Annotated in this window: 49 protein-coding genes (1 of these 49 running past the window's edge); 10 read left to right on the top strand and 39 right to left on the bottom strand. The window is 44.2% G+C overall.

Translation table 11 applies throughout. From position 1 onward, the window contains the following. The 3 genes in view from AC1DOV_RS26225 to lpdA are tightly spaced (at most 30 nt apart) and all read right to left on the bottom strand, a layout consistent with a single transcriptional unit that may run on beyond the window. Positions 1-899, bottom strand: partial view of an ABC transporter permease gene (locus AC1DOV_RS26225; protein ID WP_477551404.1) — the 5' portion only. Its footprint begins 286 nt before the window's first position; 899 of the gene's 1185 nt are visible here — the first part of the coding sequence; the start codon lies at positions 897-899; its stop codon lies beyond the left edge, outside the window. After that, positions 883-1515, bottom strand: a complete 633-nt coding sequence (locus AC1DOV_RS26220; RefSeq protein ID WP_477551403.1) for a biotin/lipoyl-containing protein — start codon at positions 1513-1515, stop codon at positions 883-885. The genes AC1DOV_RS26225 and AC1DOV_RS26220 overlap by 17 nt, the downstream gene beginning before the upstream one ends. Before the next feature lie 30 nt (positions 1516-1545). Continuing rightward, entirely contained in the window at positions 1546-2946 is a 1401-nt protein-coding gene (gene lpdA, locus AC1DOV_RS26215; protein WP_477551402.1) for a dihydrolipoyl dehydrogenase, read from the bottom strand. Between the two features lie 196 nt (positions 2947-3142). Here lpdA and AC1DOV_RS26210 point away from each other — a divergent pair, with 196 nt between their 5' ends. Further along, positions 3143-3709, top strand: a complete 567-nt coding sequence (locus AC1DOV_RS26210; RefSeq protein ID WP_441880816.1) for a TetR/AcrR family transcriptional regulator — start codon at positions 3143-3145, stop codon at positions 3707-3709. A gap of 142 nt (positions 3710-3851) precedes the next feature. On the opposite strand, the gene AC1DOV_RS26205 is transcribed toward AC1DOV_RS26210, so the two are convergent. The 3 genes from AC1DOV_RS26205 to AC1DOV_RS26195 form a co-directional block, all read right to left on the bottom strand. Continuing rightward, entirely contained in the window at positions 3852-4193 is a 342-nt protein-coding gene (locus tag AC1DOV_RS26205) for a hypothetical protein (protein WP_477551401.1), read from the bottom strand. Positions 4194-4214: 21 nt separating this feature from the next. Beyond that, positions 4215-8600 (bottom strand): helix-turn-helix transcriptional regulator, encoded by a 4386-nt coding sequence (locus AC1DOV_RS26200; RefSeq protein ID WP_477551400.1) that lies wholly within the window; start codon positions 8598-8600, stop codon positions 4215-4217. Positions 8601-8777: 177 nt separating this feature from the next. Next, entirely contained in the window at positions 8778-12527 is a 3750-nt protein-coding gene (locus AC1DOV_RS26195; RefSeq protein ID WP_477551399.1) for an alpha-L-arabinofuranosidase C-terminal domain-containing protein, read from the bottom strand. A 363-nt stretch (positions 12528-12890) separates the two neighbouring features. Here AC1DOV_RS26195 and AC1DOV_RS26190 point away from each other — a divergent pair, with 363 nt between their 5' ends. Beyond that, positions 12891-14075: an acyltransferase gene (locus tag AC1DOV_RS26190; protein WP_477551398.1), complete on the top strand. Its 1185-nt coding sequence runs from the start codon at positions 12891-12893 to the stop codon at positions 14073-14075. Positions 14076-14128: 53 nt separating this feature from the next. Here AC1DOV_RS26190 and AC1DOV_RS26185 read toward each other — a convergent pair whose 3' ends face one another. Then, positions 14129-14764, bottom strand: coding sequence for a hypothetical protein (locus AC1DOV_RS26185; protein ID WP_477551397.1), 636 nt, complete (start codon positions 14762-14764; stop codon positions 14129-14131). Next, positions 14764-15231, bottom strand: coding sequence for a hypothetical protein (locus tag AC1DOV_RS26180; RefSeq protein ID WP_477551396.1), 468 nt, complete (start codon positions 15229-15231; stop codon positions 14764-14766). Before AC1DOV_RS26180 ends, AC1DOV_RS26185 begins: the two co-directional genes overlap by 1 nt. 242 nt (positions 15232-15473) lie before the next feature. Here AC1DOV_RS26180 and AC1DOV_RS26175 point away from each other — a divergent pair, with 242 nt between their 5' ends. Next, positions 15474-16346: a VOC family protein gene (locus AC1DOV_RS26175; protein ID WP_477551395.1), complete on the top strand. Its 873-nt coding sequence runs from the start codon at positions 15474-15476 to the stop codon at positions 16344-16346. 96 nt (positions 16347-16442) lie between these two features. On the opposite strand, the gene AC1DOV_RS26170 is transcribed toward AC1DOV_RS26175, so the two are convergent. The 5 genes from AC1DOV_RS26170 to AC1DOV_RS26150 all read right to left on the bottom strand — a co-directional run bounded on the left by AC1DOV_RS26170 (position 16443) and on the right by AC1DOV_RS26150 (position 19625). Beyond that, entirely contained in the window at positions 16443-16850 is a 408-nt protein-coding gene (locus AC1DOV_RS26170) for a GNAT family N-acetyltransferase (RefSeq protein ID WP_477551394.1), read from the bottom strand. 184 nt (positions 16851-17034) lie between these two features. Next, the gene (locus AC1DOV_RS26165) at positions 17035-18081 is read right to left on the bottom strand and encodes a hypothetical protein (protein ID WP_477551393.1); all 1047 of its coding nucleotides are present in this window, start codon (positions 18079-18081) and stop codon (positions 17035-17037) included. Further along, complete coding sequence (locus AC1DOV_RS26160) at positions 18047-18574, bottom strand: RNA polymerase sigma factor (protein ID WP_441880666.1); 528 nt, start codon at positions 18572-18574, stop codon at positions 18047-18049. The genes AC1DOV_RS26165 and AC1DOV_RS26160 overlap by 35 nt, the downstream gene beginning before the upstream one ends. A gap of 126 nt (positions 18575-18700) precedes the next feature. Next, positions 18701-19033, bottom strand: coding sequence for a hypothetical protein (locus tag AC1DOV_RS26155; RefSeq protein ID WP_477510351.1), 333 nt, complete (start codon positions 19031-19033; stop codon positions 18701-18703). A 97-nt stretch (positions 19034-19130) separates the two neighbouring features. After that, entirely contained in the window at positions 19131-19625 is a 495-nt protein-coding gene (locus AC1DOV_RS26150) for an N-acetyltransferase family protein (protein WP_477551450.1), read from the bottom strand. 129 nt (positions 19626-19754) lie between these two features. Between AC1DOV_RS26150 and AC1DOV_RS26145 the strand changes: the two genes are divergently transcribed. From AC1DOV_RS26145 to AC1DOV_RS26135, 3 genes are all read left to right on the top strand, one after another. After that, the gene (locus AC1DOV_RS26145; RefSeq protein ID WP_477551392.1) at positions 19755-20636 is read left to right on the top strand and encodes a LysR family transcriptional regulator; all 882 of its coding nucleotides are present in this window, start codon (positions 19755-19757) and stop codon (positions 20634-20636) included. Between the two features lie 240 nt (positions 20637-20876). After that, on the top strand, positions 20877-21806 hold the full coding sequence (locus AC1DOV_RS26140; RefSeq protein ID WP_477551391.1) for an ABC transporter ATP-binding protein: 930 nt from the start codon (positions 20877-20879) through the stop codon (positions 21804-21806). A gap of 5 nt (positions 21807-21811) precedes the next feature. Further along, on the top strand, positions 21812-22933 hold the full coding sequence (locus tag AC1DOV_RS26135) for an ABC transporter permease (RefSeq protein ID WP_441880674.1): 1122 nt from the start codon (positions 21812-21814) through the stop codon (positions 22931-22933). Positions 22934-23017: 84 nt separating this feature from the next. On the opposite strand, the gene AC1DOV_RS26130 is transcribed toward AC1DOV_RS26135, so the two are convergent. The 7 genes from AC1DOV_RS26130 to AC1DOV_RS26100 form a co-directional block, all read right to left on the bottom strand. Further along, positions 23018-24088, bottom strand: coding sequence for a cation diffusion facilitator family transporter (locus AC1DOV_RS26130; protein ID WP_477551390.1), 1071 nt, complete (start codon positions 24086-24088; stop codon positions 23018-23020). A 232-nt stretch (positions 24089-24320) separates the two neighbouring features. Next, positions 24321-26003, bottom strand: coding sequence for a glycerol-3-phosphate dehydrogenase/oxidase (locus tag AC1DOV_RS26125; RefSeq protein WP_477551449.1), 1683 nt, complete (start codon positions 26001-26003; stop codon positions 24321-24323). 186 nt (positions 26004-26189) lie between these two features. Beyond that, the gene (glpK, locus tag AC1DOV_RS26120; RefSeq protein ID WP_477551389.1) at positions 26190-27680 is read right to left on the bottom strand and encodes a glycerol kinase GlpK; all 1491 of its coding nucleotides are present in this window, start codon (positions 27678-27680) and stop codon (positions 26190-26192) included. A 31-nt stretch (positions 27681-27711) separates the two neighbouring features. Continuing rightward, positions 27712-28266 carry a glycerol-3-phosphate responsive antiterminator gene (locus tag AC1DOV_RS26115; protein ID WP_430063306.1) on the bottom strand — a complete coding sequence of 185 codons (555 nt, stop codon included), beginning with the start codon at positions 28264-28266 and terminating at the stop codon, positions 27712-27714. Between the two features lie 60 nt (positions 28267-28326). Beyond that, positions 28327-29346 carry a LacI family DNA-binding transcriptional regulator gene (locus AC1DOV_RS26110; RefSeq protein ID WP_477551388.1) on the bottom strand — a complete coding sequence of 340 codons (1020 nt, stop codon included), beginning with the start codon at positions 29344-29346 and terminating at the stop codon, positions 28327-28329. Between the two features lie 141 nt (positions 29347-29487). Beyond that, positions 29488-29856, bottom strand: a complete 369-nt coding sequence (locus AC1DOV_RS26105) for an ArsR/SmtB family transcription factor (protein WP_372238973.1) — start codon at positions 29854-29856, stop codon at positions 29488-29490. Positions 29857-29948: 92 nt separating this feature from the next. Continuing rightward, a complete protein-coding gene (locus AC1DOV_RS26100; protein WP_477551387.1) occupies positions 29949-32615 on the bottom strand; it encodes a family 78 glycoside hydrolase catalytic domain in 2667 nt (888 codons plus the stop codon). A 220-nt stretch (positions 32616-32835) separates the two neighbouring features. Between AC1DOV_RS26100 and AC1DOV_RS26095 the strand changes: the two genes are divergently transcribed. From AC1DOV_RS26095 to AC1DOV_RS26085, 3 genes are read left to right on the top strand one after another with little or no spacing between them, the layout of a single operon-like run. Continuing rightward, positions 32836-33702 (top strand): helix-turn-helix domain-containing protein, encoded by an 867-nt coding sequence (locus AC1DOV_RS26095; protein WP_477510343.1) that lies wholly within the window; start codon positions 32836-32838, stop codon positions 33700-33702. Positions 33703-33751: 49 nt separating this feature from the next. Then, positions 33752-33913: a hypothetical protein gene (locus tag AC1DOV_RS26090; RefSeq protein ID WP_339204950.1), complete on the top strand. Its 162-nt coding sequence runs from the start codon at positions 33752-33754 to the stop codon at positions 33911-33913. A gap of 47 nt (positions 33914-33960) precedes the next feature. Beyond that, a complete protein-coding gene (locus AC1DOV_RS26085; RefSeq protein WP_076267236.1) occupies positions 33961-34605 on the top strand; it encodes a metal-dependent hydrolase in 645 nt (214 codons plus the stop codon). A 104-nt stretch (positions 34606-34709) separates the two neighbouring features. Here the strand turns inward: AC1DOV_RS26085 and AC1DOV_RS26080 are convergent, their stop codons facing one another. The 12 genes from AC1DOV_RS26080 to AC1DOV_RS26025 form a co-directional block, all read right to left on the bottom strand. After that, entirely contained in the window at positions 34710-35693 is a 984-nt protein-coding gene (locus AC1DOV_RS26080; RefSeq protein WP_477551386.1) for an alpha/beta hydrolase, read from the bottom strand. A gap of 234 nt (positions 35694-35927) precedes the next feature. Next, positions 35928-37295 (bottom strand): sensor histidine kinase, encoded by a 1368-nt coding sequence (locus AC1DOV_RS26075; RefSeq protein ID WP_477551385.1) that lies wholly within the window; start codon positions 37293-37295, stop codon positions 35928-35930. After that, positions 37292-37966 carry a response regulator transcription factor gene (locus AC1DOV_RS26070; RefSeq protein WP_339204952.1) on the bottom strand — a complete coding sequence of 225 codons (675 nt, stop codon included), beginning with the start codon at positions 37964-37966 and terminating at the stop codon, positions 37292-37294. Before AC1DOV_RS26070 ends, AC1DOV_RS26075 begins: the two co-directional genes overlap by 4 nt. Before the next feature lie 132 nt (positions 37967-38098). Then, positions 38099-39574, bottom strand: a complete 1476-nt coding sequence (locus AC1DOV_RS26065) for a protein adenylyltransferase SelO (RefSeq protein ID WP_477551384.1) — start codon at positions 39572-39574, stop codon at positions 38099-38101. Positions 39575-39846: 272 nt separating this feature from the next. After that, positions 39847-42054 (bottom strand): S-layer homology domain-containing protein, encoded by a 2208-nt coding sequence (locus AC1DOV_RS26060; RefSeq protein ID WP_477551383.1) that lies wholly within the window; start codon positions 42052-42054, stop codon positions 39847-39849. A 184-nt stretch (positions 42055-42238) separates the two neighbouring features. Further along, complete coding sequence (locus AC1DOV_RS26055) at positions 42239-42721, bottom strand: tetratricopeptide repeat protein (RefSeq protein WP_441911413.1); 483 nt, start codon at positions 42719-42721, stop codon at positions 42239-42241. Between the two features lie 163 nt (positions 42722-42884). Continuing rightward, positions 42885-45173 carry a 5-methyltetrahydropteroyltriglutamate--homocysteine S-methyltransferase gene (metE, locus tag AC1DOV_RS26050; protein WP_477551382.1) on the bottom strand — a complete coding sequence of 763 codons (2289 nt, stop codon included), beginning with the start codon at positions 45171-45173 and terminating at the stop codon, positions 42885-42887. A gap of 110 nt (positions 45174-45283) precedes the next feature. Further along, the gene (locus AC1DOV_RS26045; protein ID WP_076267414.1) at positions 45284-46186 is read right to left on the bottom strand and encodes a LysR family transcriptional regulator; all 903 of its coding nucleotides are present in this window, start codon (positions 46184-46186) and stop codon (positions 45284-45286) included. Between the two features lie 170 nt (positions 46187-46356). Next, complete coding sequence (locus AC1DOV_RS26040) at positions 46357-47217, bottom strand: helix-turn-helix domain-containing protein (protein ID WP_477551448.1); 861 nt, start codon at positions 47215-47217, stop codon at positions 46357-46359. Positions 47218-47312: 95 nt separating this feature from the next. Then, positions 47313-48314, bottom strand: coding sequence for a phosphotransferase (locus AC1DOV_RS26035; RefSeq protein ID WP_477551381.1), 1002 nt, complete (start codon positions 48312-48314; stop codon positions 47313-47315). 33 nt (positions 48315-48347) lie between these two features. Beyond that, positions 48348-49073 carry a class I SAM-dependent methyltransferase gene (locus AC1DOV_RS26030; protein WP_477551380.1) on the bottom strand — a complete coding sequence of 242 codons (726 nt, stop codon included), beginning with the start codon at positions 49071-49073 and terminating at the stop codon, positions 48348-48350. Positions 49074-49568: 495 nt separating this feature from the next. Beyond that, entirely contained in the window at positions 49569-50039 is a 471-nt protein-coding gene (locus AC1DOV_RS26025) for an SRPBCC family protein (protein ID WP_477510335.1), read from the bottom strand. Positions 50040-50332: 293 nt separating this feature from the next. On the opposite strand from AC1DOV_RS26025, the gene AC1DOV_RS26020 reads away from it, so the two are divergent. Then, a complete protein-coding gene (locus AC1DOV_RS26020) occupies positions 50333-50737 on the top strand; it encodes a VOC family protein (protein ID WP_477510334.1) in 405 nt (134 codons plus the stop codon). Between the two features lie 94 nt (positions 50738-50831). On the opposite strand, the gene AC1DOV_RS26015 is transcribed toward AC1DOV_RS26020, so the two are convergent. The 7 genes from AC1DOV_RS26015 to AC1DOV_RS25985 all read right to left on the bottom strand — a co-directional run bounded on the left by AC1DOV_RS26015 (position 50832) and on the right by AC1DOV_RS25985 (position 57082). Continuing rightward, the gene (locus AC1DOV_RS26015) at positions 50832-51155 is read right to left on the bottom strand and encodes a hypothetical protein (protein WP_477510333.1); all 324 of its coding nucleotides are present in this window, start codon (positions 51153-51155) and stop codon (positions 50832-50834) included. Positions 51156-51269: 114 nt separating this feature from the next. Then, entirely contained in the window at positions 51270-52148 is an 879-nt protein-coding gene (locus tag AC1DOV_RS26010) for a cation diffusion facilitator family transporter (RefSeq protein ID WP_477510332.1), read from the bottom strand. 236 nt (positions 52149-52384) lie between these two features. Continuing rightward, entirely contained in the window at positions 52385-53878 is a 1494-nt protein-coding gene (gene abc-f / locus AC1DOV_RS26005; protein ID WP_477551379.1) for a ribosomal protection-like ABC-F family protein, read from the bottom strand. Between the two features lie 322 nt (positions 53879-54200). Beyond that, positions 54201-54560, bottom strand: coding sequence for an MmcQ/YjbR family DNA-binding protein (locus tag AC1DOV_RS26000; RefSeq protein WP_477551378.1), 360 nt, complete (start codon positions 54558-54560; stop codon positions 54201-54203). A gap of 57 nt (positions 54561-54617) precedes the next feature. Further along, entirely contained in the window at positions 54618-55742 is a 1125-nt protein-coding gene (locus AC1DOV_RS25995; RefSeq protein ID WP_477551447.1) for an NAD(P)/FAD-dependent oxidoreductase, read from the bottom strand. Positions 55743-55863: 121 nt separating this feature from the next. Continuing rightward, complete coding sequence (locus AC1DOV_RS25990) at positions 55864-56490, bottom strand: hypothetical protein (protein ID WP_477551377.1); 627 nt, start codon at positions 56488-56490, stop codon at positions 55864-55866. A 220-nt stretch (positions 56491-56710) separates the two neighbouring features. After that, entirely contained in the window at positions 56711-57082 is a 372-nt protein-coding gene (locus AC1DOV_RS25985; protein ID WP_477551376.1) for a hypothetical protein, read from the bottom strand. Positions 57083-57671: the final 589 nt, after the last annotated feature.

Below are 57671 nucleotides of genomic sequence, written 5' to 3'. Positions count from 1 at the left end.
AGAAATGACGGATACAATACGAAGCTGGTTCGCAAATTGACTTTAGACAAATCTTTGGCAGAATAGCCGATCAACAGCCCCATAAGTGACAATGCAAAGGCATAAACAAGCAATGGGATAATAAAAAGATAAGGCTCCGCTTCAAACCGCATTCCCCCCACCTGCTTCAGTAATCCATAACATAAGAGCAGCGAAAGGGCGGTCATGACCGCATAAGGTACACTGCGAATCCAAAGCTGCAAGGGCGACTTTCCGTTTGCAAAGAGCTTCCCTTCCTGACGCAAACGAGGCGCAATAGAGCCTGCTGCGCTTGTTGTAATCATGAGAACCACAATGTTTACAAAACCAAGCACCATAAAGCCGACATAACTTGTAGTTGGATTAAATAGCATCCGCTGCTGAAGAGACAACGGAGAAACAACGCCTCTAGCGGTTTCGGCGTCCATCCCTTTTTGAACCAGATGGGACATAGAAAGGGTCATATTTTCCGTTACGATGACTTCCTGAATCGCTGTCCGAATGCCGGTTAACCCTGAGGGCATCGTGTTATCCATTAAAATGCCGATATTCGTTGATATGCCCTGCTGCTGAAGCTGCTGAAGCTGCTTAGGTAGCATGATGACCGCTACAGCCTGCTCATTTGCAAGCAATATTTCCGGGCTCAGGCGGCTCGCGTACACATTTGTAACTTTCATGTAAGGGGAAGCATTTATTTTTGAGATCAGCTGCCGCGAATACGAGCTGTGGTCTTCATCAATGACTACAACGGGCGATTCGCTAATTTGGTTATGCGAGAACATTAAACCAAAAAATAGGGCCGCAACTAGCGGGCCAATAAAGATTAAACGCAAATACTTACTGCCCGATACGTACCTCCACTCGTCAATCAGCGATTTCATCAAGTCTCACCTCCGCTGTCATCCCCGGAAGCAAATCAACATTTGAATCCACAGCTATTCGGACAAGAAACATACTTAAATCTGCTTGCCCCTTCTCACGTGACATGCGCAAGTTCGCAAATTGAGGGGCCGCTGAAATCGAAGTCACAACACCAGTCACCTGTGCGGGATCATCCAAGTATGGAAAATGAATACCAATGTTTTGATCAACCTGAAGCTTTTGGATTTCACTTTCCTGTATATAGAGATCTGTATAATAGCTATTTTTCTGCAAAACCGCCATCGGCGCGCCTTGCTTTACTTGATCCCCCGGCTTAACCGCAATTCTGCTGATCAACCCGTCATCTAGCGCAAACACATCTTCTTCTCCTTCTTCAGCTGATTTAACCTTAAATAACACATCACCGCGTTTTACCCAGTCACCCGCAGCCACACCTACCTCTACAATCGAACCTGGACTCTTCTGATAAAATAGGGTCGTTTGCTCCGCCTCAAGCACACCTTGTTTCCTCATCTCAGCCTGACTGACTGCATCCTTTCCTTTAACAACAAGAAGTGAACCTCCAACGATCAGCGCAACCGCAATCCCAATATAAAAACCTGCTTTTATTTTCATTCCTCAATCTCTCCCATTCTCTATTTGCAGTTAAATCTGCTGCTCTTTTTTTATCTTCATCATTTTTAAGACCGTGTTTTCGGCAGCTTCCATAATTACTTCTCCCAGTGTCGGATGGGGGTGAATGGTCAAAGCCAAATCCTCCACGGTTGCTCCCATCTCGATAGCAAGGCCAAGCTCTGATACGAGTGTTGAAGCCTCCACGCCAACGATTTGTGCACCGATCACGATTCCTGAGGATGGGTCCGCCAAAATTTTCACAAACCCTTCAGTCTCCCTCAATGCCAAAGCTCTTCCGTTGATTGCAAAAGAAGCTTTGCCAATTACAATCGGGATGGATTTAGCTTTTGCTTCCGTTTCATTTAAACCAACGCTGGCCAGCTCTGGATGAGAAAAAACGACGAGCGGAATGGCTTTATAATTAACCTCAGAGGCATGACCAGCAATGGCTTCTGCCGCAATTTTCGCTTCGTAAGAAGCCTTGTGGGCGAGTGCCGGACCAGCCGTAATATCTCCAATGGCAAAAATATTTGGAATAACCGTTCTGCACTGTTCGTTTGTCTCAATCAGTCCCCTGCCCGTCACGGGCAAGCCTATGTTCGCAAGCCCTAAATGACCATCTGTATTTGGTTTTCTGCCGATAGTGACTAACACATACTCTGCTGTAATTTCATGTTGCTCCTTATTTTTTAAATACTGCAGTGTAATTGAATCAGCATGCTGAACCACTTTCTGTGCTGTCGCCCCAGTAATCATTTGAATACCATCGGCTTTCAACTGCCGAACCACAGGGATCGCGAGGTCTGCCTCGAAACCCGGCAGTACTTGTTCTCCTCCTTCTAGAATCGATACCTTTGTTCCAAATTTGGCATACATTTGGCCTAGTTCGATTCCGATATAACCGCCGCCAATAACGATCAAACTGGTCGGAACTTCAGGGAGCGATAGCGCTTCTGTGGAAGATAAAATACGTCCTCCAACCGGAAATGCTTGCAGCTCAATTGGACGAGATCCCGTTGCCAATATGGCGTTTCTAAAAGAAATGGTTTGCTCCCGGCCGCTTTGCTGAATAATAGCTGTATGTTCATCAACCAAACTGGCCTCTCCCTCCAAAATGCTCACACCTGCAGTCTTTAATAAATAGCTAACTCCTCCTGCCTGCTTTTTCACAATTCCCTGCTTGAAATGCTGCGCAATTTCAAATGCTGCTGCCGCATCCCCATGATTGAACTGCCTAAGCAAATCATAGCGATGCGATTCTGCAATTAATGCTTTGGATGGAATACAGCCAACATGCGTGCAGACCCCGCCGAGCTGACTGCGTTCCACAATCGCCGTCTTCATTCCAAGCTGTGAAGAACGAAGCGCCGCCACATAACCTCCCGGACCTGATCCAATGACCAACGTTTCTACGGATTCAAGCTTACTCATTTTCTGATCCCTCCTGATGAAACCATTTAAAATATGATGACCGTAATATATTATAACCATCATATTTTAAAATCGTCAACAACCGTATTAAGCCCTTCCGCTAGCTAACCGTTGCTGTATTCACTCAATTGACACCCTATATTATGACGACTATAATATTTTGAAGATAGAATTATGAAGCTGTGGAGTGATTACAATACCGTATCCCAAAGGTCATAAGATGAAAGTGCGGAATAAGATCGTTGAAAGTGCGGCCCAAGCTTTTCGCACGAAGGGTATACTCGATGTAAGTGTTCCGTTCATTATGAAGGGGGCAGGACTTACGCATGGAGGGTTTTATTCACACTTTGACAACAAAGAACAGCTGGTCGCCGAAGCCTGCCGGTATGCTATCAGCGATACCATAGCCATTTTGCAGAATGCTGCTGATCAGGAGAAGCAGAATCCCAAAATCAATAGTGTCATCGATTATTATTTAAGTCCGTATCACCGCGACAAAACAGAGATGGGCTGCATTCTTCCTGCTCTTTCTGGCGAAATTTCCCGTTCTTCCGAAGAGGTCCGGCAGGTATTTACCCACGAACTGGAGCGGATGATTACTTTCATCTCGAATCTAGCGGGAATTGACACAACCAAGGGCAGCGCACTGATCAGTACAATGGTCGGCACTCTTGTTCTTGCACGGTCTGTTCACGATCCAGAACTGAGCGGCACTCTTCTTTCGGCAGGCAAGCAGTATGCCAAAGAGCTGGTTAGGGCCTAATATTGTCCGTGGTATGTCTAATAAATAAAAAAAAGGCGTCACAGAAATAAATCTCTGTAACGCCATTTTTTCAATATTCACATGATTTCTTAAGCAAATCATGTTATCTTTGGGACATTCTCTTCTGTGTGATTGGTGGAGCCTAGTAATTAGAATAATGTTCTTTCTCTGATCTAACCCATTCAATCAAACCATTCCTTGCGGGATAGGTTTCTTCATAATCAGATTTATCCTTCAGAAGCTGGAGTCCCTTTAACGTTAATTTTGCTGGTTTTAGCGAATAGGCGTCGCCCACTCTCAATACTCTTTCTAGGTACCCTTGTTTCTCAAGAAAACGGATCATATTATCGAATTCATAGTTTAATAGGCCATAGTCCTTCCCATTAGGCATAAAATCTTTTCTATGAATTTCCCTAAGGATACTGTATCCGCCTCTCATTCTCACCTCTCCAATCTTATGAGTAATTATTGTATTCTCCCACATATAAATGCCTATCCCATACAACTAAGTAACCAGCTCTAATTCTTTTGCACGCGCAATGGCCTGACTGCGCCGTTTCACGCCTAGTTTTCCGTATAGATGGAATACATAACTTTTCACGGTGCTTTCCTTTAATCCAAAACGATAGGCGATTTCCTTATTCGACAATCCATCGGTTAAAGCATACAAAATCTCTGCTTCACGGTTTGTCAGCAGTTCAACTAACGGCTGCGGCTGTGCAGCATTGGCAGCGATATCTAGAGGACTGTACTCCGAATCGCTACTAGACGCAGACGCACTGCTTTGAATTAGGAATTCCTCTGACGATTTCAAATAAACCATCCGTGCAATCATAAGATCCAGCACTTCCAGCCTCTCCTTCGTAAATACATCGGAGATCAGATTATTCTCAAAATAAAGGACAGATTGCGATGATGTTCCTGGAAAGGAAACCGGCATACAAAGAACAGACTGAGACTTACTGCGAGTGATATAGGGATCAGCTGCGTATGAACTGCGTGAAGCATTTGCAAGCACAACAGAATCACCTGTCTTAACCACATAACGGACAATAGCCTCCGCGTACGAAACCTCTCCATCACTCTCATTCCTAGTGCCAGCCTGATCTGCAATGGTGAAAACCTCTTCATGGCTCTCCAGCACATATCCCTTTTCCGCACCGGAATACCGAAGTGCCGACTCCAGGAATTGGCTCATTACATTAGAGTCATCTGCCTTTCTTGACCAATCTGTAATTTGCCGTATAAACGCCTTTTCATCAACGAACATTGGTGTGGTTTCACGGATAGTGCTTACTTGTCCAATTTCCTCAGTGGCAGCCACGCTTTCTGTTTGTAGTTCCGCCATAGCTAATTTCAGCTTGGAATTTGACTCCATCAGTCTTTTTGCTTTAGCAGTTGCCCCCCATCTTGAATAAGCAGCGCAGGCATCTGCAATCAGAACATCCGCTCCGGTAATACTCCCAGCTTCCCTATAGAAGATTGAAGCACGCTCACAAGAAATAGCCTCCATTAGCCCATTTCCTTCTCTTCGAGCTTCTCGGGTCGCTCCCTCAAATCCTTTGGCTGCATTCACTCGGTCACCATCAATACGGTGGAGCTCAGCTGTTATGAGCAAATATGCTGAAGATTCATTCCCGTAATATCCCGTCCATTGTCTCATGCTGCGCAATTGCTTGTTAAGCTTTGCGCGAATGCCCTTTTGCTCATCCACCGCTGCCTCCGCATACATGGCAGCAAGCGTCAGGGAATGGTAAATATGCTGTTTGCGCACTTGCATCCGGGTTTGACGATATGTGTTGAATTTGCCCTTCTCTACCCATTCCAAGGCATCTTGATAGCGTCCGAACAAATAAGCAATTTCTATCTGACTGGTACAAGTATAATAAACCTCATTATTCAGCTTCTCCTCGAATCGATCCTTCAGCACCGGCACTACGACTTCATCGTATCCACCCGCTCCATCCTGCATTTGTGCCACATACCACCTCGCAATGCGAAAGATATTAACTGTGACTTCATCCAAGAGCTGCTGTGAAATTTCTTCATAATTCGAAATCCGTGCAGTAAGTGTATGCAAATCACCCGTATGAGTGGTCGTAGAGGTTAGCATAGCGATACTTACATAGGACAGATTAATCGATTCCATCCCATAGTAAATCGATTGCTCAAAATGCTTGACGCTTGCTTCAGGATTCTGCTGCAGCCCAACAAGCCCCTTAATATAGTGCAGTCTGCTTCGCAAATCCGAGCTTTCAAAGGAGGCTGATAGCTTAAATGCCAAATCTATATATTGAGGTCCCGTATGATAGAAAGAAATTTTAAAAATAATCATGCCATAGCCAGCAAGCATAAAAGCGAACGCTTCGTTGCTTCCATGCTTTAGAGCATAGCGAATGAACCTCGAGAAAAGTACAGCAGACAGTTCAAGGCTTAATGTAAATACAGAAGAAGATATCGCCATGACCAAGTCCGACAAGGCTTTATACTCAGGATTACGATTAATCGGTAAATTCATAATCTCATGCCGCATACTAAATAATGCACCTTGCGTCATGATCAATTCCTTTACGATGACAGCTTTAGAGGGCTCACTAGAAAAAATCCAGCCAAATTCCGCCAGCGCCTGCTTTCCAATATGGACAGCAAGCTCGTCATTCTTCAAGTACGAATACATGGCTATGCGTTTCAGGTAAATCTGAGAGCGCTCCACCAAGTCCGTAGTACAGGACATCAATTGTTCGAGCAGAGCTTCTGCCTTGTCTATGCGACGGCACATAAATTCACATTCAGGCAGCTCCAGCATCAGACGATAGGCTAGTGAGCTCGTACTCCTCCAATCATCCCCCGCAAGCTGCAAGCCTTTTTCAAAAAAGTTCAGAGCAGCCGCAAATGCTGTTGCTGCCTTCGATTTCAAACCTGCCTGATAGTTATATTCAGCTAGCTCCATCTTTTCTGCTTCATTTACCAGCTTATCGCTGCCCATATTCAAGTGATACACCATATCATAAATGGAGTGTTCACGCTCTTCTAATGAATGGTCGCGTAACACACGGCCGATGGTCAGATGCAAGCTCGATTTTTCCGCTTCGGTAATAGTCATATAAGCTGCCTGCTGCACACGGTCATGCATAAATGTATAATAACCTTCATCCGCTGCTGCATCATCCATTTCAATTTCTCTACTTAATAAACCCTCTTCCTCTACTAAACGTAAAAGCTGAAGTGTATGAAGCGGAGAGCGACCGCTTACTAAAGCGATCGTAGAGGAATGAAAACGATGACCAATCGCTGCACCTATGGCAAGCAGCTCAATCATATCCGGTGAAAGCATACGAATACGGGTCCCGATTAAATGAAGAATGTCAGGATGTTCCGGTATCTGTGTAACTGCCGCAGCATCCCAATTCCAAATCGCAGCTTCCTCATCATAATAAAGCTTATTCTCACGATACAGGCTGTCTAGAAGACGATGTACGAATAGTGGATTACCGCCTGTTCGATGATATAGCACCTCTGCAAGTGTTCGTACACGAGCCGAATTTTCGTTAAGAACATGCGAAAGGACCTGCCTTACATCCAAATAGGTCAGCGCTTCGAGGGCGATATGCTGTACAGGTATGGATGAGCTTGCATGCTGCAAGTTCAGTGTGTTCTCCATCCATAAGGCTGCTTCACCTTGATTTGCTCCGTTGTCCGAGCAGCCAGAAGCCGTTTCTACTCTTAACGTTCCTATTACTAGTAAGTTTAATCGATTGGGAGCATGGGCAAGCGAACGAAGGACATCCAACGTAGCTGGGTCTGCCCATTGTAGATCGTCTAGAAAAATAAGGAGAGGATGTTCCTTTTCAGCAAATATATTCATAAAAAGAGGAATCAAGCGATGAAACCGAATAGCCGCTTCAGCAGGAGGCAGCGGCTCCACAGACGGAAGTTCGCCAAAAAGCTTAGCTGCTTCTGGCAGCAGCTGTACGATAACAGCTGCTCCTTGACCTAATGCCTCTTCCAACTGTAACTTCAGCTTTGCCATTCGTTCAGGGGACTGGCTGTATATTTGCCGAATCAAGCTCCGCAGAGCCTGCAAGAGCGGCGAGAGAGGAACGTCACGATTCATCAGATCACATTTTCCTCCAATGAACAGACTGCCTTCTTTTCTAGCCAGCACCTGAAACTCTCGAATAAGCGCGGTTTTTCCACTGCCTGCACTTCCGCTAACGAATACGAACGAAGACACGCCGGCTTGCGCCTGTTGCAAAGCCTCGCGGAGCGCCCTTCCTTCCATTTCACGGCCAAAAAGAGTTTTTGGCAGCTGAAACCGGCTAGCCTCATCGACACGAGCGATTTCAAAAGGGATGATTTCTCCTTTTTTCTCCATAGAAGAAGCACAGCTTTTCAAATCAAACAGCAATCCAAAAGCACTCTGATAGCGGTCTTCTGGCCTCTTCGACAATAGCTTCATAATTATATTTTCGAGAGAACCCTCCAGCTCCAAACGCACCTCACGCAAAGGCATTGGCACAATCGCAAGATGGGCATGCAGCCATTCTTCCCTATTCTGTGCTTGAAAGGGCAGATGACCTGCGAGCATGTGATAAAATATCATGCCGATTGCATACAAATCGCTTCGTTCGTCAGCTTTACGATTGATTCTGCCTGTTTGTTCAGGAGATAGGTAGGCGTAATCTGTTATTCTTTCGTCTGTGAGCACAACAGTATTTATTTCCAATTGAATGTGTATCCCTGTTGGATTCAAATGACCGATCAGTAGGTTTTGCTTATGAGCCATATGTACGGATTCAGTCAGCGCGATCGCTATATGTAAAAAGGAAGGTGTATCCATTTTTTTTCCGTTCAGCAAATCCTTTAACTTAACATTATTTGCAAGCAACATGTTATCCAGTCCTCCATCTAATCCGTGCAATGCTACTTTTCCAAAACGTTAAAGGCTATTCCACAGTTTATCACTGTTCAGTCAAGTAATGTATAAGAATTACAAATAGGTATGGTTGCCAATAAAAGAGCCTCAGAGACTAGTCTCTGAGGCTCAATGATAAAGTGTTTTTCTCGATTATATTAGGCTCACTATAATAACATTCACGGAATGGGCGGCCAAATTTATTATGGCAGCGTTATTCTCGATATGTATTTCTGCTTCCATTGGGGTTATTTTCTCATCGTTCTTTTTGTTCACATTCGGAACATGCACAAGTGAAGCATCACCTGTTAATATGACCCATTTGCCCGTAGTAGCTGCATTTATCCCTTTAAAATCAAGCTTCATTGCTTTCTCCACACCGTCTGCATTAACCAGCTTCACATACATATGCTTGTCATCTTTGGTTACGGAATGATAGATTTCCCTGTTATAGGCTTCCAGTTTATAATCCAGAACCTTGCTTGCTGCTACGCCATCCGTATAGGAACAGATCAAATGCTGGCCATTGGCTCCTCCATAATTCACTGTAATCGTGTATTCGGTATGGTCGGCGAGCTCTTCATAGCAGCTAGCTCTCAAGTTACCTGCGGCTGTGCTCGAGGAGTAATCCCCTAACGTATAGCCCTCAATTCCTTGCTTATACACCTTTGCGCCAGTGGCGCTGCCATTATAGCCGATCGCATATTCTATGACATCCTTATTGTCGGGTGAAATATCGGTCAAGCCTGCGCCCACATAAAAACCGTCTGTACCGGATATTCGTTCTGCTGCAACCTCAACTTTGTAATTGGTCCATGCTTCATTAAGGATATACAATCCATTCAAGCCGCTGCTCTGCGCTTTTAATACCAAGCCTTTGGCCGAATCAAGCGTATAACCTGCCGAGCCCGGAATGACTTGCCAAGCCGCATTTAAATCCTTAGTAAAATCCTGTTCAAAAAGTACGCTGCCATCCACATTGGACGTTATTTTCACACGCTTCACAACAATATCAGCATTTCCAGCAGCCACTTCAATGCCACCGCGAGGGATGAGCGCAGACCGCTCACCGTTCCGATAAGTCGTAAACGACGTATCTGCTACTTTAGTACCGATGTATTTTCCGAATAGCTGCTGCACGTAATAGTTCGGTGTATACCATACCGTTTCATCATCAAACCAAATACAATCCGGGGTCCATCGATATGTACCATCTGTCAGAACCTTATTAAACAACGGTGCAGTTGCTGCTAATCGAACGACATCCGAGTTATTCTCAAAGCTGGTCATAATCGCTGCTTCTGCAATTGCCCCAGCCAATGTGTTTTTATCCGTTGAAGCATATTCGCCGACAAATACTTTGGAGGTCTCGGCTTCATTCAGGCTGCCATCATCATTGTAAGCTCTGTAATAGTAATTATATCGGTCCGCATTAGCTAACAAATACTCATTCGAACGATAGTAGTGCTCATCCGCAATCGTATCCATATAATTCTTTTGCTTCTCATACCACGTAACGGTTTCTTCAATGCGCGACAGCCCGTCCGTAAAGCTTATCGTCTCCGAGCCTGCCAAGCTGCCGCTTAAAAACTTCCAGCCCTGCTGATAAGCATCATCATCCGCTTGCGCGCCCACGGTTGAAATAATATGCAGCTCATATCCAGTGTAATGCCGCTCCATATATTCATCAATAGCTGCTTTAAAATATTCAAAGTTCGCAAAAAATTCTGTGCCCCAGTTTTCATTGCCCACGCCTAAGTAATGCAAATCAAACGCCGCTTCGTGGCCCATTTTTTTACGCAAAGCAGCCCATTCGTTATTCTCAAAATCTGTACTAATCGCAAAATCGATTAAGTCTGTAAAGTTTTTGACGTAATAGTCCCTAAGCTTGCCGCCAGCGGGATTCGCGTAATCCGAACGAGCCTGGCAAAGCACGCCGCAGGCCATAACTGGGAGCGGAGTGGCGTTCAGATCTTCAGCCAACTGGAAATATTCCATATAGCCAAGGCCCATCGTCATCATGTAGCCCCATACGTTAAAGTTTTCTTTGCGCAGCTCCACATCCCCTACAGATTCCTTCCAATCGTATACGTTTTCCCAAATGTGAGAGCCTTCTGAGATACAGCCGCCTGGAAACCGAAGAAAAGTAGGATGCAAATCAACTAGTGCGTTTACTAAGTCTTTTCGCAGTCTATAGTTAGGATTTCCTTTAAAGTTTGCATGAGCCGTCGAGGATCGCTGTTCCTCGCCCGCGCCCCAAACATCCTCCGGCATCAGTGAGACCATATCGATCGAGATTTCGCCGTTAAAGGTTAAAGCCAATTGACCAAGCACCGTTGTTAAGCCCGTCAATACAAGGGGACTGTCCACACCGTACTTTTTCCATATGCCTCCGCCTTCTATCTGAACAACCACTGTGTCGCTGATGGAGACACCCTCTTTATCCAGCAGCTGCAAGGTGATCGTGCCTGCCGCTTCTGCTTTTGCCCAAATCGTAAAATTGTATTTGGCAGCTTGTCTAATCGCCATTGCACAGTTTTTATTGGAATCCGCAAAACCTCGATTGGTTATCGTCGCTCCGCTCGCTACCGTTACATAATGACCATTCACATCTTTGTCTGTTATTCCGAAAAACTCATTTAAACCGCCCGTATTTTTCACCGTCATTTGCTGCATATCGCCCGACCATGCATGCAGAGACGTGTAGTTTCTTCCTGTTGAAGCACCATGCTCGCCGCACACATGAGAGTAGCTGTCGAACGCAAATGACTCGAAGGAGCGGTTCTGCACGAGCTCTGCGTATATACCGCCATCAGCTGCATTGTTAATATCCTCATAAAATAAGCCGTATAAAACAGGACTGACATCCAATATCTCTTTGCTTCCATCAATAGTCAACGTATACGGTGGTACACCTTGAGGAAGTACAGTTACGGTGAAGCTTTTTACAGCAGAGCTTGCTCCTTTACTTACGATGGCTGTCATCGTTACGCCCTTTGCCGACTGCATTTTCTTGTTGACGATTCCCTCGTTAGAAATCGTGCCGATATCACTTGATGCCCATGATACGCTCACTTTCCCGCCCATTAGAGAAGAAGGCAGCGCAATATCTTTTGTAATAATGAAGGTTGGGAACGTTAAGTACTTGTCTTTGGCAAGTTCAACAATCTCTTCATCCGTCAACGATTCGCACATCACTTCAATTACTTCATCTTGTGTTAGTCCCGCTTTGTATACACGGAAATCCGAAAGCGAACCGCAAAAATCCACATCTGCATCGTACTGGGACATTCCAATATAGTTGTTGCAGTAATTCTCTTGGTCAGCGAAAGAAGTAAACCATGCACGCAATTTAGCATAGGTACCGCTTGATGTCTGACTGATCGTTCCATCTGCAGCCACCTCGCCATTCACATATACAATCGGTCCTGCACTGCTGGATGTACCGGACTTCGTGCCTGCTACAGACATAGAAATATGCATCCATTCTCCCGCCACAAAAGTCTTTCCAGGATCTGCGATCAAGTCTTCCCCTGCAAAACAAGCTGCACGCAAATTGCGTGTTAAGAACATATAAGGACCTGTCTGCCCCTTGCCAAAATCAAAAATTCTTTCCCATACGCTTGATCCTTTTCCCGCATATACCCAAGTCGAAATGGTAATACCGGTCAAATCACTAACATCCTTCAGGAGATCCACAGGCAGCTTCACATAGGATGTGCCGTTGCGTCCCCCTGAAAGCATGACTGCAGTCTTGCCTCCTACGGTTTGAATGGAAGCACCTGATGCCGACCCGTCATTTCTATTCCCTGAGCTGTCCTTGCCGATATGTTCAGCAAGATCAAACTTATATTGCGCGATTAAATTATCGTTAATAAATCCATTACCGTCATTACGTTTCATGTAAGATCACCCGTCATCTTTATTTTAGAATCATAAATAACCTAACTATCATATGGATTTATACGAGAAAAGACAGTAAATACATAAATCATTTTCATTTCACATGAGTATAATAACATAAACATTATCTAATTAATATAATCACTAATTACTATTTTTGATGATTATTTCTGTTCAACATGATGGCTGTAAACGAAAGCACAAAAAGCCTTTTTCAGCGTTAGGAAGAGGCTCTTTCTTCTGTAATCCAATGCAAAAATAAAAGTATTGGCTGAAACTGGGACTAACCTTATAATAACGAATAGAGGTTTCCTCATAGCCTCTTAACACAAGCTAGTATCTTATAAAAATAAGGGGATTTTAATGGCACAATTAGCAAAAAGACCATATTTACCTGCGCTAGACATTTTTAGAGCATTCGGTATTTTAGCGGTCATCATGATTCACGCAACATCAGCGGTCGTAGCTAACTACGATCACAAGGCTACGCTATATCCTCTTTATGTCTTTCTAAACACATTTACCAAATTCGCAGTGCCCGTCTTCATCTTTCTAAGCGGCTTCGTCCTTTTTTACAACTACTACAACAAACCCTTCACAGCAACAGCAATTGGGCAGTTTTACAAAAAACGAATATCTAAAGTATTGATTCCTTTTATATTATTTTCGTTCCTCTATTTCGCCTTTACGAGACTGGCAGCTTACGGATTTAGTGACCTGCAGACCTTTATTGGTTACTTTACAACGACTAAATTTCTCAAAATGCTTATCTTTGGCAAAACCTATGTCCATCTTTATTTTGTCGTTATTATTATTCAATTTTATGCAATATCACCACTAATGCTGTACGCCGTTAATCGGTTTCGAAAATCCAGCCGGCATATCGTCTGGATCGGTTTGCTGGTGCAATGGTTATTTATTTTTATCATCGTCCGGGAATATCATGTGGTTAGCCCCGGCAGCTATGCGTTTACGTATATGCTTTATTTTACAGCAGGTGCGTTTATCGGTATTTATTATGAGAAATTCGCTGAATGGATTAATCTCACAAGAAAAAATGCTACGCCGGCAAAAATTGCAGCTTCACTTGTGCTGTGGGCTCTATTCTTATCGTCAAATATGACTATGGTCTACTTTTATTACGAGAAACGATTAACTGGGCTTTCTGTTATAAATACAAGTCTATTAGAGCTGATAGATGAGGTGCGTTGCGTTGCGGCTGCTATTGTGCTGCTTCAAGTTTCCTTCTGGATTTATACATCGTGGAACAAGATGGTCGTCAAAGTTCTTATACATATCGGTGCCACATCCTTTGGCATATATTTGGTCCATCCCTTAATTCTGTATCTATACCGCCAGACGAATGCCAGCGGCTCTCCGATTCTGTTCCATGTTTGGGTGGCCGGCGGCTTCCTGCTCGCACTCGTTATTCCTTGGGCTATCATGGCACTAAGCGCACCATTCAAATGGCACTGGCTGCTGTTTGGTCCGCTTCCAACTAAGAAGAAACAGCCTGCTTCTCCAATACAGCCAAGTATTCAAGGATAATAAAAAAAAGAGCCGTTCGATCGCTTCCAAAGTAAGCGCGGACGGCTCTTCTATTAAGTTGCTTCCTTCGTTTCCGTTTCTGATTTCGCATCCGCTTTAATTTCCCGCTGCTCATCATTTAGGCCATATAATAATTGCCCGTTTGCATCATAGGCATACACTTTATTCATCCTGGAAGCCGACTGCTCTTTAGTAGAGCTGCGAATAGAACGCCCAGCAAGATATACCCCGTCTTTCATAAGCGCATCCTGCTCATATCCATCCCACCATGCAATTTGCACCCTGCTTATATTCGGATCATTTAGTTGACCAACAGCATAATAATGTCGATAATTGCCAAAAGTAGACATACCTATTCGAAAGCTGAGTATGATTTGCGGGTCCAGCTTCATTCCAAATCCACCGCCGCGGAAGCTCCAGAAAAATCCAAGTGAACGTTTCACGAACAATTGATGTTGGAGCTCATGTTTTTGATCAACGATTAGCAACAGCTCATAGCCTTGGCCTGTCTTTGATTTTAAGGAAATAGGAGCGTAAGGAGACTCCATCATATCCAGTGCATGCTGTGCTACTTTCTCCACACGAATAGAGCTTTGTGAGAAAAGCATAGCATAGACGATGGAACAAGCCAGAAGAATCAGTAACCAACGGATTAAGTGTCCGAAAATTATTTTTGTAGTTGTCTGCATTAGTCTGCCTTCCCCCTTTCAAGTGGAATATAAAAGGAAAAGGATTCGCCATAAGCTTCATTAAATACGGTGACACTTTTTAGATTAGGCGGCACGTTAGTAAACGTAAATTGACCATTTGATCGATAAAGCCGCATGGATGCACCTGAAGATTGATACTGAAGCGCCTCATTGGCATCTGTTTTTATTTGAATGGTATTAGGCAGTTGCGGCACCGAAAAAAAACGTTTTGAAGACAAATAAACAGTCAGCTTCCCTTCCCCATAAACAACGCCGTCAATACTTATCTCTTTGTTGAAATAGGTTTGCTTATCTGCATCCACCTTATAATAAAAACCTTTCTTCTTAGCCTCGCTCAGCTCAGCATCATGATCAAACAAATCAATTGAAGGAAGTGCAAAAAGCAGCGAAAGACCTCCAATAACAATAAGCAGCACCCACTCTACCCTTCGTATTATTTTTCTCATTTCAACCTCCTTTTGATTAAAATACTATAAGTTGATTACTTTTAATAAGCTACTTTAATTTTTATACTGCATATGCTATTATAAACCTAATTCATACGATTTGAGCTTATAGCAGCCTTAATTATCATTGGTTACATTTTCCAATATTGTACATGATATAGACGTAAAGGACTATGCTTTAGGTGCAGTTTATTTAAAGCAATCAAGTTTCACAACCATATATACTTCAAGGAGGATTAATCATGTCGACATTTTTGGATGAACAAATTTCACTGGGAGAAGTAAAGCTTAAGGTAAGCAATCTCGAGCGTTCAATCCTTTTTTATACGGAAGTTGTCGGGCTAAAGGTTTTGCAGCATGATGAAATACATCGTGTTGCAGCGTTCACTGCTGATGGGAAACATACGCTGCTCATTCTAGAGGAAGTACCGAATGCCGTTGTGCCGCAAAAACGCTCTCATGCTGGTTTGTACCATTTTGCAATTCTGCTGCCGGATCGTCGCTCATTATCGCTTGCACTCCGCAACTTGATCACAAGCGGCATTCATATTGGGCAGGCCGACCACTTGGTAAGCGAGGCGCTTTATATTTCAGATCCGGATCATAACGGTATCGAAATTTACGCGGATCGTCCGCGTGAAGAGTGGACGCGAGATGCCGAGGGCAATTATGTGATGGCAACAGACCCGCTTGATTGGGAAGATCTGCTTGCTCAGAGTGATGGTTTGGAATGGAGCGGTCTCCCGCAAGGAACCGTTATTGGACATATCCATCTTCACGTAGGCGACCTTAGGAAGTCGCGCGCGTTTTATGAAGGCAAGCTAGGCTTTGATGTTGTTGGCGATTATGCTCAAATGGCTGCTGTATTCGTCTCGGCTGGCGGATACCATCACCATATCGGCATGAACATTTGGGCAGGCGCAGGTGCTACCTTGCCGTCAGCCAATACGGTTGGCTTATCTTATTATACGATTGTTTTCCCAACTTCAACTTCTCGTGAAGCTTGGCTCGAGCATCTGCGCAGCGACGGTGTTGAAGCTGCGGAGCAAGGAAACGCGTTCGTTGTACATGACGCTTCCGGCATTGCTATTCACGCGACTGTAAAATCGGATTAATTGTTTATTCTAGTGAGCAGAGCTGATTAAAATAACAAAGGCAGACTAGGACATCAAATCATGTCTTAGACTGCCTTTGGTTTGTTCAGCCCTAAACTATCTTTTCACTAGGCGATTCATAAATCGTTCAGTATCTTTTTTAAATCCATACTGTTCATACAATTCATGAGCATCATGCGTTCGCAGTATGCCGCCAATCCCTTCGAATTCTTTGGTAATGAATTCAACTAACTTCTTTCCGAGTCCTCTGCCTCTATATTCTTCGTCAATAAAAACATCACACAAATAATAAATCGTTGCCCAATCCGTTACAATTCGAGCGAATCCAACTTGCCTTTTATTATCGTAGATGCCAAAACAAACTGAATTTTGAATGGATTTATGAATCGTTTCCGCTGGCCTTTGGTTTGCCCAATAACTCCTTGATAAAAATTTGCAAACGGTATCCATATCAATAAGTGACTTGTCATCACTAATTAGAAACTCTTTATATAGATGGTTCAAGTTGATACCCTCGTTTCGCATTGTATTTTTATACATATAAATTAATATATATTCAGAATAATTTTATTTATATTTCTTGTCAATACAATGCAGGTTAACAGCTTCTTCTGCAACCAGTCCATACCATCAACAAAGAAAAGAGGAACTGCATACCTGCAGTTCCTCAAATCGCACAAGAATTGAATTAGTCCATCGGAATGACCTTATCAAAAAATTCGACAGCTTTTATTTCTTTATCATTAATAATGGGGGTAAATGGCTTCACAATCGTTATGGTGTTAGTTATAAAATCCCCTGAGGACATCCCCTTAAAAACAGCCGTCGTCTCCGATGTTCCATCTTTGTAATGTATGGTGATCGGATAATGATCCGCATACTCGTTTAACCCTATTTCCCGCGAGGAGCGGCTCGCTGCCTCAGAAATCTCTTTGGTATGCGCACTGTCTACTTTTATTGTAACGGAAATGGGCGAGATAGAAATGGATGATAGTGTTGCTTCGTAGTTATATAATGATATGCCCTGATCAATCTGATACGTTGTTGACATATCCTTATAGTCCAAATTGAATTTGATTTTCCATGAACCTGGATTTACTTTTTCAAATATATCGGGATAAACATCTGCCGCCTCTAAATGACTAAGCATCAAAGTAACAGGACTTCCTGCGATTGTTCTATTCTTCGTTAAATAACTCATCATTAGACTGATTTTATTATCGCTTGGATTCTCATCGTCCAATAAGGTGTAACCGGTTGAAGAGCTATTTGAACTCATATGATCAAAACTTAAATATGTCTCAAAACGATACCTTTTGGCATCAAGAACGGTACCTTCCGGCGCGGTGAAGTCCAAAAGAACATATATCAAATTGCTGTCTCCGATAATCTGTTTAACTTCAATTGTTCCATTCTCGTTTACCGCTTTTTTGTTGACCAATTGAGCGCCGTTTTCCAAATACAGCTCCTGTTCGTCATTCGCCGGGTTTAGAAAGTTCAAAAATTTCATATCGAGGCCCATATAGCTTGCTGCAAAAGCAGTTGTCGTTAGCAAACAGATCATAACCGCTGCTGCCAGCATCGCAGATCTTGCATGTCTCCATGATGTTGGTATTCTTTTGTCCACGGTTTCCGATTCAATTTTTACAATCATATCGTGCAGTAGTTTGTCCTTATGTTCCTTATTAGGCTTTATGGTTTCAAATATGCCCTTGAACTGGTTTTCCGTCAACATATATCCCTCCCAAATCAGCCTTCAGGCGTGTTCGTCCTTTTGATAATTGTGTTTGCAGCGTACTCTCTTTTCGATCTAATAGTTTTGATATTTCTTTTACAGAATAATCCTCCACATAGTAGAGATATAACACCGTTCTGTATTTTTCAGGAAGCCGCAGCAATTTCTCGAGTATATCCCTCTGCTGCTCATTGTTTTCCCAGTATGTTTTTTCCGGCAAAACGTCTACATCAACCCGGCGAGATCTCCACCAGCTTTTTAATACGTCTTTACAGGTATTTTTGGTCGTCACAATAAGCCATGCTTTTTCATGCTCGCGGTCATTAAAGGTTTTGTTGTGCTTGAATAGCTTCAAAAATACAGACTGAACAGCGTCATCCGCATCCATCGTATTTTTCAATAGGATGAAACATAATCTGTACACCATATCGATATTCCGCTCATACATTTCAGAAAACTCACTATGGGTACGACTTATAGATTGGTTGTCCATTTATTCACCTCCTATATAAAACACGAACGACCAATCAAAAATATCTTATAAGAACATTTTTTTATATGGCTTCATGAAATAAGAGCAGCCTGCCATGCGGCAAACTGCTCCTTGTTCTTTATTTTATTAGAATTCAATCCATATTGGCAGTATTAAAAAAATGATTGTAACTACCACGCTTATAGCAAGCAGGAGCTCACCAATTCTTTTGCTTACGACTGCTCCAAAATCATGAATATTTCTTTTCGAAACTAATATTGTCGCTAACCAAAACGGCATGGAAGCTAAAAAGGGATAGTTGAAACCATCTGTGCCGTTTGAATGTATAGCTAGACCCATTAGGTTAAAGAGATAATGAGTCAAAATAAAACCATTCCCAAAATTATAATTTATTAAAAACCCCGAAAGTAAAAAGAGCATAGAAAGTGATCCATATCCAAAAGGTTTTCTAACTGCCAAAACAAATCAACTCCTCCGCAGATATAATATCCATATTGTACCATATGAATTTATGTGACGATATCTATTCTGGAAGGCGCCTGATCTAACAAATCAATTAATTCAACATTTTGTAATAGAAAACCGTTGCATCTAATTTACCGTCTGCCGATCGTGCATAGCCAGGAATGCGTCCGGCTTCAATGTACTCTAATGAAGTATACAGGATATTCGAAGGATCATCCTCCCTCGTATCGAGAACTAACAATGTTCTGCCTTCTTGCCTTGCTCGCCCTTCTGCCTTTTGCATGAGTAAACGTCCAATTCCTCTAAGACGATAGTTTGGATGGGTCATTAATTTTGCAATTCCCCCTCTGTGTCCGCCATTTTGCTTCGTACATAGATGCAGCTGCACGCTCCCAACGATTCGATCATCGATTTTGGCAACGTATAAAATCACCTCTGGACTTAACACAGCCTCCCAGTACATTACAGCATCAGAAAGCTTCATTGGGGGTAAAAAGCCAATTGACGCACCATCTTCAACGACCTGCACCAACAGATCCGCCAGCCCGTTAACATGCTCTTCAACGGATTGTATTTGTTCAATCATCACATCACCAGCCAATCAAATCTCCTCCAAACCATGAGTATAGTTTAATAGTAATGATCAAAGTATAATTTGTATAACGAATTTATTTGATTATAATGATTCATATTTCAAATTAGTTGAGGTGCAGCTATGGATATTCCACAGTTAGAGGCTTTCTTATCCGTGTGCAAAATTCGCAATTTCACAAGGGCCGCAGAGTATTTGCATATTTCGCAATCTGCTGTTACAGCAAGAATAAAAGCGCTGGAACAGTCCGTCGGAAAGCCGCTGTTTCTACGTGATAATCGGAATGTAAGCTTAACGCAGGCAGGCATCCATTTCCTCCCTTATGCCGAGAGGATGCTGCTGCTGTTTGAAGAAAGCAAGGTAACGTTATCCGAAGGATTAGAAAACTATATCGTCATGAGCGGACCTGGCTCTGTTTGGCATTACTATTATTTGCAGCATATCGTTTCGTTTAGGCAAGCACACCCGAAGGTGGCTATTAAATTTCTGAGCTACATCGATTCCAGCTATATGATTCGCGATCTTTTACTCGATGGCGTTGTACAAGTAGCAATTCGATACGACCCTCTTGATCGCCCTAATGTTACTAAACATTTCCTATTTGAGGACGAAATTATTCTTGTTTCTTCTCAAAATAGTTCTAACTTGTTTACGAAAACAGACTTCTTCTCGGGACAATATTGTCACATCGAGTGGGGATATCCGTTTCCAGATTGGTTTCGTTCGATCGTTGGGGAAGGTTATCTGCCTACTTTTGAAACCGACCACTCCACCATAATGCTCACATTGCTTTTGCAAGGAGCAGGATTTGGCTTCCTTCCCCGATCTATTGCGCAGCCTTTTCTAGATGATCACCGTTTATATGAACTGCGCTGCGAATTGCCTTTTCCAGTTACGAGGGCCTATGCTCTCTATTTAACAGACAATCGCGACCATCCAAGTGTAAAACTAGCCTTGCAATTGCTCGATGTTCCTCTAGCTTCGACAGGAGATTCAACACGCTGATCGTTGTCAAAACCTCCAAACCATTCCAGCCTCCGCCTTAAGACCGAGTCCGAAGCATGCTTAAGACGGTACTCTCATAAAATGGATACGGTTAAAATTATTGTAGCAGATCAATCAAATCGGAAACCTTACATTACAAAAACAAAGCGTATGCTTTCGAAGTGAGTTTTGCTTCACAAAAACAAAGCGTATGCTTTCGAAGTCAGTTTTTGCTCCACAAAAACTTTAGGAGGTTACATAATGCCCGTATTAGAAGTGCGTAATTTACAAAAGAGCTTTGGATCAGTCAGCGCTGTAGCTGGCATTAGCTTCACCGTCGAGGCTGGAGAAGTGTTCACCATCATCGGTCCAAACGGCGCAGGAAAAACGACTACGCTTGAAATGATTGAAGGGCTGCAAAATCCTGATTCCGGCCAAATCGAATTCGGTTCTCTGAATTGGACAAAAAATAGTGAACAAATCAAGGTGTCCATCGGTGTTCAGCCTCAATCCAGCGCTTTGTTCGATTTATTGACGGTAGAAGAAAATTTAGATTTGTTCGCTACCTTTTATCCAAAATCCCGGCCAGCAGCAGAAGTGCTCGAAATGATTAATCTCACTGATCAGCGCAGCAAGCAGGTTAGGAAGCTCTCCGGCGGACAGAAACAACGGCTTGCCATCGGACTCGCCATGATTAATGACCCTACGATCATTTTTTTAGATGAGCCTACAACAGGACTTGATCCGCAGGCAAGACGAAATATATGGGACATTATTCTTAAGCTGAAGGAGCTAGGCAAAACAACCATCCTTACTACCCATTACATGGAAGAGGCGGAAAAGCTGAGTGACCGTGTATGCATTGTTGATCAAGGGAAAATCGTCACATTAGATACTCCAGCTGCTTTAATTGATCGGCTCACGAAGGAACGAGAGGTCAGACTTACCTTTATTGATGGCGCTGAGGCAGCTCTTGAGACTGAGAAAGTCGCTACACTCCACCATGCTGTCGTCCGAACGAATCGCGAAGGCGCTTCGCTCCAGCTATGGACGACCCAGCCTGAAGAAACATTGTATGAGCTGTTTGGATTTACAAAGGATCGCGGCTTCCGCGTCGAGCAAATTTCTATTCGTGAAATGAGCCTGGAAGATGTATTCATTGCCTTCACCGGCAAGGAATGGAGGGATTAAATTAAATGAACAGCACCAAACAATTTTCCAAAATGTTTAGCGCCCAGGTCAAAATGATGTTTCGCGAAAAACAAGTATGGTTTTGGAACATCTTTTTTCCGATAATTTTAATGGTATTGTTTATGGTCATTTTTGGCGGAGGCTCACCCGATAGCTTTAAAGCTACAATTGCCGTTGTTGATTCACAGCCGAATGCCAATTCGAGCATGCTGCTTGAGCAGCTGCGCCAAATCCCGGTATTCGAGTTCAAAGAAGAGCAGCCAATCACGAAGGAAGCCGGCAATACGCTCATTGAGAAACAAGATATCGATGCGCTCATTATTTTGCCTGAATCCGATAGCTCCACGACAATGCAGCTCGTTGTAAACAAAGCCAATGAGCAAGGCGCTACCACCCAGGCTATTGCCGGCATTTTGGATCAATTTATTCAACAGACGAATTGGACCGTTGCCAAAGCTACGCCAACATTCAGCTTAACTAGACAATCCATTTCGCAAGGCTCCGAGGATTTGAATTACGCGGACTTCCTGCTGACAGGCATGATCGGTCTAACACTCGCGCAGGGTGGTCTGTTCGGCATGGTCAGTCTAGTTGAGATGCGCAGAAAGGGACTGATGAAGCGGCTTCGCATGACGCCAGCAAAAATGGGCCTTTACGGGCTGGCAGGCGTAATTGTAAAGCTGTTGCTCGGCGTTTTTCAAATCATTATTTTAACATTGATTGGCGTATTCGGTTTTGGCGCAAATCTTCATATTAATGTATTAAGCTTAGTTATTGCTTTCTTTGCAGGCGCACTCGTATTTAATGCGATGGGTTATTTATTCTCTTCCTTCAGTAAATCTATAGAAGCTTATATGGGGATATCCAACATTACCAGCATGCTCATGATGTTTCTTAGCGGTGTATTTATCCCACTCGAAATCATGCCAAACTGGCTGCAGCCGATTGCACAAATTTTGCCGCTTACTTACTTCGTGGAGGGCATGCGGGATGGTCTCATATACAATTCCGGGATCGTTTCAACCTCATTCTGGATCGGTATTGGCATTATGGTCACATGGGGCGTTGTGTCCTTCTTAATCGGCTCCCAAGTGTATAAATCGAAATCAGCTGTGGAAGCAGCCTAGTCGTAATCATAAGCTAAAAAATAGGGCTGTCACAAAAGTAGATCATCCTACTGAAGTGACAGCCCTATTTTACGATAATCGGATCTATACCTTGCAAGCAGAGTGCTTCAATTGCGATTTCTCGATTTGAATCGTCGAATGATCAATTTGGAACCTGTCGGCTAGATGTTGAATCGCTTCCTGAAGAATCACTTGGCAATCCTTCTCATCCTCAACAATAAGATGGCAGCTTAAGGAGTCTATTCCCGATGTTATCGTCCAAATATGAAGATCGTGAACGTCTTTGACACCTTGAATGTCTAGCAGTGCTTCTTTAACCTGCTCAGCATTCACATGAGCTGGCGTTCCCTCCATCAGAATATGAACGGTTGATTTAATCACTCCCCATGCGCTTCGCAAAATAAGAAGAGCAACCACTACACTAATGATTGGATCAGCGATATACCACGAAAATGAATACATCAAAATGCCGGCAATGATCGCGCCTACCGAACCAATGGCATCTCCGATGACATGAAGATATGCACTGCGAACATTTAGATTGTCCTTCACATCCGCCTTCCGCATAAGAAACCATGCACTTGCTATATTAGCCAGCAAACCGATACCAGCTATAATCATCATCGACCCGCTCGCGACGGTCGGCGGTTCACCGAACCGCTTGATTGCCTCCGCAATGATAAACGCGGCGATAACGAACAGTGTAATGCCATTAAACAAGGCTGCCAATATTTCAAAACGATGAAATCCATAAGTGCGGTTAGAAGAAGATGGACGCACGGCAATCCACATTGCTGCCAAGCTTAACGCCAGTGCCGCCGTATCGCTCAGCATATGCCCTGAATCAGACAATAGCGCCAACGAGTTCGTCACAAGTCCCCCTACAAATTCCAGAACCATAATACCTGCTGTAATAATAAGTGCGATCAGCAGTCCCGCTTTGTTATTCGGAGCATGAGAATGTCCATGATGACCATGACCATGCGAGTGACCATGGTGGTGACCGTGATGGCTGTGATTCCCATGCGAATGTTTAGCTGCTTTCTGTTCATGGTTATGGTCGCATGCTCCATCTCCATGATCATGTTGATGGTTTTCCGCAATGGCTGCTGTTTTTAAATTTTCCCCTAGTTTCTCGCTTTGTGATCCGTTCATAGTTCTCTCCCCCAATCCATTCCAACAGACTCTATTAGTTTGCTTCTAAACCAACTATTTCATGAATGCAATCGAATTTCTATAACATATGAATACATGCTCATATGTTATTAAATTTATTATATGTAATTTATGCTAATGTTGCAACAACTTTTACGCACAAAAAAAAGAGGCGCATCTCTGCACCTCCATTTCTATCGGATTCCGGTGATCTAACGAATATCGAAGCAGTTTAGCCTTTCAGCGGCTCTACTGCTTCAACCAGCTTTTCTTCCAGCTCCAATGTATAAGCAGTCCGCTGCTCATCGTTCCACTGAAGACGATTCGCCATCGCGGCTATGACCTGTGTTTTCCACTGCTGAACATATCCAATTCGGAAAAACAAATCACCCGTGCGGCGAATAAAGAAATCGGTTGGCTTCACTGTCATTTCCGCCTCTATGGCGTAACGAAGCTGTACCGCTAGTATGAGCGGCAATTCAAAGGTTTCCGCCCAAGCGCCTGTGCTTTGCGCCAGTGAGAACAGCTGATCCACGTTTGAGCCATAACGCTGCGCCAGAAAAGCAGACTCTTCCTTGCTGAAGCCATAATGTGCTCCCTCTGCTGATTTCTTCTGAACAAAAGGCTCAAAACCTTTTGAACCGCCTAAGTCCCCGCCTGACATCGTAATCGTCTTGGTTTCGCTTTTGGCAAAAGCTTTGCTGCCGCCCTCCTGCCCGAGCAGTTCAACTACTTTATCTACAACGGTTTCAGCCATCTTGCGATAACCCGTCAACTTGCCGCCCGCAATCGAAATCAGTCCGGAATCCGATACAAAAATCTCATCACGACGCGATATTTCCGAAGGCGATTTTCCTTCTTGCTGTATAAGCGGGCGAAGGCCTGCCCAGCTTGATTCCACATCTGCTTCTACAAGCTTCAGATCTGGGAACATAAAGTTAACAGCTTGCAGCAAATAAGTGCGATCCTCCAGCGTCATCACTGGATTGACGGTATTGCCCTTATAGTTGGTATCCGTCGTACCAAAATACGTTTTTCCGGCGCGCGGAATCGCGAATACCATGCGGCCATCCGGCGTATCGAAGTAGACGGCTTGGCGCAATGGGAAACGACTCTGGTCGAAGACCACATGAACGCCTTTTGTCAGACGGAGCGTTTTCCCCTTCTTCGATCCATCAATTTGACGAATATCATCGACCCAAGGGCCCGTAGCATTAATGACTTTAGTTGCCTTCAACTCATATTCAGCGCCGTTAATCAAATCTTTAACCAACGTGCCTGTTATTTTACCGTCTTTGCCATAACGAAGCGTCTCTACCTTGGCATAGTTCACCGACAATGCGCCGGTTTCTACCGCTTTCTTCATCACTTCTATCGTTAGCCGTGCATCATCGGTACGGTATTCCACATAATATCCGCTGCCCTTTAAGCCATCCCGCTTCAAAAGAGGTTCCTTAAACAGCGTATCCTCTACGTTCAGCATCATCCGGCGCTCTTTTCGTTTGACGCCAGCTAGAAAATCGTAAACGCGCAAACCAATCGATGTTGAGAATTTACCGAAGGTGCCGCCCTTATAAAGCGGAAGCAGCATCCATTCCGGTGTCGTAACATGCGGCCCGTTCTCATATACGATTGCCCGCTCCTTGCCAACCTCGGCTACGACACCAATCTCTAGCTGCTTCAAGTAACGCAAACCGCCATGGACCAGCTTCGTCGAACGGCTAGAGGTCCCAGCTGCAAAATCCTGCATCTCCACTAAAGCCACTTTCATACCGCGCGCAGCAGCATCAAGCGCAATGCCCGCGCCAGTAATTCCTCCACCTATGACGAGTACATCCAGCTGTGATTGCTGCATCTGCTTCAGTACTTGCTCACGATTTTGGGCGGCAAATATTTCTTTATTATGAATGGTCATCATTATTTCCTCCCGATTGTCTATTTATTATTGTTCTGCCATTTACAGTTCATTACTCATGAATGAATCTAAATAAACAAAAAAACCACTCAAACCGCTCCCCAATCCCTAAAAAGGGTGTGGAAGCGGTTCTCGTGGTTTCTCCAGATCTCCAACCGTTATTAACTTGCCATTAGTATAGCATAATTATTGCGCGAAAGCCATGGCCGCTCGGACTGCACGATGCCATCCGCTGTATAAATCGGTACGTGTCTCCTCTTCCATAGCAGGCTTAAATACTCTATCTACCTGTCTCAGCTTAGCCAGCTCCTCGCGGTTTTGCCAGAAGCCTACCGCAAGTCCGGCTAAATATGCAGCTCCAAGTGCTGTAGATTCATTTACTACTGGACGCTCCACGGGAACGCCAAGCAGATCACTTTGGAATTGCATAAGCATGTTGTTGGCAACGGCTCCGCCGTCTACACAAAGCGACTCCAGCGGCAAACCTGATTCCTCCTCCATAACGGAGAGAACATCTTTGGTCTGGTAAGCCAGCGACTCTAATACTGCACGGACAAAATGTGCCTTGGATGTCCTCCGCGTGAGTCCAAATACGGCTCCTCTAACATCGCTATTCCAGTACGGCGTACCGAGTCCAACAAATGCCGGCACGACATAAACGCCGTCCGAGGACTCCACCTGCTCCGCCAGAGCTTCCGTCTCGGAAGCCGATTCAATGAGCTCTAGACCATCTCTAAGCCACTGAATCGCAGCACCTGCCACAAATACGCTGCCTTCAAGCGCATACTCCAGCTTGCCATCAACCTCCCACGCAATCGTGGTGAGCAGCCCCTTCTCGGAGACGATTGCTTTGGTGCCCGTATTCATTAACATGAAGCATCCCGTACCATATGTGTTTTTTGTATTTCCTTCTGCATAAGCATTTTGACCAAACAAAGCTGCTTGCTGATCACCAGCTGCTCCTGCAACAGGAATTTTGCGTCCGACTATTTCATCAACCACATGTCCGTAAACTTCAGAGGAAGATCGAACCTCCGGCAGCATCGCTTTAGGAATGTTCAAAATATGCAGAAGCTCAACGTCCCAGCTCCGCTCATGGATGTTGAACATAAGCGTTCTAGAAGCATTCGAAACATCCGTTACATGCACCTGTCCGCCGGTTAAATTCCAGATCAGCCACGTATCAATCGTGCCAAAGAGCAGCTCGCCTTTCTCAGCACGCTCGCGTGCGCCCTCCACATGCTCAAGCAGCCAACTCACCTTCGTGCCTGAGAAATAAGCATCAATGAGCAGGCCCGTCTTCTCATGAAACTGTTGCTCATAACCGCTTTTCTTAAGACCATCACTAATTTCCGCCGTTTGGCGGGATTGCCATACGATCGCGTTATGAATCGGTTGACCCGTCGTTTTGTCCCAGACAACGGTTGTTTCCCGTTGATTCGTAATACCGATTCCAGCAATTTGCTCAGCGGTAATGCCTGTTTTGGCCAGCAGCTCTGCCATTACCTTTTTCGTCGACTGCCATATAAACATAGCATCTGCTTCTACCCATCCTGCATGCGGGTAAGACAGCGGAAGCTCTTCTCTTGCTATATCTACAATGGTTCCACTCTTATCCACGAGCAGCGCGCGCGTGCTGGTTGTGCCCTGATCGAGCGATAACATATACGTTTCCACTTGAACCCCTCCTTCACTTGTCAGATTCCGCTTATTTTCCTAGCTTCCACAGCTCTTTCCGTGATGTCGTTATCGCCGAAGCTCCCGCTTCAAGCGCCTGGCTGACATGCGCCTCCGTACGAATTAGTCCTCCCGCTATAATCGGAATGCCGCTCCGCTGTTTCACTTCACTTATAATATCCGGTATAACACCCGGCAGTACCTCAATGAAATCAGGACGATTTTTGTCCAGCACCGTATAACTTCTCTCCAAAGCATCCGAATCAATAAGAAATAATCGCTGAATGGCAATCAGTCCATTCTGCTTCGTACGACCAATAACGCTGGAACGCGTCGAGATAATGCCTGCAGGCCTAATAGACTGGCATAGAAACTCTGCCGCGTATTCATCGTTTTTCAAGCCATCGATCAAATCGGCATGCAGCAGTACCTTTTTGTTATGCTGACTCGCCAAGTCAACGATATGCTTTAATTGCCCCAAATGCCCACCAAGGAGCACCATGTATGAAAAAGGCGAGGCAAGCACCGCTTCCACATCCTTCAGCTTATGCACTGCCGGTAATACGTTTTGCCCGTTTAGCAACATCGACATCTTGCCACCTCCGCTCGAATGCTTGGATTGTACTCGTCTTAGCGGCTGCTTTATTCAGCGCTTCACTCGTTTAATGCTGCTCTCGCGTTCCTGCAGCTTGGTCGGCAATACGATCTTTTTCGCAATATCCCGCTTTGAAGCCAGACGATCAGCAAGCAGCTCAACAGCCGTCTCGCCCATATACTCCATATGCACCTTAACCGTCGTAAGCGGCGGCTGCAAAAAGGCTGAAATTGCGATATCATTGTAGCCAACAATTGAAATATCTTCTGGCACCCGAAGCTTCGCTTCATGGAGTGCTCGGAGGGCGCCGACGGCCATAGAATCATTTTCGATAAAAAAAGCGGTTGGCACTTTATTCGCTTTTATCGCTTGCTGCATCAGCTTATATCCGTCTTCGGAATACAAATGCTCTCCCGTATAAACAAGTTCTGCATCATACAGCCCTTTATCAGTCATTCGTTCTATAAAAACATGCTCACGCTCATCACGCACACGCTTATTATTTACTAAGTTATGCCCGCCAATATAACCGATTTCTGTGTGGCCAAGGCGAGTTAGATAATCAATCACTTCTGAAACCGACTTTCCTATATCAATTACAACAGAATCAAATCGATTGTCATCTGGGGAAGAATCAACGAACACAATAAGCTCCAGCCCCTCTGGAAAACGGTTCAGATCCTCTTTCTCGAAGCGCCCGATTGCGATGATGCCATCAAACGACTCGCCTCGCCAATCTTTCTCGTCAGAGTGGACTTGCATAAACAATTTTACCAAATCCATATTTCTATGGAAGCACTCTCGCTCGATTCCTAGCCGAATGGCCATGTAATAAGGATCAAGCATTTCCTCTTGATCAGAATACCAGTTCACAAGACCAACCCGGTAACGCTCTTTAAGCCCCGCACCGTTACGTTGGCGCAGCGTCTTGTAATTCAATTGCTGCGCGATTTCAAATATACGTTTGCGTGTCTCATCTGCAACCGATATGGCTGGATCATAATTAAGCACCCGCGACACGGTCGCAATTGAAACCTTTGCTTTTAATGCAATCTCTTTAATTGTAGCCATATTACCTTTCCTTCCTGCTAACCCGTGACGATAAGTAAAATTATACTTTAATTTTACTAAAAATCAATAAAATCCATTTGAATAAAACAAAAGCTGCTCCCCATGGTTGCTAACCGTGAAGAGCAGCTTTTGTTTGATATATTATTCATGCTTCAAATGCTGAAGCGTCAGCATAAAGACTTGTTCTACATGATCATCATCGAGCGAATAAAAGACGGTTTTCCCGACTTTCCTGCGCTTGACGATACGCATGTTTCGCAGCAGCCGTAGCTGATGAGAAACCGCCGATTGCCCCATGGAGAGCACCTCAGTCAAATCATGAACGCAAAGTTCAGACTGCACTAGCGCATGGATAATCTTCACTCGCGTGGGATCGCCAAGCGCCTTGAACAAATCAGCCAACTGAGCAGCTGTTGTTTCATTAATCATTTTGCTTCTAACATTCTCTATGTTTACCTCAGAGCCTGCGCACGAATCATCACATGCTGCGACAACTTGATTATCCATCATCATCCCACCAACCCTATTCATCCTAAAGCATATTATAACATGTTTCGGTTGATGGGGTGAATTTGAAATACCTGCTTGCAGCTTGCACTGATCTACCAAGCAAATCGATAGCTGCCAGACCCTGCTTGTATCGTAACGCCTGCCTCGGTCTCAGCTGCTGATGTTATTCCCGCACTTTCGGCAAGCAACCCGCCACTCTCCGTTACCTTCGTTCCCGATTCCGCACCTGGCAAACGAATTTCCGCAGTGGTATTCGAAGGAATTGTCACATCAAGCGTGAAGTGCCCCTCTTCCGATTTGGACCATTTTGAGCTAACTGAGCCATATACCGTCTCAATCTTCCCTTCCGCCCACGTCAGCCCTTCGCCCGGAAGCGGTGCGATGACGATTCGTTTATAGCCAGGAGCAGCTTCCACCGTTTGAATGCCCGCTACCGTCCGGTACATCCAATCGCCAATCGCTCCGTACGCATAATGATTAAATGAGTTCATATCCTTGCTCCAGAAGCTTCCGTCTTCCTTGATACCGTCCCAATGCTCCCAAATCGTCGTAGCGCCTTTGGTCACAGGGTACAGCCAGGATGGATAGGTTTGCTGAAGAAGCAGCCTATACGCCACGTCGTTTTTACCAAAAGCACTAAGCACATGGTTCAAGTAAGGAGTACCGACAAAACCTGTCGTCAGATGGTCTTTGCTTTGCTCAATCAGCTCTGTCAGCTTGGCAATAGCGCGTTTCTCTGCTGCTTCATCCAAGAGTCCAAACATCAAGGCTAACACTTGAGCCGTTTGCGTGGGAACAGCCAGCCGTCCAGCACCTGTTACAAACTCTTCTCTAAGCGCTGCTACAATATTGTCGTATAGTTCCGAGTATCTCTTCGCATCTGTATCCTTGTTGAGCACAGCTGCCGTCTTCTGAACGATGGATACCGAGTAGGCATAAAAGGCTGTCGCGATAAAATCCCGATCCGTTGCCCCTACATAATCGCCCGACTTGGCATCAAGTCCAAGCCAATCCCCGAAGTGAAAACCTGTATTCCATAAAAACTCATTTTCGCCTTGGCTCTGAATATACGATACCCACGCCTGCATGCTGTCATATTGCTCTTCTAATATCCGTTTGTCTCCGTAACAAATATATAACGTCCAAGGGCAAATCACTGCTGCATCCCCCCATGCTGCCGAGGACATGTCATTCTCGCCCAGCACCTGAGGAACCACGAATGGAACGCCGCCGTCTTCTGCTTGATCCGCCTCTACATCACGCAGCCACTTCGTGAAAAAAGGAGCGACGTTTGATAAATAGGATGCCGTTTGAATGAACATTTGCGCATCGCCGGTCCAACCGAGACGCTCATCCCGCTGTGGGCAGTCGGTCGGTACGTCAAGGAAATTCCCCTTGAGGCCCCATTTGATATTATGCTGAAGCTGATTGACAAGCGGTTCAGAGCACTGAAACTCACCGGTTTCCTCCATATCCGAATGCAGCACAACACCTGTAAAATCATCAAGCTTAATGCTCTCTGTTTCAGGGAAGCCAATCAGCTGCACATATCGAAAGCCTTGAAACGTAAAGCGCGGCTCATACGTTTCAGTCTCTCCGCCCTTCAGCACATATCGAATCATTTGTTTTGCCGCACGCAGGTTTTCGGTGTAGAAATTGCCTTCCTGATCAAGCACCTCTGCATGCAGCAGTGCTACCTCGGAGCCCGCTTCTCCCTTTACCGCAAACTGCACCCAGCCAACCATGTTTTGGCCAAAATCAAGCACGGTTTCCCCTTTGGGTGTCGTAATCAGAGCAATCGGCTTTAACCTCTCCTGCTTGCGAACAGGCTCATTTACCTGCGGCCTAAGCATATGCTTCTCATGCTGAACCACTTCAACCGCCTGCCACTCTCTCGCATTGTCATCATAAGCGGCTGTACTCCAGCCCTCTTGTTCCAGGCGTGCATCATACGTTTCGCCATGATAAATTTCCGAGAACTGAACTGGACTGACCGCAGCCTTCCACTTCGTATCGGATACAATGACCTCTTCACGTCCATCCTCGTAAACGATGTGCATTTGCAGCAGCAGCGCCAAACGATCGCCGTATACGCAGCGCTGATTGCCCCACGCCAAGTTCCCTTTGTACCAGCCGTTTCCAAGGGAAGCGCCAATTGCATTCCCGCCTAATTTCAGCAGATCAGTCACATCATAAGTTTGCGTTTGCAGCGTATGATTGTAACTCGTCCAGCCCGGCGCAAAATAACTATCGCCAACTCGCTGCCCGTTCAGCTCTAGCTCATATATGCCGAGCGCAGTCGCATAAACCCGCGCTTCCTTCACTTTGCCTGTGAGCTCAAAGCTTCTCCTCATTAGCGGGCTAGGCTCCGCCTCAATTGGCAGCATCGCAAGCGGTGCAGCGATCCAGTCGCCAAGCCACTCGTCTGGACTAAGCAGTCCCATTTCCCAGAAGGCAACAGCAGACCAAGCGGTTGCATCTCCATCTTGATTCCAAGCCCGAACACGATAATAATAGCGTTTACAGGATTCACCGACAAAAGAGTCCAGCTCAACATGCGTTGACTGCTCGCTGTTTACGCGTGCTGACTGCCATAGGATCGATGCAAAGTCTGGTTCTGCCGCAATCTCAATCTCGTAAGCCGTTTGAATAACTGCCCTCTCATCAGAATATAATTTCCATCCTAAACGAGGTTTTGCCACTCCGATTCCAATTGGGTTTTGCTGATATTCACAATATACTGCGCTAATTTCAAACATCCTATAATCCTCCTTAAGATCATTTATAACTTTTAATTGATTGCCCGAGCTTATAATAGAGTTGGCGCCCTTTTTTTTGAGTGTTCGCCTTCCTTGCCACAACGCTTTACACTATAATTATAAAAAAGCATGCTTGAAAAATGTTGGGTAAAACGGACAATATCATGCGGCAAACAGGACATTTTCACAAAATGTAGAACTTGCGCAGGGAGAGCTCACGATGAACCATCCCGTAGAAACATACCGTGGAGAGTACTTTTTTCAGAACAACCAGCTGCTTTATGTTAATCGTGCAAGCGAAAGCATCATGAGCCCCTATCATGATCACGATTTTCTCGAATGCGTATATATTGCAGAAGGAGCCGGCTATCACCATATCGGAGATCAGGTGCATAAGGTGCGGAAAGGTCAGGTATTTTTCATCCCTATCGGTATTTCTCATGTGTTCAGGCCGATCTCCTCCGACCAAGCCCGCAACCCATTAAGCGTATTCAACTGCGTCTTTTCTCCATTGCTGCTGCATAAGCTTAGTGCATTCGCTTCCGATTATCGCAGCGTGCAGTTTATTAATGATATGGAAAGCGGCAATTTTCCCTATTATTCTTGTATGGATACAAATAGTCAGTTTGAGAAGCTCTTTCTATCCTTGCATAGAGAATTTGAACTGACTCAGAGCGGCTCGTCCGATTACTTGCATACGCTGCTGCTCCAACTGCTCATTACTCTGCAGCGCTCTGTTGCTAGCGATCCGGAAGTTACGGCTCGTGCGCCGCAGCAGCTGGAATTTATAAAGCTGTTAAATGATCTTGATCAGCGTTTCCAGCAGGAGCTGACCCTAGCCAAGCTGGCCGAAACAAGCGGCTGGAGCGAGCGTCATCTGCAGCGGCTCTTTCAGCAGTATACGAAACAAAGCTTTCATCGTTATTTGCAAAATTTGCGTATCCAAAAAAGCCAGGAGCTGCTTCGCGGCTCTCAGCTAAAAATCAGTACCATTGCCGAAATGGTTGGCTATCGCGATATTCATTCTTTTAACGCATTGTTCAAAAGGTGCACCGGCATGACGCCTAGCGTCTATCGTAGAGGCTAGAGAATAACCTCAGCTGGCATGCCTAAGCAGAAGGAGGTTCAATATCATCATGTTTACTCTAAAAGAAAAGCTCTATTTGCTTCAGCTGCTGAAGCAGCAAAATCGGAAACGTTTATTTGGCTTTGGCAAAAAAGACCCGGCGCATGATCGGCTGGTAGAGAAGCTGGAGCAAATGGTTCGAAACGAGCAAGTTAACAAAGAACAACTATAATAGACTGCCATATTTCATGCCACGCATAGTCAGTCACAGGAGGAATTATGACAGGAAAGACCCATCTTGCCATCGGAGCAGCTGTTGGCGCAGCCGCTTCTGTTTATTATCCCTTTACGATCGAGCACGCCGCTTTGTACATTGCCGTAGCCGGATTTTCAGCACTAAGCGCTGATCTTGACGGACCAAGCATGCTCAGCACCAAGCTCAGCAAGCTATCGAAGCTCATTCGTGAGCTTACGCTTTGGTCCGGGTGCCTGCTAGCCGGAATCGTTGCCTATTATTTTTTCACAGATCAATCTCCATCACCGGTGTACATAGGCGTCGCAGCCGCTATCTTCCTGCTGGGTCTTGTTGCTAAACAAGGCGTGATCCGAAATGTACTTGCCAGCGCAGTTGGCTGTGCGGTGATGTACGCAGGCTACTACTACCAAATGAACTGGCTCATCGGCTTCGGACTGTTTTCAGCTTGGGTGCCTTGGCTGAAGCACCGCGGTATGACGCATACAATATGGGCCGTCCCAATTTGGGGATATATCGGCCTTGGACTGGAAAACCAGCTTCAAATCGAAGGGATCGCGATCGTGGCTATGCTCGGTTATTTATCTCATCTCGTAGCGGACACACTCACGCCAAGCGGCGTAAAGTGGCTATATCCGCTTACGAAAAAATCTTTTAAAATCCGTTTATAATCTAAAATAAAAGCGGCAGCCTGGACGAGTTACCAACGTCCGAGACTGCCGCTTTTTATTTAGCTCAATATCTTCTTGATCAGCAACTACTTCTAAATAATCATCTACTTGTCTTGTTTTACTTGCTCCATAAATGCCCGGAAGTTCTCTGCGATTTCTTTTGATTTAGTATGGTGCAAATAATGACCACCTTCAAAGGTCATCACTTTGCCATGAACAGAATCTTTTATTTGCTCTTCATGCAGCGGTATCCAACCTTTTACGCCTGTATTATTCGCTTGTATAAAGAAAATAAGGGGAAGTTCTTTTGGGAATGATAAGCTTCGAGCTGCAACAAAATTGGGATAAAGATTTTCCAATTCATTCAAGCTGGTGTTATTAAACATGTTTTTGTTTGACAGCATCTTCATTTGTTTTTTTGTTTCATCATCATATGGCATCCCAGCAAACGGATCCTCTCCAAAACTCGTCATCAATCTGCCGAAACCTGATTGTTTGAGCAGTTTAAAAGTTCCTAATGGCAATTTTTTATCCATACCGCCTTGCGCTGGAACACTCGTATCGATCCCGACAAATGCACTCACTTCGTTTGGATATTTGTTCACATAATCAAGTCCGTAAATGCCTGTAATGGAGTGACCCATTAGAATAAAACGGTCAATATTAAGGCTTTGCAGCGCTTCATGAACTTCACCTACAATATTATCTGTGGTTCGTTCTTTGTCGGTTCTATCACTTAATCCATAACCAAAAGGCTCAACCACGACAACTTTGTAAAATGGCGACAGCTCTTCAATTAGCGGCTTAAAATCAAGCGCTGGTGTCGCAGTTCCTTGGCCAGGCAGGAGCACGATTGTTTCTTCGCCTTGTCCCTGAATCAGAACATTCATATTTTTCCCGTCTACCTTTACAGACTGACCATAGGGTTTTATTTTACCTTCTTCTGATTTGCTGCTGATCTTATTAACGACAAATACTGTAGCTACAAAAAGGACGATTGCTATAACTATTACTGCTAATACTTTAAGTAAAATGAACAATATTTTTTTCATTTTACTGGCTGGTTTTTTACCTGTTTCCAAATCCATTTTCTTTACCTCTCGTATGCTCACTCTCATCTTCTCCTGTCATTAACTCTATGTTGGGCTTTCTTAATGGGCCGCTAAAGAAAGCTTATACGACGAAGATGTACTCCGCGTGACGTCAATATGAACTGAATATGAACAACAAAAAAATGCTGCAGCAACACATGCCAAGAGCTTGCACATGCTGCCGCAGCATAGAGTAAACGAGCGATGTCAACTAATACAATACGAATCGAATTACTCTGTCGGAGTAATGATTGGCAGGGTGACAATGAAGGTCGTTCCTCGGCCAGGCTCACTTTCCACTCGAATGTCACCTTGATGAAGCGATACGATCTGTTTAACGATGGCAAGCCCCATTCCGCTGCCTTCATATTTACGGCTGTGGGAGCGATCCGCCTTAAAAAATCGCTCGAAGATACGCTTCTGATCCTCTGGCGCAATACCTATGCCGCTATCGGATATTCGGACGGTCACGTTTTTGATATCTTGTTTGATACTCACTTTAATGATACCGCCATCCTGCGAAAATTTGATGCTATTGCCGATTATATTCGTCCATACCTGATTTAACAGATCATGATCAGCTGAAAAAATAACGGTAGGCAAATGGAGCTCGAAATCGATATTGCGAGTCGACCACTGCGGCTGTATCGCGACGATAATTCGTCTTATTTGTTCATCAAGTCTAAATGCGGTCAGCCGCATCTGTTGTGACTGTGATTCAAGCAAACTCAGCTTTAGCAGGCTATCACTCATCTTGGACATCCGTTCAGCTTCAGCAATAATAATATCTAGGTAGCGATTTCGATCGTTATCCGCAACATTTGCTTGCTTGAGCGCTATAGCATAGCCGGATATCGACGTGAGCGGAGACTGAACTTCGTGCGAGACATTCGTTACGAATTCTCTGCGCATCTGCTCCAACTGCTGCAGGTCATGCATCATTTCTTCGAAGCTTCGAGCCAGCGTTCCCAGCTCGCCCGTTTGTTTAATATTCAGCTTGACGTTGAAATCGCCAGATGCTATCCGTCTAGTCGCTTTTGTCAGCTTTTTGATTGGTCTTATTAGAAATATGGAGGCAATTAGAATAAATAAGCTGCCTGTAATCAACGCATAAGCGACAAAAGATAATCCCCATTTGAATACAAAAGAAGCAGATGGAGGGGAGAGTGCTTCCACAAACATCGCTTTCGTTCCCATGTCTGTTTTGAGCGGCAATCCTATGAAAGTAACAGTAACCCCCTTCATACGAACCCGAACCATTTCTCCAGCTAATACCTTCATTACTTGTTCCTTGGCTATTACAGCAGGCTTATGCCCGTGCAGCGCTCCGAAAGACTGGAATCGATCCGTCGTTTCATAAATTCGAATATGATAGGAATTGAGCTGCTTCATTCCACTTACGAACTTGTCCGCATCACGTGAGGGGATAGCCTCATAAATTCGCGCGATGTCTTGTCCAAAATTACGCATCAAAATTTGCGAGTTTTCACTCAATTTTTCTTCAAATGCCCAAGTTGCCACAAAAAAAGCAATAATCGTGCCCCCGATCGTGGAGACTAGAAAAATGAGGACGACTCGTGTATATAAAGATTTGATCATTCGTGCACCTCAAGCCGGTAGCCAAGCCCGCGCACCGTCTCGATATGAAAATCGGTAGTCGTCGCGAAGCGTTCGCGCAGTCGTTTAACATGTACGTCTATCGTTCGATCGTCGCCTGCATAATCGATCCCCCAAATTTGATCGATCAGTTGCTCACGCGTATAGATTTGTCCAGGTGTTCCAGCGAGCTTATAAAGGAGTTCAAACTCCTTTAGCGGCAGCGCAAGTGATTCCGTTCCTCTCATTACTTTATAGGTTTGCCGGTCAAGAATGATGCTGCCAAGCCGAATCGTCTGCGTTGAGCCAATCCGGTATCTTTTCAGAAGAGCCCCAACACGAGCCGTCAGCTCCAATGGATCAAATGGTTTCGTCAAATAATCATCCGTCCCGAGCTGGAAGCCTTTCACCTTCTCCCATGTCTCGCCTCTTGCAGTCAGCATAAGTAACGGAAGATCAGGATTGCTTCTTCGGAGCTCCTTGCACAACGTCCAACCATCCATAATCGGCATCATAATATCGAGTACGACAAGATCAATATGCATCGAGGCATAGACGGCCAGTGCTTCCTTGCCGTCTCCCGCTTCAGCCGTTTCGAATCCGTCGTTGCGTAGAAATAAACAAACGAGTTCGCGAATGTTCGCATCATCATCAGCAACCAGTATAGTAGGCATTCGTTCCCTCTTTCCCTGTTATACATTCCATATAATAGTAATCATTATACTATAAATCGTGTTGAATGATAAAAACAGCACAGAACAGACAAAAGCAGCTGACCATTGAGGTGAGCTGCCGCTTTTTTTATATCAGGTACCGCAAAAAGTTTGGTATGGACGAGTTGATACCCCAGGGAACGTGTAATGATCAGACCGTTCACGGGCGTGATCGTATGGGCTCGAAAGAACATTCAGAAGCTGCTCCATCACACGGTTGTCGCCTTGTTTCACTGCGGCTTCTAGCGCTTCTTCTACTCGCAGGTTGCGCGGGATTACCGCAGGGTTGCTTGCGCCCATCAACTGATAAGATGCAGCTTTGGATTCCGGCTGCCTGCCAAGTCTCGCCTGCCACAGCTCATACCATGGTGCAAATCCCTCGGTACCAAAAATAGCTGTGTCTTCAGGTTTATCTATTGTGAACGAGCGGAAGGTATTGGTGTAATCCGCACCATGCTCCTGCATCATGCGAAGCAATTCTGTAATTAGAGCTTCGTCCTCAAGCTCCTCATTAAAAATTCCAAGCTTCGCTCTCATTCCACTAAGCCAGCTCTGGTGATACAACTCTGCAAATCCAGATAACGCATTCTCTGCCAGTTTTATAGCTTGTTCTTCATTGTCATGCAGCAGCGGCAAAAGCGCCTCAGCAAATCTAGCGAGATTCCACGCGGCGATACGCGGTTGGTTGCCATAGGCATAACGGCCATGAACGTCAATGGAGCTGAATACCGTTTCAGGATCATAGGCATCCATAAAGGCGCAAGGGCCATAATCAATGGTCTCTCCGCTTATCGACATATTGTCTGTATTCATCACACCGTGGATAAAACCAACGAGCTGCCATTTGGCGATTAGCGCTGCCTGACGCTTAATTACTTCTTGAAGCAGGCGAAGATAGCGATCTTGAGCTTCGCCAACCTCTGGGTAATGCCTTTGCAAGGTGTAATCAGCAAGTTGTCTGAGTTCTTCAGCCGTACCCCACTGGGCAACGTATTGAAAGGTGCCAACGCGCAGATGGCTGGAAGCCACGCGGGTCAGAATTGCACCCGGCAGCTCCGTTTCGCGGTATACAGGCTCGCCAGTTGTGACAACGGCGAGGCTGCGAGTGGTAGCAATACCAAGCGCGTGCATAGCCTCACTTATAATATATTCGCGCAGCATAGGTCCAAGTGACGCCCGGCCGTCGCCTCCGCGGGAGTATGGCGTTCTGCCAGAACCTTTAAACTGAATATCAAACCTCTCACCTGTAGGCGTAATTTGTTCACCCAGCAATAGAGCACGGCCATCCCCTAATCTGTTAAAATGTCCAAATTGATGCCCAGCATAAGCTTGAGCAAGCGGCAAAGCGCCTTCGGGAATTTCATTTCCCGACAGCATAGCAGTACCGTCCTGGCTTAGAAGTGATTGAACATTTAAGCCTAGTGATTTTGCGAGCGATTCATTCATAATATTCAACTGCGGAGAGTGTACAGGCGGCGGGCTCATTTTTGTGAAAAATGTTTCCGACAGCCGTGCATAACTGTTGTCAAAGTTCCAACCTGTTTTATCTAATGCTGTTTCCTCAGTCATCGTATCTCCTATATTCTTGTGTCGTTTATCTTCGTTATTGCATGGTCATCTAATGAAAAAAAGTCATAAATACCATTTATCACCTAGATGGTTCCCATTTCTTTGCAAGGCAATTCGGTTTATATAGATTGATTATAACACCATTTCCTCCTTCGCTTCTCCTCTTTGAACCTGAGCAAGCGTTTGTGGGTGGTTTGACTGGTCCAAAACTGTGAATTGCAGACTTCGAATAGGAAAATGAATACATAGCCATTGAGCAGAGAGCTGCATGATCAATCTAAGTACTTCTCGGGATATAGCAGCTTCTGCAGCCTCATAAGGATCGCCGCCGCTTGCTCTCGGACCAGCGTCTGCCGCGGATTGAACTTGCCGTCGCTGCCGACCATCACCTTAAACTCGTTGACGGCTTGGATAGCGTGGAGACTCATCGCGGATAGCCCCTTAATGTCGCCGAACGCTATTCGCCCCTCACTGCCGAAGGTTGCTAAACGACCAGCATTTGCGGACATCATCGCTGCCTCTTCGCGGGTAATTGTACGCTCTGGCTCGAACCGACCTGATGTACGGTCAGTAATGCCGAGCTTTGCAGCTCTTGCGATTTCGTCGCTGTACCATTTGCCCGCTGGAACATCATTAAAGGGAGAGCTGCCAGCAGGCTGATCCGTAGCGCCGTGTACCAAGCGGAGCAGCATGGCTGCGAATTCAGCGCGAGACAACGTCTTTTTCGGAGCCAGTACATTATCCTTCACGCTTACGCCCTGGATGTAACCTTCATAAAGCGCATGTGCCATATTTTCTCTTGCCCAGCCGGCAACTTGATTAGCATCCTTAAAGTCAGCCAACGGAGGAGCAGAGACCGATAAATAGTAAAGATTTTTGGCCACAGCAGGCGCAGCATCCTTCCGATACCCAGTTAGAGTAACGACATGCACACCCGAGGGCATTCCCGCAAAAGCCACTTTCCCTTTCGCATCGGTCACCATCGTCTTCCCACCGACTGTCACCGTTATATTCGGCGCAGGCAGTTGACCCGATTTACGATTCGCTTTCTTAACGAACAGCTCGAAAGGAGAATTCGCTAAAGGCCGTCCCTCTGCTAGTTGGCCGTTCGCATTTGAGCCATTAACAACGACTAAGTCGATAACCTCGGTTGTATCCGAACCATAATAAAGAAGCAATCGACTTCTATCACTAAGAACATTCCCGCTGCTAGCGTTTTCTGGGAACATCCAACTGCTATATCTACTATACTCAGCGAACTTCCATCCATTCTTTCCGCCGTATTGCAGGACGTCGATTCCTTTAATTGAGGTGATTACCTTCTCCCCGGAAGAAGCTGTCTTCATTTCGTAGGCAATTCCTTCTTGCTTAAGGAAAGCAAGAGCTGTATCTATTGCCTTACCGCCACTTGGAACGCGTCCTTGTGCGATTGTACCTGTAGGCCCCTCGATCTGAATAATCGCGCTGCCCGCAGCCAAATTCAAGTCATCGATCAGCCGTTCTTTGCCATTCACATACAGCTTATAAGCGGTCAACGCCAAATAAGCGTGGAGCGTCGCCGTCATATCCAAAACGCCATCGCTGCGCTCCGAGAATCCACCTTCATCCAATCGACGAGACATCAGAAAATCGAGCGGCTGAGCGCCTCCCTGCTGCGCGAACGCAGCAGCGTCCATTCGTTGCGATGACAGTGCAATGATAACCTGGGCTGTCGCCGCTGTGCTGAAGTCGAAGCCACCGTCGACTGATTGCTGCATGCGCAGCCACTCCAGCGCTTTCTGCTCTGACTCCGTCAGCTCCCGATCTTGCGTTCTCGAAATGAGTGACAATCCTGTCAAAGCTACAGCCGTTGCCATAGCACTACCTTTTCCATTAACGGACTCGGACCAGCTTCCATCTTTCAACTGCTGATTTGTGATGATATGAGAAAACGCGTCAGGATACCAGAAAGGGTTTGAATTAGGAGAGTAGGGACTGGAACTCTTCGCCACGACATAAGCGGGTACGAGTTCATATATCCCCTTCTTCTCAAGGTCAGGATTGTTCAAAACGGCTGAGAAAAAATCAAGACCAGCGATATTGTTAATGTTGCTGCCGCCAGCAGCAGCATAAGCGATCACCGTTCTTGTCATATCTGTATACGTATCAAATCTTCCGCCATTATTTAATATGACATCTGCTTTCTCCTCCAGAAAGCCTTTTGGAACTGCTCGGCCGTTCTTTGCAAATCCGATCGCCGCCCAATCCGAAAACGGTTTCTGATCATATAGCAATTGCTCCGCTTCCTTTAATGCATCCTGCATGTCTGTTGTGAAGGCCAGCGAACGATCGACCTTGCTGCTCGCGTTCACGCTGCCGCCAGATGCCAGCTTCTCCGCCGTATTAGCTGACGCGACGCCAACAAGCAGCTGCGACATCAGACATCCAGCCAGAAAGACGCGCCCCATTCTCATTATTAAGTTCAATCCATTTTGTTTCATTCGTATTGCTCCCCCTCCTGCGAATCAACGTAAACCGCTTTAATGGTAAAATTTACACTAATTGTTACACGGTACAAAACCTTATTTGTTTCGGCTGATTCGAATAAATAAAAACGGCGATAGACAATGGCGTCATTATGACGTCCTAGTCTGTTGCCGTATAGTTGGACAATAGCAGGCTGGATCAGTCCCATACCTGATCCAATTTGTCTGAATAAAAAAGGGCAGCTCTCTTGTACGACTGAATTCCCTCATCAGCGCTCGTTTCGGCTAATTGCTTCAATAAAATTTCCATTGCCTTGTCATAAGCCTTCAAGTTGTATTGAACCATCGCATAAAACACCTGAAATTCTCTACGTTCTGGAAACTCTTTTATTGCTGCTTCAAATATACGTTTTGATTCATCATACATGCCTAAAGTACGATATGTACTTCCTAGGCCTAACAATGCCCCTTCTCTTTCTTTACCTACTAATCCTAGTTCCAACGATTTTTCATAAAAAGGTACGGCTTCCCTTTCGAGTCCCATAGCATCATGAACCCAAGCTAGTTGATACCATATTGAAGCGTTCTGCGGCTCTTCTTTGACTAAATCTATCAGCAATGTCTTGGCTTCTTCCAGTTTCCCTGCTTCTCTTAAACTTATGGCGGTATGAAGCTTATCCATGATATTCATTCCTTTTAAAATCAATTCGTTTCGTTTATCGTATCATATTTGAGAAATCAGTCTAATTCTAGTTTATTTATAAACAAAATCGGATCTGATCCTATCAAAAAGAGCAGGCTGCCGTGGCAGCCTGCTCTTCTGTGATTTTTATTATTAACCTAGCTTACACCTGCAAAGAATGTTTCGCACGAGCGATCTGTGTCGCTTCAACCATATTGCGCAAGGAATCAACGGTTTCTTCGAGTCCACGTGTTTTAAGTCCGCAGTCTGGATTAATCCAGAACAACTTCGGATCAAGCACACGCAAAGCGCGTTCGATCATACTCGTCATTTCCTCCACTCGCGGAATACGCGGGCTGTGGATGTCGTATACGCCTAAACCTATACCCAGCTTGTAAGTATTCAGCTCAAAGCTATGAATCAATTCACCATGACTGCGTGAAGTCTCGATGGAGATAACATCTGCATCCATCGCTTCAATGGAATCAATCATGTCATGGAACTCGCAATAACACATATGCGTGTGAATTTGCGTCGTATCCTGAACCGTGCATGTAGTCACACGGAAAGCTTTGACAGCCCAAACTAAATAGTTGGCTTGGTCTTCTTCCTTAAGCGGCAGACCTTCGCGAACCGCAGGCTCATCAACCTGAATCATCCCAATGCCCGCTTGCTCAAGCGCTTCTACCTCTTGTCTAAGCGCATAGGCAAGCTGGTACGCGATTTGCTCACGAGTAATGTCATCACGGACGAACGACCAGTTCATGATCGTGATCGGTCCCGTAAGCATTCCTTTAACTGGACGTTCAGTCTTCGACTGAGCATACTTCGTTTCCTCGACAGTCATTGCTTCTTCAAACGCTACATCTCCAAAAATAATTGGCGGTTTCACGCAGCGGGAGCCATACGACTGTACCCAACCGAACTGAGTGAACGCAAAGCCCGCAAGCTTCTCACCGAAAAACTCAACCATATCTGTCCGTTCAAATTCGCCATGCACGAGTACATCCAGTCCGATTTCTTCCTGAAGCTTAATCCAGATATCGATTTGCTCACGGATGAAGCTAGCGTATTGTTCATTGTTCCAATCACCCTTGCGCCATTGTTGACGGGCTTTGCGCACCTCTGCGGATTGCGGGAAGCTGCCAATTGTCGTCGTTGGGAAAATCGGCAATTGCCATTTTTTCTGTTGGGCAATATGACGCTCAGAAAATGGCAGATTGCGTGTTGGATTCTGCACGCTAATAGCGGCTACGGCTTGCTGAATGCTGCTACGATTGCGCTCGCCTGATTGCTTAAGCGCCTCTAGAGCAGCATCACATTTCTCAAGCTCAGCAGTAATGAAAGCATCTTCCGAAGTAACTGCTTTCGCAAGAAGAACAATCTCATCCAGCTTCTCTTCCGCAAATGCTAGAGCACCCTTTAGTTCAGGCAATAGCTTAGTCTCATTTTGCACTGTGACTGGAACATGAAGCAGGCTGCAAGATGACTGTACAATTAGCTGTTCAGCCGTTACGACTTCAGCCAACTCTTTCAACAATGCCAATTTATCGCGAAGTGACGCTTTCCAGATGCCGCGGCCATCAATGACTCCTGCACCTAGAACCTTGTCCTGAGGGAAGCCAAATTGTTTAATGGATGACAAGTTTGCGGACAAACCGTGTACGAAGTCAAGCCCAATTCCTTTGACCGGCAACGCAACGATGTCAGTATAGTTTTCTACGGATTCGAAATACGTTTGCAGCATGATGTTTAGATTAGTTACCGATGCAGCAAGCGTGGTATAAATATTTTTTAGGCGACTGCGATCAGCATCGCTAAGTTTTGTTACAAGAATTGGTTCATCTATTTGTACCCACTGAACGCCTTCTTTTTCAAGCTCTTGCAGGATCTGCACATAAAGCGGCAGCAATCGATCCAGCCAAGCATCCGTCTCTGATTGACTGTATCCTTTGGACAGCTTCAAGAAAGTTAATGGGCCGACAATAACGGGTTTTCCCTCGATACCGAGCTTTTCTTTAGCTTCCAAATATGCGATAAGCGGCTTATTCTCTGTAAGTACAGGTGCTGCTCCGTCCAGTTCAGGTACGATGTAGTGATAGTTGGTGTTAAACCACTTGGTCATTTCGCTTGCCGTTGCATCCTTCGTTCCGCGGGCAATGCCATAATAAACCGACAGTGGTACTGAACCGCCTTCGTAAGTGAAGCGCTTCGGAATGATCCCGAACATCGTTGCTGTATCAAGAATGTGATCGTAATAGCTGAAATCATTGACCGAGATAAGGTCGATGCCTTTCTCCTGCTGCTTGCGCAAATGATTCAAACGGATTTCTTGAAGCTTGCCATGGAACTCTGATTCTTCAAGCTTGCCTGCCCAGAACGCTTCTAGCGCCTTCTTCCATTCCCGATCCGCACCAATACGTGGATATCCCAAAACACTGCTTTTCACCATCTCGTAACACTCCTATACAAATTGTTACAAGAAAGATAACACGTATTCACTGTTATAGAGTAACTGGATTAAACTATATCTAGTCATAGCCTTAAGCTATACCCGCACTTTTATTTGCCAATCGCTTGTTTGAGCGCCTCAATATATGCCGATCCAAGCTTGGATAAGGAAGCATTTCGCTGCGAGATCCAACCTACATTGATCGTCTCCTCGCAATCGAGCGGTACTGGAATAATCTCATTGCCGTTTAAATCAGCGCTTAAAACACCCGTCGATATCGTATATCCGTTTAGTCCAATTAGGAGATTGAACAGCGTCGCCCGATCGTTTACACGGATGCTTTTTTTATGAGTCATCGTACTTAAAATTTCTTCTGAAAAATGAAAAGAATTGTATTCGCCTTGGTCAAAGGACAAATAGGGATAATTTTGAAGCTGGTCAATGGTCACGATCGATTGATTGGCTAACGGGTTATTAATGCTGATGAAAATATGAGGCTTAGCTGTAAATAAGCTAATAAACTGTAAATTCGCCGTTTTGAGCAACTTATTGATGACCTTCCCATTGAACTCGTTAAGATACAAGATTCCAATCTCGCTGCGCAGGCTTTTAACATCTTCAATAATTTCGTAGGTTTTAGTCTCACGTAATGTTAATTCATATTCTTCCTGACCATACTCGCGAACCAAACTGACAAATGCATTCACTGCAAAAGCATAATGCTGAGTAGAAACCGAAAAATGCTGCGGCGAAGGCTTGGCATTCAGGTAACGGCTTTCCAACAATTCCGCCTGCTCAACAACTTGCCTTGCATAACTTAAAAACTCAACACCTTCCTTAGAAAGTGAAATTCCTTTATTAGATCTCTCGAAAATTTCTAGCTGCATTTCCTCTTCCAGATCCTTAATGGCATTGGAAAGACTAGGCTGAGAAATAAACAACCGCTTGGCTGCCTCATTAATGGAGCCTCGATTGGCGACCTCAATTACGTATTTTAATTGTTGTAGAGTCAATGAAATACTCCCTTCTAACATCCTGCTTGTCTTTCTTATATTATACATATAAAACAAGCCAAACATTGCATCGCCTGCCGTTTAAGCATAAGAAAAAGGAACCCGAATTGCAGCGGATTCCCAAACGTTCTTTAAAGCTATCGCTGGAAGACTAACTCTACGTCCATCCTTCAGTTTTTCGCTATAGCACTGCTTTCAGTACACTCATTCAATATACCTCTACTGATGAAAGGTGCGATCGACACCAGTGCTTTTAAGCCTTCTTTCTCAAAAGCTTTTTTCGCACATTCGTCAATTGCCTCTGTACTAATAAATGGCGCCAGCGATACAATGGCATTTATGCCTTCTTTTTCAACGGCTATCCTCGCGTATTCATCAATAACTTCTTTACTAATAAATGGGGCGAGTGACACAATGGCATTAATGCCTTCTTTTTCAACCGCCATCCTCGCACATTCATCAATCGCACCCTGACTAATAAATGGGGCCATCGCCACGAGTGAATGTATGCCTGCTTTTTCAAAAGATTGCTTCGCGTACTCGTGAATCGCAGCTTCACTCATAAAGGGAGCTAACGATACGAGTACATAAATGCCCTCTTTTTCAAACACCTGTTTTGCAATTCTGTCTATCGTCTCTTCACTAACAAAAGGAGCAATGGACAAAAGATCGCCTATTTCAACATTGTCCTCTGCATTCGCAACGAACTCATCCACTTGCTCTGGTTTGAGCAATGGTGCAATTTCGGAAATATCTTTAAGTGAAACTTCATTATGTTGTAAATAATCTTCTGTTGAATAATCCAGCATACTTCTAAGGATTTCAGTACCTTTGCCTTCCTCCAAAATCTCATCGATACTGACATCAAAAATTTCTGCGATCTGGGGAAGCTTAGAAATATCAGGCATCGTCTCTCCCCGCTCCCAATTGCTCACCGCCTGATAACTGATATTAAGTCTGTCTGCTAAACCCATTTGGGTAATTCCGATCTTCTTCCTTAGCTTCGAAATATTTCTGCCTACCTTCATCATATCAAACACTGTCATCACCCCTTCATTCAAGATACTTTCAGTGTATATTTGACCCTTCTTTTTGTATATCAAGTGGTGCTTGAGCCCAGAATTTCTCAAACCAGATATAATTCAAGTAGTGCTTGCAAGGCCTCACGATGCTGATTCAACCAGTTATTTCGTGTTTGAAATTGATGGAGTATATAGTTGAAGTTAGCTTCAATCGGTTTACCTGAGTAATGCTGGCCTATATAAATATGGAGAACTGCAATATGATAAATCTGCGTCATGAGCTGCAAATGATTAATTTCTTGTATAGTTGCCTTACGAAAACCGGCATACCCCTTAATATAGGCTTCAGTCATTTCCAAAGATCCATTCGACATTTGCAAAATATGATTAAGGCTAATGACAAATTCCATAAAACTAGCATCAATCGAAGTGAAATCAAAATCCAATACGCCACATATGTTGTTGTTTTGGGACAATAGGTTGAATATGAGCAAATCATGATGAACGAGCTGCCTTGGCAAACTTTTTAGCTGGTGGATAGACATCTCAACAGACAAAATCATATTTTTATAGAAGTTCAGGTGGGATTCAGAAATGTGAAATGGCGGATTTTCAATAAAAGAAGTTATATCATTACGATGGGCGAGTGGATGAAGATCATAAAGATCTGAGAAAGCTTTTCCATGGTGGTCTAGCAGATCAGTTTCATATTCGCTCAGTGTTGAAGAGATTTCTCCAACGACATGACCAAATTTCAAGGCTTGTTGTGTTTCTACTATTTCTGGTACACGGCCTTCAATAAATGATACGACCGCACCTAAAGTACCGTCTGCTAATTGTATGTATTCATCCCCATTGAGCGCCCGAAGAAATACAGGCACTTGAAATGTAAGATTACTGCCACTCAAAAACGAAGTTATTTTCGATTCCATTTCCATGCTTTGTACATTTTTCGTATGGCGATCGTAGATGCGGACTACATACTTTTGATCATTGATTTTAACAATCTTCGTGAGGTTTGTTAGACCAAAAGGAACGGACTCGATTTCATAGCACGGATGAATAAAATAATAGTGTATTAGCTCATCGATTAATGTCTGCATCATATCCCCCTAAACCTAATTAAGGATTCTCTCCTTTTATTTCCGAGCTTTCACAATGAGAAAATGAGGATTAGTCGAAAGACGATCATACCAACGCTTATACCAATCCATAGCATCTGGTTTATCTTTAAAAGCTAAATCCGGCTGCGGCTCGATGATTTGATCAATGATAAATTGGGCAGATGTGACATTCAGAATCTCTTGAAGAGGCCTCCTATAAAATGTAACCTCCACTGGGCCAGATTCTTTCTTGTTCCAGGTTTCCATAAGCAGCTCGTGAGCAAAATAATCAGGTCTTTCAAAATGTTTAAAGTCCATAAATGGATGATGTACGGAGAAAATAACTTGTCCACCCGGTTTCAATATGCGATGGAATTCTTGAAAGGTTAGCGCCCAATCATCGATATAGTGCAGGGTTAATGAGCTTACTATAAGGTTGAATGTTTCGTTTTTAAATAGGAGGGGCTCCGTTAAATCACAAGCGAATACTTCTGCCTCATGACCAACTCGCCTTTTGCATGCTTCTACCATAGCAGGACTCAAATCAATAGCCGTTACTTGAGCACCGCGCTTTAAAAATTGCTCCGTGTACCAACCTGCAGCACAGCCAGCATCAAGGACTGTAAGTGAATTCATATTATTTGGCATAAGTTTCATCATTGCTGGCCGCTCATAATAAGCGTTGTGCCCGCTCTCAGTATCCACATGCTTTTCGTAGTCTTTTGCAAGTTTGTCGTACGCTGTGACAACCTTTTCCTTCATTTTGTTCACACCCTCCTATTTCTAGCTATAACAGCAGCTTGATAATACCATAATTTTTCAGTTATGAGGTAAAAGACAGCCATAATAATGGCTGCCTCCTTTTGGATCATATGATTATATTTTAAGAGCTGGAAAAAATGCTAGAGATATGCTCACAAATTTCATCCATAACCTATCAAAAACAAATTTGAAAAATGCCACGTAGAAATAGCTAGCGGGATAATGGATAACAGCTTAAGCCAATTCTTTTTAGCTGCAAATCCGACCACTAACATGATTACTCCTATGATTAACAATACAATTAGTGCTAAAAATGACATATTGATGCCTCCCAGCTCGTAATCCAGCAATCATCTGCTTCCTTACAAATCAATTCTAATAAAAACCTTTTCTTGAAACGAGTACCAACTTTTTGTAGTACCTGTTCATATATGATCTCTATCATCTTGCTTGATTGTTATGAGAAGCTTGCCAGTACAGAGCGTTTAAACGAGGTTAATCAAGGTCAGTGACTAGCTCTTCTGCCCTACTCTTTAATTGATTATTTCGATGCTCCAAAAAACTTTTCATGTACCTTCTTAATATCAATCTCTCTGTAATCCATCCAACTATTCCAAACGGAGCTTCAAAAACCAATATGTCTTTCATTAATGTCATTCCATCATGTTCCTCAAATATATGCTCATGTCTTAAACTTTTAAAAGCCCCCTTGCTCATTTCGTCTACAAAAAGATAGGGACTTTCATATTCCGTAATTTTCGAGGTTAGTTTTTGTCTGATTAGAAAATGAGTAGCCAGAAAGGTCACGGTTTCTCCCTTATTAATCATGCCTTCAATCGTTCCTGCTATAGCCCTCTCCTTCGTATGTTTCCAGACCGTTTGAGTATGTACTTCTATATTCCTCGCTAAGTCAAAACAATGATGTATTGGAGCATTTATAAGAACCTCGGTTTTAACAGTAACCAATCCAAACACCTCATTAAGCTACAATTACTCTTAAAGCCAGCATTGTACCCATTTTTAAAATAACTCTTTAGGCAGCCCATGATCAGAAATAATTAATAAACACCTTCCCGAGCTGCAACTTCATTTTATCATTACTGGAAATTCACTGCCTGTCAGCATAATAAAATAAAGTTTTAAAATTTTTTTTGGAATCTGTCGATTTTCAAACTTCTCATTCGTTGTCTAAATAGAGGCTGAGTTCATCGGTTATCTACAAAAATAATCCAAACTATGGGATGAGAGGATGTTATAAGATGGCAAAACACACAACTTATATGATGTCGGAGGACGCAAAAGCTCAAGCTGAGTTCTATACTCATGCACTTGGTGGAGAGATCCTGTCCGTTATGACGCATGGACAGCTTCCTGATGCAAAGGAAGAACTCAAGGATAAAGTTGTTAACTTGAGTCTGATGGCTGGAGGAATTCACTTTTTAATGTCCGATTCTGTATTTGAACCCATCATTCGCGGAAATGCCATACATCTGTGTCTCGAGTATGATGCAGAGGCTGAAGCCCGCGAAGCCTTCGATAAGCTAGCTGTAGGCGGCAACATTAAATGCCCGTTAGAACCCGCATTTTGGGGCACATTATTCGGACATATCGAAGACAAATACGGCGTAATGTGGATGATCACCACCACTGGACCAACTGCCTAAACAATAATTGCAAGAGCAAAGCCCGCCCGAAAATAATATCGGGCGGGCTTTTTTGGGGACTGCACAACTGCAACTCTTCCACCGTAGTTATCCGTTAGCTGAATATACTTGTGGGGATTTCGCCATCGGAAAAGTAACGGATTGCCTTACCTTTTTCTTCAGCATATTGAATCTCTTTTTTTGTACTGTTGCCTATATATCCATCCACATCAATTACGAATATTTCATCAGAAATATCTATTTTTCTTAAATGCAGATGCCCTAGTAACTCTGCTTGTTCTTCTGTAATTTTAAAACCATCACTTTGTTCAAAAAAAGCAACACTAATAACAATATTGCCTTGAAGTGTAAGAAACGCGTTTGCTTTTTCAAATTGATCTTTGAATTTTGTAGAACCGCATAAAGTTATTACTGCCATGTTCAATTCCTTTCTGATGATGTTCTTATTATGTGATATCAACTTGAAAAAATCTTTATTCTCCACTTTTTCATGTCAATGCACAGCTGTTACTCTTGAACTTACTCTGTGTACCTAACTACTCGCCAAAAAAGGCTCTATGTGAATGTGTACGTAGGAAATGCTGTGCAATTCAGCAATACGTTTCTCAATTTGTTCTGAAATGTCATGGCTTTCTCCTACATTTAGCTGATGGTCTACGGCAATCGTTACGTCTACCAGTTTGTTATTCCCGTGAATACGAGCTTTTATATCAATTATTTTCTCTACACCTGGGGTATCGGAGACGGTTTGTTTAATGGTTTGAAGTTCTTCATGATCAAAACCGTCAGTAAGCGCATGCGAACAATCACGAAAAATATCCCATGCTGTTTTACAAATAATGATGCCTACAATTAGAGCTGTGACTGGGTCAAGCCATGGCAAGCCAAATTGTGAACCGATGATGCCAACAAAAGCGCCCATGCTTACAAGAGCATCCGAACGATTATCTTGTGCGGCCGCCATCATTGCGTGACTGTTTATTTTTTTTGCTAAACGAATGTTGTAAAGGTAAACGAAATAAATGGCTATGGCACAAAATAGGGCAGTCCAAGCTGCAATAATATCAGGTGATTCAATTGTTGGAGCTCTGAACTTCATAACCGTCTGATACAATACTTGTATACCAACAGCGAACATTATAAAAGAAGCGATTAGGGCAGCTACCGTTTCAGCTCTGTAATGACCATACCGATGGTTTTTGTCCGGTGGTTTCCGAGATATTTTAAGCCCGATCAACACGGCTATAGAAGCAATAATATCGGTTGAGTTGTTCAGACCATCAGCTGATAAGGCTTCGGAGCCAGTGAGGAAACCTATAATTAACTTTATTGCGGACAAGAAAATATAAGCGCCAATGCTCAGCCATGCACCTTTTTCGCCTTGTTTGATATCATCATACGTATCTTGCACTTGTTTCACTCCCAGTCGGTTTTGCAGAACAAAACCTATGTTACTTGATAGAATGCGTGTGGGTCTAGAGAAACAGTTTTGTTTTTGGCATCAAAAATAAGCTCAGACAAACAGTGTTGCACAGCCCCAATTTTTAATATCGAATCATGCAACTGGCAAATAATAAAACTGGCCTTCGATTACACACAAAAAAACAGCAGCCTTATGGCTGCTGTTTCGTTTAAAAGATACGATTTTTAGTCAAAGTTTCCCGTCAGTTCAATCGTTTTTGTGGCGACACGGTCGTGAAATTCACGATCATGTTCCACGAACACTATGGTCGGTGCGTACTCATGCAGCAGCTCCTCAATCTGCATCCGGGAAATGACGTCAACAAAGTTCAGCGGTTCGTCCCAAATATGCAGATGAGCCTCTTCACATAGACTTCTCGCGATCAGAACCTTTTTCTTCTGTCCACCGCTAAACGCCGACATATCCTTCTCAAACTGGATACGGGCGAAATCAAGCTTTCGCAGCACGCTCTTAAATAAACTTTCGTCGATTCCGTGCTCTGCTGCATAATCAGAAAGTGACCCTCTCAGATGAGAAGTATTCTGGGATACATAGGAAACGCGCAGCTGAGGATCAATCCGAAACGTACCCGTATAGTGAAGCGCCTCGCCGTTTAGCAGGTGGAGCACACTAGACTTACCCGAACCGTTTGGACCCGAAATGGCGATCCGATCCCCTTGTTCGATCGTCAAATTAACGTTCTCGCAAACTGATTTTTCACCGTAATAAATCGAGACGTGATCCAGCACAGCCAGTTCGGATTTGGAATACGCGAGTTGAGAGATCACAAGGCTTTCTGACTGTTCAATATTTCGAAGCAGTTTCGATTTCTCTTCAACAGCGGCATTTTGCCGCTGCTCAATGGATTTCGCACGTTTCATCATTTTAGCAGCTTTGTGCCCGACATATCCCTTATCCAGCTTGGAACCGGAGTTTCGTGTGCCGTTTTTCGATTTTTCAATCTCGTGGGACCAGCCGCTCGTGCGTTTGACAGAGCTAGATAAACGCTCGATATCTTTGTACAGCTTCTCGTTTTGTGCCAATTCGAACGTGTCCTGGCGAGTTTTGTTCGTCCACCAGCTGGAGAAGTTGCCTTTTTGAATTTCTATATTTGTTTTGTTGATCGATAAAATATGATCGACACAGCGGTCGAGAAATGAGCGGTCATGTGACACAAGAATAAAACCGCGCTTCGTGTTTAGATAATCACCGACAAGTTTGCGTGCATGCAAGTCGAGATGATTGGTTGGCTCGTCGATGAGCAGAAAGCGATTGTCCTGGATGAACAACACGGCAAGCAGTACCTTCGTTTGCTCGCCTTGGGACAGCGTTTCGAATGGCCGGTACAACACATCTTCCGAAACCTTAAGCAGATTTAGTTCTCGCATCAGCTTCCAGCGCTCATAGCCTGGCACGATTTCTTCGATGACGTCGACGGTCAAATATTCCGGATGTTCAACGGGAAACGGAAAATAATCAAAGGCAACGGGTGCGGAGATCGTACCGCTGTATTCGTATTTCCCCTGCAGCAGGTTGAAGAACGTCGTTTTGCCCCGACCGTTTCGCCCTGTAAACCCGAGCTTCCAGTCTGTATCGATTTGAAAATGAACATTTTCGAATATGAGGTCATAGCTGCCTGGATAGGCAAAAGTAAGATTAGATACTTGAATCGCGGGCATGGCGATCATCCTTTCGTATGAAAATAAAAAAGAGACGCAAGAAAGGTGCTTTCTTACGTCTCTAATCCATACGAGGAAATACAGCCCCATTTTATGGGACTGGATGACTATCCGGATAGGGAGCGCAAACGAAATGCAGACCTTTCTTGCAGAGACGAAATAAACCAACCACAGCGGATTGCTGAGTTCGTTCTTTTCGTGATCTCACAGCAAGAAAGTTCTACATTGTATTCGTTCAACTCCCGTCATCAAAATTAGGTACAGTTTATCACAATCTTAATTTAACTACAACCTGCGAAGTCCCGTCATACGCTCTGAGCCATTAGTTCTTTTCGATAATAGATTCTCGAAGGCTCTTAGAAAGACTTTTGACAACCAGCTCGTAAGAATGATCAATCATTTCAAAAACATCCGACTCTGGCAAAGAACCGTCGATCGTAATTGTATTCCAATGTTTTTTATTCATATGGTATCCTGGTCGAACAGCCTCATGCTGTTCCCTTAAGTTTTCCGCAATTACCGGATCACATTTTAGGTTTAAGCGAAGATGCTCCCCTTTGTCCTCAAAAATAAACGCGAATATTTTACCTGCAACTTTGATGACCAACGGTTCGAATCCGAAGGGATAATCCTTAGACGCTCCGTTCTTCGTTAAACAGTATTCGATGATATTATTCTTCAAAACAGCAGCTCTCCTTCTACGATATTAAAATGACTCATTATGAATTTATCCTACAGCTCAGCTAATGGCTTTACAAATTTCATAATCGGTTAAATCGATATCCACTTCCATTCCTAGTGCTAGCTTAGCCAACTGATCTCCGATATAAGGTCCCATCGTCAAGCCGGAAGCCCCGAGACCGTTCACCGCAAGCAGTCCCTCCCAATCTGGAATGGCGCCTATAACCGGAAGAAAATCGGCGGTAAAAGGGCGAAAGCCTACTCTTACTTCCTGAAATGTACTATCTGCCAGATCAGGTGCGAATGGAAGACATTTGCTTAAAATTTCATGCATTCCACCGGGTGTGATCCTCGTATCATAACCTTCAATATCATTTTCATGAGTTGCCCCTATGACGATTTTTTGTTGATCAAAGGCGAGCAAATATTGATCGGAAGGCGGCATAACAACCGGCCAGATGCCAGTATTCTGTTTGGCATCTGGTACCTGCAAGTGCATAATTTGTGCTTTCTGATAACTCACTTTAAAATCAATGCCCAACGGTTGCAGCAGCTGACCAGCCCAGGCCCCTGCACAGACGATCACGATGTCAGCCGGATAACTAATTGCCTGGGCCGTTACACCCGTTATTCGGTTGGATTGATATTCAAGCCCAGCATCCCCATAGATAAGCTCAGCCCCATTCCTCTGTGCAGATCGAAGCAAAGCATCACGCAGCGCACGGCCATCCACACGGGCGGCTCCACTAATATGAACGGAAGAATATCCTTCGACGAGCAGCGGGAAGAGCTCTCGGGTCCGATGTTCATCAAGCTGCGTAATCTCACCGATTTCTGGAGCTTCTTCTAAACGCTTGTAAGCTCTCGCTTCCATTTTCTCGATTTTCTCCGAATCCATATGTATACTTAGGGCGCCGACCTTGGCATATCCGGTTTCGGTTTCCCCTTCACTTTCCAGCTCTTCAATTAAAACAGGGTAATAACTCGCTCCAGCCTTAGCAAGGCGATACCACGCCTTATTGCGCCGCTGCGACAGCCAAGGACAAATAATGCCAGCTGCTGCATCCGTAGCCTGTCCTTCATCTTTCCTATCGATAATGAGGACATCTGCACCTTGCTTAGCCAAATGGTATGCGGTTGATGCTCCAGCAATTCCTGCACCAATGACAATGATCTTCATGATGATTTCACTTCTTTCTATAATCGCTCTTCTCATTATAACGAGATCCCTCTCAAATAGAAAAAGCCGCGTATGACGCGGCAATTTAAGTTTCTCATGAAGTGCAATGGTCTATTATCTAATTTTAATCATCTGACATATCCGTTAACGATATAGGTATTTCAGCATAATCAGGTCCTACAATCTTTACACCCTCTTTTTCATCTGAGCCCACCGCAACCGAAATACTGAACTTATCTGACTCTTGTATTGCCTTTTTATCAGAAACTAAGTCAATCACAACCGTTCCTGTACCGCCTCCCGTTGATTTATAGGCGTCTCGTCCTCTTCCAATTTCAATTATTGCTCTCCATTTATTTTCTGTATCCGCGGTAGTCAATGTCGTTATATAGTCCGCAGGTATGGATTTTGTTTCTTTTTCAGGATAACTGCTTGTAATGTTTGAAATATACCATTTATCAGGAATATTGAGAGCAACACCACCCCAGTCTTTAGGGTCGATTGAAATCGAAGCAACAATCTGAATATGTTCCGGAATTCCTTTGTCTCCCTTGATAAATAATGTTCCTTTTGCTGATGTATTCAAATCTGTAGAATCAGAACTCACGCTAAAACTTCTAGTTTGAACTATCTTTTCGTTAACTGCTGTTTTGTGAATAAATTTCTCTTGTCTTGATGACAGCAGTAAAATTAAAATGGTCACACTAATTATTAATACAGCAAGCAAAATGTATCTCGCTTTTATAGTCATATCTGCCCTCCTTAGCAGTCCACATAACTTTATCTTTTACGAAGTAAATCAGCTTCTAAATACTTTGTAAGGTAAATCGTTACTCCCAAATGATATCCCATAAATATCTTAACATATATTGGTTTTTCATCCTTATTGAATTAATCTTTTAGCTAGACACACGTACCACAAGAATGAAAACAAGCAAAAGAAAAGACCGCCATCAGCGGTCTTGAATACTTTATTTCGTTTCTTTCAAAAATGCTAGTGCTTCCTCATAACTATTCCAGTGACTTTCTGAAGTATGCTCAGATTGCCTAGCGGAGCGGTTCAACTGGATTTTGGTTATCATGGCTCCTTCAACTATAACCGCTGCTCTTTGCATGCCAAAGGTTAATAATTGCTTTTGATGCTCGACTAGCTTAGCTTGAGACTCGGGTAAGAAAGCTTTGACACTTCGCATATCAACAACTACGTCAAATTTACCGCCCAATTCTATGGAAAATGTCTCGATCTCTCTAGTAATGCTATCAAAATCTTCAGGCCTAGCTTTCTGATCCCAAACGATCTCAATTATTTTATTCGCCTTATCCAAAATCTTTGTTGATGACATTTATGTGTCTCCTGTTCAGGGATGTAGTTTAGCTGCCATTTTATTCTACAATTCATCATTGTTTTCTTCAATTAACTTTCGAAGTAATTATCAAAAATACCGGATTGTTATGTGATATAACTCATCAGTTACAATATACAGAGCCTTACAGCGACAGCACGAACAAAAAAAGCAATTCCCTCGAAGAGCAGTCCAAGCACATCGGCTTATTGAATACGAATAAACGGCTGAAGCTGCTGTATGATCGGAACTATCAAATTACGATCAAGAGCAAGCAAGGGCTGGGGACCGTGATCAGTATTACACTCCCCCAAATCAAGCAATAGAAATGAAGAGGGCAGGATTGTTCCTGCCCTCTTTATGATAGATGACGCCCTATGCTTCTCGGGATCAGCCTATTGTCGCAGGGCTGTTTAATAAAAAAAGAGCCGCCCGCTGGCTGAAGTGCACCCCTTAGAATAGACATTGGAAAAACCCCTAGGTTATTCCGATGAAATTCTAGGGGGTGTATTTTTGTGGCGGTTAAAGGGCAAAAGTTTAAGCATTATGAAGATACAACGAAAGTGGAGGCAATCCGCTTACATGTTGA

The organism is Paenibacillus sp. 01T47 (assembly GCF_056398245.1).
Note: the sequence above shows the minus strand (reverse complement) of the source record. Positions and strands in the feature narration are given on the sequence as shown.

What these genes read in the sequence shown, in the direction of transcription:
- AC1DOV_RS26220 (WP_477551403.1), bottom strand. Translation starts at nt 1,515, where the DNA reads ATGAAAATAAAAGCAGGTTTTTATATTGGGATTGCGGTTGCGCTGATC.
- lpdA (WP_477551402.1), bottom strand. Translation starts at nt 2,946, where the DNA reads ATGAGTAAGCTTGAATCCGTAGAAACGTTGGTCATTGGATCAGGTCCG.
- AC1DOV_RS26205 (WP_477551401.1), bottom strand. Translation starts at nt 4,193, where the DNA reads ATGTGGGAGAATACAATAATTACTCATAAGATTGGAGAGGTGAGAATG.
- AC1DOV_RS26200 (WP_477551400.1), bottom strand. Translation starts at nt 8,600, where the DNA reads ATGTTGCTTGCAAATAATGTTAAGTTAAAGGATTTGCTGAACGGAAAA.
- AC1DOV_RS26195 (WP_477551399.1), bottom strand. Translation starts at nt 12,527, where the DNA reads ATGAAACGTAATGACGGTAATGGATTTATTAACGATAATTTAATCGCG.
- AC1DOV_RS26190 (WP_477551398.1), top strand. Translation starts at nt 12,891, where the DNA reads ATGGCACAATTAGCAAAAAGACCATATTTACCTGCGCTAGACATTTTT.
- AC1DOV_RS26185 (WP_477551397.1), bottom strand. Translation starts at nt 14,764, where the DNA reads ATGCAGACAACTACAAAAATAATTTTCGGACACTTAATCCGTTGGTTA.
- AC1DOV_RS26180 (WP_477551396.1), bottom strand. Translation starts at nt 15,231, where the DNA reads ATGAGAAAAATAATACGAAGGGTAGAGTGGGTGCTGCTTATTGTTATT.
- AC1DOV_RS26175 (WP_477551395.1), top strand. Translation starts at nt 15,474, where the DNA reads ATGTCGACATTTTTGGATGAACAAATTTCACTGGGAGAAGTAAAGCTT.
- AC1DOV_RS26165 (WP_477551393.1), bottom strand. Translation starts at nt 18,081, where the DNA reads ATGTTGACGGAAAACCAGTTCAAGGGCATATTTGAAACCATAAAGCCT.
- AC1DOV_RS26160 (WP_441880666.1), bottom strand. Translation starts at nt 18,574, where the DNA reads ATGGACAACCAATCTATAAGTCGTACCCATAGTGAGTTTTCTGAAATG.
- AC1DOV_RS26150 (WP_477551450.1), bottom strand. Translation starts at nt 19,625, where the DNA reads ATGATTGAACAAATACAATCCGTTGAAGAGCATGTTAACGGGCTGGCG.
- AC1DOV_RS26145 (WP_477551392.1), top strand. Translation starts at nt 19,755, where the DNA reads ATGGATATTCCACAGTTAGAGGCTTTCTTATCCGTGTGCAAAATTCGC.
- AC1DOV_RS26140 (WP_477551391.1), top strand. Translation starts at nt 20,877, where the DNA reads ATGCCCGTATTAGAAGTGCGTAATTTACAAAAGAGCTTTGGATCAGTC.
- AC1DOV_RS26135 (WP_441880674.1), top strand. Translation starts at nt 21,812, where the DNA reads ATGAACAGCACCAAACAATTTTCCAAAATGTTTAGCGCCCAGGTCAAA.
- AC1DOV_RS26130 (WP_477551390.1), bottom strand. Translation starts at nt 24,088, where the DNA reads ATGAACGGATCACAAAGCGAGAAACTAGGGGAAAATTTAAAAACAGCA.
- AC1DOV_RS26125 (WP_477551449.1), bottom strand. Translation starts at nt 26,003, where the DNA reads ATGACCATTCATAATAAAGAAATATTTGCCGCCCAAAATCGTGAGCAA.
- AC1DOV_RS26115 (WP_430063306.1), bottom strand. Translation starts at nt 28,266, where the DNA reads ATGTTGCTAAACGGGCAAAACGTATTACCGGCAGTGCATAAGCTGAAG.
- AC1DOV_RS26110 (WP_477551388.1), bottom strand. Translation starts at nt 29,346, where the DNA reads ATGGCTACAATTAAAGAGATTGCATTAAAAGCAAAGGTTTCAATTGCG.
- AC1DOV_RS26105 (WP_372238973.1), bottom strand. Translation starts at nt 29,856, where the DNA reads ATGATGGATAATCAAGTTGTCGCAGCATGTGATGATTCGTGCGCAGGC.
- AC1DOV_RS26100 (WP_477551387.1), bottom strand. Translation starts at nt 32,615, where the DNA reads ATGTTTGAAATTAGCGCAGTATATTGTGAATATCAGCAAAACCCAATT.
- AC1DOV_RS26095 (WP_477510343.1), top strand. Translation starts at nt 32,836, where the DNA reads ATGAACCATCCCGTAGAAACATACCGTGGAGAGTACTTTTTTCAGAAC.
- AC1DOV_RS26090 (WP_339204950.1), top strand. Translation starts at nt 33,752, where the DNA reads ATGTTTACTCTAAAAGAAAAGCTCTATTTGCTTCAGCTGCTGAAGCAG.
- AC1DOV_RS26085 (WP_076267236.1), top strand. Translation starts at nt 33,961, where the DNA reads ATGACAGGAAAGACCCATCTTGCCATCGGAGCAGCTGTTGGCGCAGCC.
- AC1DOV_RS26080 (WP_477551386.1), bottom strand. Translation starts at nt 35,693, where the DNA reads ATGGATTTGGAAACAGGTAAAAAACCAGCCAGTAAAATGAAAAAAATA.
- AC1DOV_RS26075 (WP_477551385.1), bottom strand. Translation starts at nt 37,295, where the DNA reads ATGATCAAATCTTTATATACACGAGTCGTCCTCATTTTTCTAGTCTCC.
- AC1DOV_RS26070 (WP_339204952.1), bottom strand. Translation starts at nt 37,966, where the DNA reads ATGCCTACTATACTGGTTGCTGATGATGATGCGAACATTCGCGAACTC.
- AC1DOV_RS26065 (WP_477551384.1), bottom strand. Translation starts at nt 39,574, where the DNA reads ATGACTGAGGAAACAGCATTAGATAAAACAGGTTGGAACTTTGACAAC.
- AC1DOV_RS26060 (WP_477551383.1), bottom strand. Translation starts at nt 42,054, where the DNA reads ATGAAACAAAATGGATTGAACTTAATAATGAGAATGGGGCGCGTCTTT.
- AC1DOV_RS26055 (WP_441911413.1), bottom strand. Translation starts at nt 42,721, where the DNA reads ATGGATAAGCTTCATACCGCCATAAGTTTAAGAGAAGCAGGGAAACTG.
- metE (WP_477551382.1), bottom strand. Translation starts at nt 45,173, where the DNA reads ATGGTGAAAAGCAGTGTTTTGGGATATCCACGTATTGGTGCGGATCGG.
- AC1DOV_RS26040 (WP_477551448.1), bottom strand. Translation starts at nt 47,217, where the DNA reads ATGATGAAGGTAGGCAGAAATATTTCGAAGCTAAGGAAGAAGATCGGA.
- AC1DOV_RS26035 (WP_477551381.1), bottom strand. Translation starts at nt 48,314, where the DNA reads ATGATGCAGACATTAATCGATGAGCTAATACACTATTATTTTATTCAT.
- AC1DOV_RS26030 (WP_477551380.1), bottom strand. Translation starts at nt 49,073, where the DNA reads ATGAAGGAAAAGGTTGTCACAGCGTACGACAAACTTGCAAAAGACTAC.
- AC1DOV_RS26020 (WP_477510334.1), top strand. Translation starts at nt 50,333, where the DNA reads ATGGCAAAACACACAACTTATATGATGTCGGAGGACGCAAAAGCTCAA.
- AC1DOV_RS26015 (WP_477510333.1), bottom strand. Translation starts at nt 51,155, where the DNA reads ATGGCAGTAATAACTTTATGCGGTTCTACAAAATTCAAAGATCAATTT.
- abc-f (WP_477551379.1), bottom strand. Translation starts at nt 53,878, where the DNA reads ATGCCCGCGATTCAAGTATCTAATCTTACTTTTGCCTATCCAGGCAGC.
- AC1DOV_RS25990 (WP_477551377.1), bottom strand. Translation starts at nt 56,490, where the DNA reads ATGACTATAAAAGCGAGATACATTTTGCTTGCTGTATTAATAATTAGT.
- AC1DOV_RS25985 (WP_477551376.1), bottom strand. Translation starts at nt 57,082, where the DNA reads ATGTCATCAACAAAGATTTTGGATAAGGCGAATAAAATAATTGAGATC.